Genomic DNA, 57671 nt, shown 5'->3' with positions numbered 1-57671 from the left:
TTTTTTGAACTCCTTTAGACAAGCTATTGAAGCAATTGTCTAGTTTTGGAATCATTCCGGAGTGGATGGCTTTTTCTTCTTTTAATTTCGAATATAAGTCGGTATTCATATTTGCAATTACAGAGGAATCATCTTCTGAATCGAATAAAACGCCTGGTTTTTCGAAACAATAATTCAAAGTAACCTCAAAGACTTCTGATAAGGCAATAGCTAATTCACTGGCAATAGTGTCGGCATTTGTATTTAATAACTGTCCGTTTTTATCATGGGTAATGGCACAAAAAACAGGAACGATTCCGCTAGAAAGTAAAGTTTCTAATAGGGGAGTGTTCACTGATTCTACATCGCCTACAAAGCCGTAATCGATTGTGGGATGATTTCTTTTCTCTGACTGGATTAAATTCCCATCTGCTCCAGAAAACCCCATCGCATTAGTATTATGAGCCTGTAATTGCGCCACAATATTTTTATTGATTTGCCCCGCATAAATCATTACTACCACATCAAGCATAGGCGCATCAGTAATACGACGTCCGTCAATCATTTGCGGTACTAAACCAATGCTTTGAGCCATTTTTGTTGCTGACTTTCCGCCACCATGAACAAGTACTTTATAGCCTTCAATGTTGGAGAAATCATTTATAAACTGTTGTAGCTCTTTGGGATCATCAATAATGTTTCCACCAATTTTTATTACGGTAACGGATTTTTTATTGCCCATTTTTTAATATTTTTTGCAAAACTAATTGTGCTGCATAGGTTCTATTGTTAGCTTGTTCGATTACAATTGAATTCTCGCTGTCAATCACTTCATCAGTAACAATCACATTACGTCTAACTGGTAAGCAGTGCATGAACTTGGCATTGTTAGTCAGTTTCATTTTATCTATTGTTACCGTCCAGTTTGGGTCACTATTAGTGATTTTTCCGTACTCTTTGTAGTTGCTCCAGTTTTTGGTATAGATAAAATCGGCATTTTCAAATGCTTTATTTTGATCGTATTCAATCTTGGAATCTTTAGTGATTTCAGGATTTAGTTCGTAGCCTTCAGGGTGTGTAATTACAAAGTCAGCATCTTGTAACTGCATCATTTCCACAAAGGAATTGGCTACAGCCTGAGGTAAAGCTTTAGGGTGCGGTGCCCAAGATAAAACGACCTTTGGTCTGTGTTCAGTCTTGAACTCTTCCATGGTAATCGCATCAGCAAGGGATTGCAAAGGATGTCCTGTTGCACCTTCCATATTAACGATAGGTACGGTGGCATATTTTAAAAATCCAGCCATTACGGTTTCGGCATTGTCTTTTTCTTTGTCTACCAATCCAGCAAAAGCTCTAATCGCTATGATATCACAATATTGAGATACTACTTCCGCAGCCTCCTTAATATGTTCTGAAGCACCCTGATTCATAACCGCTCCATCTTCAAATTCCAGTGTCCAGCCTTCACTGGTAAAGTTCATCACCATGACGTTCATTCCCAAATTTAAAGCCGCCTTTTGAGTACTCAAGCGGGTTCTTAAACTTGGATTAAAAAACAACATCCCTAAGGTTTTGTTCTTTCCTAGTTTTTTATTTTTAAGCGGTTTGCTCTTAATTTTAATTGCCGATTTCACCCATTTAGAGAGAGAGTCGATATCTTTTATTGAAGTGTAGTTCATCGTTATGTTATTTTAGTAAAAGGTATTTTGTCTTTTAAAGCATTCAAAATAAAATTATCATTTAAACCATTGACAACCCAGGTCTCGATATTAGCCGCTTTAGCAATTGCTGCCGCTTCAATTTTAGATTGCATTCCACCTGTTCCTTGAGATGATTTAGTGTCACCTACCTCTTTTTCAAGAGACTTTAGGTCTGTAACTAAAGTAATGGTTTCAGGTGTTATGTCATGGATAGACGATTTTGTGTATATTCCATTTGTATTGGTAGCGATGATTAATATATCAACTTTTAATAAAACAGCTGCTAATGCCGCTAATTTATCATTGTCACCAAATTGAATTTCATCGGTTGCAACGGTATCGTTTTCATTAATAATCGGAATGTAATTGTTCTCTACTAATACATTGATTGTATTGACAATATTTACTTTTGACTGTTCTTTTTCAAAGTCAGAATAGGAGAGTAGACACTGCGAAGAAAGCAATCCTAAGTCGCTGAAATTTTCATGGAAAATCCGCATTAAATGGGGTTGGCCAATCGATGCTAGCGCTTGCTTAACAACTATTTCTCTTCCTTTACTTTCTAGTTTTACGAACTGTTTTGCTGCGGCTATAGCGCCAGAACTAACAATAATAAACTCGTAATCCTCGTTTAAAGCGGAAATTTGCATTCCAATATCCTCAATCTTTCCTCTCGAAATATGATTGGTTTCTCTTGTCAATGTATTTGTACCTATTTTTAGTAATATTCTTTTTTTAGCCATTTTTTGTGATTTAACCGCAAAGGGCACAAAGTTTTTTTGTTTTTAATCTTTATAAACGCAAAGTTCACAAAGCTGTACTTTACTTATTCTTGAGACTTCAAATATTTTTTACTTAGTATATATCTTCTCAAACTGAAAGCTAAATACTGAACACTGATTATTGTGAACTACCTAATCTGTCCGTCTCCGTAAATATACCATTTATTAGTAACTAGGTGTTGCAGTCCTATTGGACCTCTTTGATGTAATTTGTCTGTACTAATAGCTAATTCACCACCAAGACCCAATTGACCTCCATCAGTAAAACGTGTGGATGCATTATGATATACTGCAGCCGTATCCACGTTTTCCATGAATTCTTGTGCGATAGTATCATTTTTAGTAATAATGGATGCCGAATGGCCCCCACAATATTTGTTTATTTTTTCAATTGCCTCTTGATCAGAATTAGTGGTTCCAATGACGATTTTGTAATCTAAGAACTCTTCATACCAAATCAAATCAGTCTCAATTGCTTTTACTCCAGTTGCTTTTGCAACAACATCGTCTCCTAGAACTGTAACATTAAATAGTTGCAGCTCGGTAATAATTTGCTTTGTGAAAACTTCCCAATTTGGCAAATTTCTATCGATTAATACTTTATCCAAAGCATTACAAACTGAAATATTTGAAGTTTTTCCGTTCATGATAATGGCTAAAGCTTTATCTAAATCGGCATCTTTGTTTACATACACAAAATTATTCCCTCTACCACTTACTATTACTGGGCAAGTAGCGTGTTTCTTAACAAAGTTAATCAGGTTTTCACCACCACGAGGAACAATTAAATCGACTTTTTGTGTTGGTTTTTCTAGAAAAGCTTGGGTTTCATTTCGGTTATAATTTAAATATTCGACCCAAGAATTAGCTACATCATTGTCTGTTAAGGCTTGATGCCAAAGGCTTACAATCATTAAATTAGAAAGTAATGACTCTTTTCCGCCTTTTAGCAAAATTTTATTTCCTGATTTAAATGCAATTCCTCCCGCTTCAACAGTAACGTCTGGCCTTGACTCATAAATGATTAAAATAGTTCCAAAAGCAGCCGTTTTATTGCTGACTTTCATGCCGTTGTCATGAGTAAAATTAAATAGAACTTGCCCCAAAGGATCTTCTTGACTTGTCAATTGTTGTAACGATAGAATCATTCCGTCAATTTTAGCATCATCAACGAGCAAGCGTTTTTCCATAGCCAAATCATCACCGGAATAGTTGGCAAGATCTTTCTGGTTTGTGGTTTTTATAGCTGTTCTTTCTTTTTCGAGAAGCACAGCCATTCGACTTAAAACGGCATTTCTTTTTTCGATTGGAAGTATTTTGTTCATTGTTCTAAAATTATGAGCTTTGTCAAAGTTTAAAACTTTATCAAAGATTGATTTATATCTAAGACTTCAATTCTACCAACGATTCTTGCAATGCGACAATAAATGCATCTATCGCATCAGTTGTGATTGTTAGTGGAGGGAGAATTCTCAATAAATTTTTATTGTTGGCACCTCCAGTAAAGATATGCTTTTCGATAATCATCTTTTTTCTCAACGTGCTAACATCAAAATCAAATTCGACACCTAACATCAATCCTCTTCCTTTTACTTTGATGATTTCGGGAATCACTTTTATAGCTTGCATGAAATATGCTTCTACTTTTTTTGCGTTTTCCATCAAACTCTGACTTTCCATTACCTCTAAAACGGCAATACTTGCGGCACAAGCCAAATGACTTCCACCAAAAGTAGTTCCTAGTAAACCATAGCTCGCTTCAAAATGAGGAGCAATTAGAATTCCACCGATTGGAAATCCGTTACCCATTCCTTTTGCCATGCATATAATATCAGGTTTGATGTCATGAAATTGATGTGCAAAGAACTTCCCGCTTCTTCCAAAACCAGATTGTACTTCATCTAAAATTAAAACAACATCATTCGCCTTGCACACTTTTTCTAAGGCTTGAAAAAACTCGGTGGTTCCTTGGTCTAATCCACCTACACCTTGAATAGGTTCAATGATTACACAAGCGACATCGCCTTTTATCAATTCGGCTTCCACCAAATCTATTTCGTTCAATGGCAAGAAAGTAACTATTTGTTGTGCGTTAATCGGTGCGACAATCTTTTTATTATCGGTTGTTGCTACGGCTGCAGAAGTACGCCCATGAAAAGCATTGTGAAAAGAGACTACTCTGGATTTATTGGTATGAAAAGAAGCCATTTTTAAAGCATTTTCATTGGCCTCAGCCCCAGAACTGCATAAAAACAAGCTGTAATCTGTATAACCTGAAAGTTTTCCTAGTTTATCTGCCAGCTCCACTTGTAACGGATTTTGAATTGCATTCGAGTAAAAACTCAAATTATCCAGTTGGGCTTTTACTTTGGCTACATAATATGGTTGTGTGTGACCTATAGAAATCACTCCGTGACCAGAGTATAAATCTAAATATTCGATTCCTTTATCATCTGTAATGATACAATCTAATGCTTTTACTGGAGTGATAGGATATAATGGGTAAACGTCAAATAAGTTCATTGTGTGTATGTTTAAAAGTTTAAGGTTTAAAGTTTCAAGTTCGTATTAACCTGAAACTTTAAAGTTGAAACAAATTTTTAAAACCCTGAAGGTTTCAAATGCAGTCCAGTTGTTTCATCAAGTCCAAACATTAAATTCATGTTTTGGACGGCTTGACCGGAGGCGCCTTTTACTAAATTATCAATTATTGAAGTAATTAGCACCCGGTTTCCTTTTTTCATTAAACTAATGATGCACTTATTTGTTTGCACTACTTGTTTCATGTTGATGTTCGTAGTGGTAACGGTTACGAAAGGCTGGTCTTTATAAAAAGCTTCATATTTAGCAACTAAATTCTCTAAACTTTCTTCTACAGTAGTATATAGAGTAGCGAAAATTCCTCTAGCAAAATCTCCTCTATTCGGTACAAAAATCAATTCGTTTGCATAATCAGCTTGCAGTTGATTCACACTTTGATTGATTTCACCTAAATGTTGATGATCGAAAGCTTTGTAATGCGACATATTGTTTGATCTCCAGCTAAAATGTGTAGTTTCTGATGGGCTAACTCCTGCACCAGTACTTCCTGTTGTAGCGTTGATATGTACATCGCTATTTAATAATCCGTCTGCTGCAAGCGGTAATAAAGCCAATTGGATTGCTGTAGCAAAACAACCTGGATTTGCGATATAGTTTGCGTTTTTAATATTGGTTTTATTCAGTTCAGGCAAACCGTACACAAATGATTTTTCTTTGAATTCTTTGTCCTTTGTCAATCTGAAATCATTTCCTAAATCGATGATTTTAGTATGGCTGGCAAATTGATTTTGTTCTAAAAATTGAATCGATTTTCCATGACCTAAACACAAGAAAACAACGTTTACATTTGGATTTACAGTGTCAGTAAAATTCATTTCTATATCACCCATCAAATCATGGTGTGCCACTGATAGAGGCTTACCAGCGTTTGTAGTACTGTAGACAAAATCAAGTTTTGTGGTTGGATGAAACATTAGTATTCTAATTAATTCTCCTGCCGTATATCCAGAACCTCCTATTATTCCAACATTAATCATGTTTTTTATTTTTTAAAATCTATTAGAATTAAACCTTTGAGATTAATTCGTTTTTTTAACCACATAGAAACATTGCTTTTTATTCTTTTGTTGAGACGTTTCAGTTTTTTTAAAGTAAAACACAGCTATGTGAACCAAGAATGAGTTTCAATAATTCTTTTTTTTCTATGATTCTATGTTGATAAATTTATAATTACTCGTAAGTTTCATTATTTACAGACGAAAATATGTTTTGGGCATTTCCTAGTATCTTGATAAATCCTTTGGCATCATCAGATGTCCAAGCATTGTTCATTTCGCCATATTGACCAAAACCTGTATTCATCAAATCATTATCTGATTCAATTCCGTCAAGCGTAAAGTGATAGGGTTTTAGTGATACTGTTACAGTTCCATTAACTGTTTTTTGAGTGTCTTCAAGAAAAGCCTCAATATTCCTCATTACAGGATCAAGAAATTGACCTTCATGAAACAACATTCCGTACCAGTTTCCTAGTTGCTCTTTCCAGTATTGTTGCCATTTACCAAGGGTGTGTTTCTCAAGTAAATGATGTGCTTTTATGATAATTAATGGAGCAGCTGCTTCAAAACCAACTCTTCCTTTAATTCCGATAATCGTATCACCAACATGTGTATCTCTACCAATTGCAAAGGCATTTGCTAATTTCTCAAGAATAACAATATTGTCAACTGGTGATTTTTTAATACCATTGATAGCAATCAATTCGCCTTTTTCGAAAGTTAAAGCTACTTTTTCTTCACCTTCTTTTTGTAATTGCGATGGATAAGCTTCGCTAGGAAGTGGTTGACTTGAAGTTAAAGTTTCTTTTCCACCTACACTAGTTCCCCAAAGTCCTTTGTTGATTGAATATTGTGCTTTCTCCCAAGAATAGTGTACTCCGTTTTTTGCTAAATAATCGACTTCTTCTTGTCTTGATAATTTCAAGTCTCTAATAGGAGTGATGATTTCAATTTCGGGAGCGATGGTTTGGAAAATTAAATCAAAACGAATTTGGTCATTTCCAGCACCGGTACTTCCGTGAGCAATTGCAGTTGCACCCACAGATTTGGCATATTTTATAGCTTCAATTGCTTGAAAAACACGTTCAGCACTTACAGATAATGGGTAGGTATTATTTTTTAAGACATTACCAAAAATTAAATACTTGATCGCTTTATCATAATATCTGTCTACAATGGTTAGGTTAGCGTGTTTTGCACTTCCTAATTCGTAGGCTCTATCTTCAATTGCTTTCAATTCGGCATCATCAAAACCTCCAGTATTGATTAATACGGTGTGAACTTCATATCCTTTTTCGTTTTTTAAATACTTAAGGCAATATGAGGTGTCTAAACCTCCACTATATGCTAATACAACTTTTTTCATTTTTTGATCTATTATGGGCTATTGGCTTTAAGCCTTTAGCAGATTATATATTTTAATTTAATTTAGTCTTCTAAGAAAAGGGCTTGTTTGATTTTTTTCAAACGATTCCAAATTCTAACATTAAAAGGATGTTTTGGAGGAATCTTAGCTTTTTCCTTTGGATCATAAAGCATTCCTGTACACAAGCACATTTTGTTGTCTTTGCTTTTTAAAATTTCATAATTGGTACAAGTTTGACATCCTTTCCAAAAACTGGGATCTGTCGTTAGTTCAGAAAACGGAACGGGTTTATATCCCAATTCAGAATTGATTTTCATTACAGCTAATCCCGTTGTGATTCCGAATACTTTTGCATTTGGATATTTTTTCAAAGAGTAATCAAACACCTTGGATTTAATTTTTTTGGCTAGGCCTATATTTCTGTAATCAGGATGTACAATTAATCCTGAATGCGCCACATAGTTGCTGTCTTGCCAACTTTCGATATAACAAAAACCTGCAAAAACGCCGTTGTCTAAAGCGATAACAGCATCTTGATTTTGCATTTTTTTCAGAATATATTCAGGCGTTCTTTTAGCAATTCCAGTTCCTCTCAACAAGGCAGACGACTCTATAGTATCGCAAATAATTTGTGCGTACTTAAAATGCTCTTCCTGGGCAATAATAATAGAGATATTCATTACAAGAGTTGAATTTTTGAGTTAAAAAATGATTTGTAAGATAGTTTTAAAATGCATTTTTTGTTTCCCAATATAAAATAACAAAAATACGAATTTATCATCCAATGAACTGAATAACAAGGAAGTACTATGGAAGGTATATTAATTTTGGAAAATAGTATTCCAATGGAAAACAAATGTGATTTCAAAATGGCAAAAAAATAAATGAATAGAAATATTTACAACACAACTGTGGATACTATACTAATAGCGTCCGTACTTCGGGAGAAGTAGCAGTTGTGATTATCCGTGAGTTTGGATTAATATTTAAATTTGTATTATTCATTGGTGCAAAAGTACACTATTTTATTTCACACAACACTAAACTTTATGCTTTCTAACAAAATTTTAATTCTTTGTTGTTTTTTCAAAAAAAAAAAACTCCTTGAGAATAATCTTTCTCAAAGGAGCTGTAAAGTTTGCTTATTTTCTAAAAGGATTTCTACTGATTGTATTTTTTATCTTAGATTTTAAATCCTCAGCAGTGTCATAAATAATTTGCTCATTTGATGGGAAAAGGATTCTACCATTATCGAAATACCCATAGTAATTATCATCTGCGGCGAGTCTGTCTCCTTTGTATTTTGAGTAGATATTTTCGAAGACGGATTGAGCCGTCAGCGGAAATGATTTTAAAAGACGATTATTTTGATAATCTACATAATCTACAACGGCATTAATTTGACAGGATTTAAATTGTCTAGATTCATAAATAAGTACGGTTAAATTTTTAAAAACATCTACCATAATTACTTTTCCGTCCTTGTCTAAAACCTCTTTCCCATTGTCATCTAATAGTTTAGTTGTACCGTCTTTTACTTTACGTACTTTCACGAATTCTTTCTGGTTTATTTGTTCTGGCGATAAGTAAATTTGATTGAAAAGAATACGCATTCCGTAATCATAATTAATGCCTTTTTGTTTGTAGGTATGATATACGGTCCATTTGTCATTTAAGCCATAGGTATCAAAGTCTAGTAGTGAATTTTGCAATCGGGCTGGGATAATCAGGTTGCTTTGGTTTACCGTTTCCACCATCACATAATCAGAACCCTTGTAAAGCGCATTATCCATAAGAGTCAATACGTCTTTGTAATTAGGGTTTATTTGATTCAAATACTGTAAGTCGTCATAAGCTTTCCTGAAATTCATTTTATTGGCTGTAAGCAATAATTTTTTAGAATTAGCATATAGATAGGAGGACAGCGCATTTTTACTATCAATAATTTGATCGTTATAATTGTCAAAAGGAAATATAGCATTTCTTCGTTCTCTAATTAGTGGTAAAGGAAGTAGTGGTTTTATTTTTTCCTGACGCTGATTAAGTAACAAGTAAATATTGTACATTTTTTCTAATTGGACAGGATTTGCGTCTTTGGCTAATAGATTAATAGCGTTCAAGTCGCGCTCTTTAGCTTTAGCAAAAGCTTCTTCTAGTAAATAGATGTAATCCTGTTTTCCTTTTTTGTCTTTATTGGTACGTAAGTTGGAAATCGCTTTGTCGATTGCCACGTCATAATTGCCGGAACTTAATAAGTTTTGGGTACTTTTTACACCACAGGAAGCAAGAATAATTACAAGCGAAAGTAGGAGTATAGTTTTTTTCATAGATTTTAGTTTAAGTAAATGTATTTGTTTTCAATTTAAAACTCCAAAAATAATACCATAAAAAAACCATCAAAGTAGATTTGATGGTTTTGATTTTTATAGGAAATAATGAATTAATGTGCTGATGAAGTCCCAGTGTCTAAATTTACACCTTGGCTTTTTAGTATTTTAGGACAGTAATAACCATAAAATGCCAAATAGGCAAAACCAAGAAGAGGTACCACATAAGAAAAACGTGTAAAAGTAATACCAAGTATTCCGTTTGGATTAGTTAAATCTAAATCGCATATTGCTCCTTGAACTAGCGGGATTACACCACCACCAAGAATCATCATAATTAAGAATGAAGACGCTTTTCCAGTGTTTTTTCCTAACCCTGCGATAGCTAAATCGAAGATAGATGGCCACATGATTGATAAGAATAAACCTCCTGAAATAAAGAAGTATTTAGCGATTTCAGTATCTGTACAAACTAAACCTGCAAACATCATTGTTAAACCAGCGATTGCAAAAAGCATTAATGTTTTACCTGCATTTTTACCACCAACAAAACTAACGCCTATAAACAATAAGATCCAAAGAGGGTAGATGTAGAATTCAGAAACATTATGACCAGCAAATATATTAGCTCCGATAATTACTCCAAATGCTAAAGCGGGGACGATAAACTTAAGCGCAGTATTTACTAAGTTAGTTGTGTTAAAAACATTCACACCACCATTCCAGCGACCAATCATTAAACTTCCCCAGTAAAGTGCAATAAATGGAGAAATTGCGTCTTCTAAAATACCGCCAAATTCTTTCGTATGTAGTAAAGCTGGGAGATTACTGATAATTGTTACCTCTGTTCCAACATATATAAAGATACCTATCATTCCTAAGTATAATTGTGGATAGTCTAAAATGCTGAACTTAGCGTGTTTGTTTTCAATTTTAGCTTCAATTACATCTGTTTTTGCTGGATCCTCTATTCTAGAAAAATACATGAATATTGCAACTAAAACGAAAGTAAGACCTAAAATTATAAAAGGTAATTTAATATCTTCTAATGAAAGACTTGTCTTTTTGTTATCTCCCATTCCAAAAAGTGCAATACCTAGAAGAATAGCACCAAGTGTTGTTCCAAATGAGTTTAAACCTCCAGCCAAAGTTAAACGGTGTGCTCCAGTTGCTGGACTTCCCATTTTAATAGCAAGTGGATTTGCAACAATTTGTTGAATAGAAAACCCAAGACCCACAGTAAACAATGCGGTCAAAAAGAATGGAAAACTTTCCATTGTTGCAGCAGGAACAAATAAAAACGAACCTATCGCAGAAATAAGTAATCCTGTAGAGAGTGTTTTTTTATAGCCAAATTTTTGTAAAACATCAGACTTTAAAGAAACAAGAAAGAAAATTAGTGAGCCTACAAAATATGCGGCATAAAATGCCCAAGCCACTAGTTGTGATTGCAGTTGAGATAATGTAAAAACTTTTTTGAAAACGGGTATTAATATATCATTGGCAGAGCCAACAAAGCCCCAAAAGAAGAAGACTATTATTAATGATATAAACTGTCCCCACTTAGTTTGTAAATTTTCTGAATTCATGATAATTGATGGTTAATTTTTTTAGTTCGGTCGTAAATGTAGATTTTAAGTAAAGTAAAAAAAAATTATTTATAAGAAAATTGATTAAAATTATACAATCGGCAGTATTTCTATAATGAACAACATATTTTTGTCGTTTGGTACGTTTTTTATCATAGATTTTCTAATCCAAAATTCTAATTTTTACATCTTTGCTATAATTTCTTCCTATGGGAAGTGTATAAGAATGTACTTGTATTCTATTTCCTTCTATAGATTTTACTTTGTTTACAGCTATAATATAGGATTTATGGATGCGAGTAAATTGATCCTCAGGCAACTCTTCGGATAAAGCGGTTAAAGATTTATGGGTAATGTAAGTTTTATCAGTAGTAACTACTTTTATATATTCTTTCATCCCTTCGATAAATAAGATTTCATCAATGATTATTTTCACCATTTTCTTGTCAACTTTGATAAAAATATGAGAATCAACCTTTAGCGTATCAGCTTTTAAATTGTTTTTTAAATTAAAATCAGCTTCGATTTTGTGAATACACTTAATAAAACGAGGAAGCGGTATGGGTTTAACTAAATAATCTAAAACATCAAGCTCGTAACTCTCGGCAGCAAATTCTCTAAAAGCGGTCGTAATCACAATTTTAGTTTTGTTTTCAATCAATCTGATTAGTTCAAAACCAGTCATTAAAGGCATGTGTATGTCTAAAAAGACGACATCGATAGCGTTGCTGTTTAGAAAATCTAACGCCTCTATTGGATTATGAAAAGTCCCGATGATTTCAAAATCAGAAAAATTAGTAAAATAATTCTGCAGTATTTTTGTTGCTAAGGGCTCATCATCAATCAAAATACATTTAATCTTCATTTTGGATGGGTATTTGCAGTCGAATGATATAATAATTGAATTTTATTGTTTTTTCTAAAGTGAAATTATTTTGAAAAATCAATTTCAACCTTTTTTTGGTGTTGGATAAACCAATCCCTTTTTTTGTTTTAGTATTTTGTGAAAGTACAAAATTATTTAGTATTTCAAATTGCAGCTTGGTTTTATCGATTACTTTGCAATTAATCTTAATTCTGAGGTTGTTATTGCAAGGTCCGCCGTGCTTAAACGCGTTTTCAATCAATGTTATGACGAGCAAAGGTGGAATTTTTATGTCCTCAATGTTTGATTCGATATTTACCGCTACTTCCACATGCTCAAAACGAAGTTTTTCGATTTCGATATAATTCTGGATATAATCAATCTCTTTCGTTAAGTCCACCATTTGGGTTCCCTTAATATCATACAAAACATATTCCATCAATCGTGAAAGTTTTAAGATTACATCAGGGACTTTTTTAGAGGATTCTAAAGATAAAGCATAGAGATTATTGAGCGTGTTGAAAAAAAAGTGTGGTTGTATTTGAGTCTTCAGATATTTGAGTTTCATCTTAGACTGATTTTGCTTCATAATCGTATTTCGATCTCTTTCTTTTAGCCAATTCATAGTAGAGAAGACAGAAGAAGCAATAGATAGTACATAAATTTCGCCAATGGTTACTGCAACAATATGGTTAATATCAAAGGGACGATATACTTTGTTGGCTTCAGGCCAAATATTTTCTGAAATCATATAATAGGTCAATCCAGTTTTGGCCATATAAATAACAGCTAAACTGGCTAGTAGCGCTAAGGTATATTTATAGTATTCGAATTTTACAATGTAACGAGGAATGAGCACAATTAGATTAAAGTACACAAAAGGTATGTGCAAGGAAAACTCAATTAGGTTGGATTTAAAAGAGTATGGATAATTATCAAAGTAAGAACCCCAACGCAAAAAGTTGATTAAAAAAAAGATAACCCAAAACCAAATATGATTTCGGAACTCCGTATTAAATTTTATTTTTCTAATGGGCTTCAATTGAAAATAAATTAGAGGTTAAATCATTGCTTTTCAAAACTATTAACAGGATTAATTTGCAACTTTAAGGAATTTGCAACCAAAAATCGAATTTTAATCCAATAAAATCCAAAATAAAATGAATTTAACATATTAACTGCTTAACAACTACAGTTCGTTAAAGAAATGATGTCGTTTGTTGAATATTAGTAATTTTTTCTATCAGAATGCTTTAGTAAAATACACTTTGTTTACTAAAGGATGTGGTTAATGCCGATTTTCATGTTGTTAGTATAATTTATTTTTTTAAGAATGTTTTAACAGATAGATTTACACTATAACTAACAAAAATCAATAAAAATGAAACAAATTATTTCAATCTTTATGATTCTTTTCACTGTACAAGTTTCACTTGCGCAAATGAAAACTGTCAAAGGTTCGGTTACAGATGGAAATGGCGCTCCTATACCAGGAGTTAATATTATCGTTCAAGGTGAAAGCACGTCTGCAAGTACTGACTTTGATGGTAATTTCTCTGTTCAAGTTGCAAAAGGTAAAACCTTAACTTTTTCTTATTTAGGTTTAGAGACAAAAAATGTTGTGGTGGGTGAATCTAGCACAATCAATGTCAGAATGAATGAGGCAGCTACAAATTCTTTAAATGAAGTTGTGGTTACTTCATTAGGAATCACTAAAGCGAAAAAAACATTAACTTATTCAGCTCAGGAATTAAAAGGGGAGGAATTAGTACGAGTGAAAGATGCTAACATTATCAATACAGTTGCGGGTAAAATAGCTGGTGTAGCGATTACTAAAAGTTCCTCAGGTTCAGGAGGTTCAACTAAGGTGATAATTAGAGGTAATTCTTCGTTTACAAATAACCAACCATTATATGTAATTGATGGTATTCCATTGTCAAATGGAGGTTCTGTTCAACCTAATGGAACTTTTGGAGATTTAGCTGGAGGTAATAGAGATGGAGGAGATGTTGTTTCCTTAATTAATCCTGATGATTATGAGGGTATGACTGTGCTTAAAGGAGCGGCTGCTTCTGTATTATATGGTAGTCAAGGTGCAAATGGTGTCATATTACTAAGTTCTAAAAAAGTAAAAGCAGGTGTAGAAACATTCAATGTAAACTCAGTTACTACATTTGATTCTGTAGCTTATTTACCTGAATTTCAATCTGATTATACTTCAAATGCAGGAGATGCCAAAAGCTGGGGAGCAAAACAAAAAGTAGAAGGAGATATCAAAGATTTTTTTAATACTGGAACTACTCAAATTACTTCTATGTCTTTTTCGAAGGCTACTGAAGGGGCTTCTACTAGTTTAACCTATGCAAATACAGATGCGTCTGGAGTAATACCAGGAAATCATTTGAAGAAAAATAATTTTGGAATACGTCAAACGTCAAAGTTTTTTGATGATCGATTGAATGTAGCGGTAACTGGTAATTATGTTTCTCAAAAGATTAACAACAGGCCTGTAAACGGTTTATACTTTAATCCAGTGAGTGGTGTTTATTCTCATCCTAGAGCATTTAGCCTAAATGATTTGAAGAACTATGAAGTTTTTGATGTTACTAAAAACTGGAATGCTCAAAATTATCCTGGATTTGCGGCAGTTAATGAAAATAATGAAAATCCATATTGGCAAATTAACAGACAAAAATCTTTTGATACTAATAATTTCTTTAATGGAGCTATTGCTTTAGATTACAAAGTTACCGATTGGTTTCGTTTAACTTCAAGATATAGTTATAACAGAAGTGAAAGTAATTTTGAAAAAGAAATGTACGCTACATCAGCTACTTCTTTAGTACATCCTAAAGGAAGATACATTAATTCTAACTCTATCGCAAGTCAAAATTATGCAGATATAATAGGTTTAATAAATACTAATTTCTCAGAAGATTTTTCTTTTAGTGGAACTGTTGGAGCAAGTATTAATAATGGCAAGAGTACAGGACTTACTTTAGATTCTGGAATTGGTGGCGGATTGAAAAATGCTAATATTTTTACTTTAGGAAATTTTGCAAATAATAATGGGAATTATCAAACTGCGTATCAAAGAGAAGTACAATCTGTATTTGCAGCAACTACATTGGGTTACAAAGATTATTTATTCCTAGATGCTGCCGCAAGAAATGATTGGTCATCGACTTTAGTAAACACAGATAATCCAAGTTTCTTTTATCCTTCTTTAGGTGTAACAGCGATTATAAGCGAAATGACTACAATGCCAGATTTTATCAATTTTGGAAAAGTACGTGCTACTTATGCACAAGTTGGTAATGACATTGCCGCTTTTATTACAAGCCCTACCTATTCAATAATTGCAGGTCAACCAGTTAATCCTCCTGTAGGTCCAAGACCAGGAACTACTTTGAAACCAGAATTGAAATCAGAGTATGAATTAGGTACAGAATGGAGAATGTTTAATAATAGATTAGGTTTTGAAGTTTCATACTATGATTCGAAAACTAAAAATCAATATATGCAAGTTCCTGCTGAATCTACAAATGAAAATGGATACCTAAACTATGCAATAAACGCTGGGAGTATTTCTAACAAAGGATTTGAGGTGGTTTTATTTGCTGATCTTATTAAAGGCGATAAATTTAACTGGGAATCTAGAATCAACTATTCTCAAAATAGGAGTAAAGTGAATGATATTCCTGCCCAAAATCTAGAAGGAAGAATCGTGCTGACTGATCCAGGATCGAATAATTATAGATATTCATTAATAGAAGGAAGACCTTTTGGTATAATTGAAGGTAAAAACATTCAAAAAGATGATCAAGGAAGATTGTTAGTTGGTGATAATGGGAAGTTGTCTGTTAATGCTGATTGGGAAGAAGTTGGAAATGCTAATCCAGATTTCATGTTAGGTTTTTCTAACACATTCAAATTTGGAGCTTTTACAGCAAACATTCTGATTGACGGTCGTTTTGGTGGTGAAGTTTTAAGTTTAACGGAAGCTATCAATGATTTTAACGGAGTTTCTAAAGCTAGTGGTGATGCCAGAAATGCGGGTGGTGTAAAAATTAATGGTGCTAAAGCAGATGGAACGGCTGTAACTACAATGGATGCTTTTGATTACTACGATAAAACCGCAGGAAGAAACGGTGCAACTGGTGAATATGTTTATGATGCAACTAATATTAATGTAAGAGAGGTTTCTATTGGATATACTTTCAGTAAAACTAAATTACCATTTATGCAAACAGCAAGTATCTCTTTAATCGCAAGAAACTTATTCTTTATTTATAAAGATGCTCCATTCGATCCTAATATTGCATTGAGCACAGGTGAAGGCTTGCAAGGTGTGGATGTTTTCGGTTTACCGTCAACAAGAAGTATTGGTATTAATTTAAATTTAACTTTTTAATCTTACAATCATGACAATAAATAAAATAAAAAGAACAGCATTATGCCTTTCTTTACTTACGGCTTTTAGTTGTACAGATAATTTTGAGGAGATAAATACAAATCCAGAAGGAGCAACCACAGAGCAATTAGATCAAGACTATAATAGTATCAAATCTCTATTTAAACCAGCTTTTAATCATTTGTATATTTGCGAAACTACATGGCAATACCAAATTCAGCAAAGTTTACAAGCTGATGGGTGGTCAGGTTATATGACTACTCCAGTTCCTTTTGGACCACAAAACAATCATGATTATGTTTTGAATGGAGGATGGAACAGTTATGCCTGGGACGATGCTTACGTTAATATTATCTCGTATTTATACAAGGCAGAACAACGTTCAAAAGATAAATTTAATCAATTTTACGCTTGGTCACTAATATTGAAAGTTGCTACTATGCAAAGAATTACGGATATGTACGGACCAGCTGTTTACTCTAAATTTGGTAAAGGTGTTGCTACTTACGATTCGCAAAAAGACATCTATAATCAAATGTTTAAGGATCTAGATTTTGCTGTTGCCGAGCTAACAAAAAGAAATGCTGCGGGCGAAAAAACAGCATTTGATGAAACTGATTTGTCATTGTATGAGGGGAAATATGCAAACTGGACTAAGTATGCTAATTCCTTGCGACTAAGAATGGCCATGCGTATTTCTAAAGTTGACCCTGCCTTAGCAAAAACGGAAGCAGAAAAAGCGATCAGTCATTCATTAGGAGTTTTTACAAATAATGGTGATGCGTTAAAAATTAAATCTCCTACTGATCTTAACGTAATTGATGTTATGAGTCATAGTTGGGTAGGTTTATTTATGGGCGCTGATATGGAATCTATATTAGGAGGTTATCAAGACCCAAGAATAGCTAAATATTGGAATACTTCAAAAATCACTCCTGGAGAGTATAAAGGTGTAAGAACCGGAATTGTATATCCTTCTGGAAGTACTTATTCTAAATTCTCTCAAACAGGTCCTAGAACTAAAACTGGGGAAATTACTTGGATGTCTACTGCAGAAGTTTATTTCCTTAGAGCCGAAGGTGCTTTAAGAGGATGGAATATGGGGGGAACTGCACAAAGTTTATATGAAGCAGGTATAAAAGCGTCATTTGAACAAAATGGTGCGGAAGGGGCTGACGCTTATATTACAGATAATACCAAGCTACCTAAAGATTACGTAGACCCACTTAATCCTGCAAATAACGCACAAGCAATTAGTAAGATTACTGTTGCTTGGGGAATTGATAAGGAAAAGAATTTAGAGAAAATTATTACTCAAAAATGGATCGCTACTTATCCTGATGGTCAAGAAGCGTGGTCTGAATTTAGAAGAACAGGATATCCAAAATTATTCAGAATATCTAATAACCAAAGTAATGGCCTTATTAGCACGGAGCTTGGAGTGAGAAGACTAGCTTTCTCCAATTCAGAAGTTAGTAATAATAAAGAAGGAGTAGCTTCAGGAGTTGCAGCGCTAGGAGGGCTTGATAATGGAGCAACTAGACTTTGGTGGGATACCACTGGGCCTAATTTTTAAATAACAAATTAAGTTAATAAGTTAAAATGGTATAGGTATGTAAATTACTTATACCATTTTTAAAAACCACTTCTTTATAAAGTCGTATTAAACAATATAAAATGAAAATTTCTTTAGAAATTAAACCGGATATAAGTTATAAGAGTGCTGGAAAATTTGAAGACACCAGATTTGAAAAAATTCACAATGAGATTTTCAAAAGTTCAAGTGAAGCGTCTTTAATTATAGCCCAAGAAATAGCTCAATTAATAAGAGATAAGCAAGAACAAAACCAAGCTTGTGTTCTAGGTCTGGCAACTGGTTCTTCGCCTATAAAAGTGTACGAGGAATTAGTACGCATGCACAAAGAAGAAGGACTTAGTTTTAAGAATGTGATTACATTCAACTTGGATGAGTACTATCCAATGACCAAAGAAAACAGCAAGAGTTACCACTACTTCATGCATCAGCATCTTTTTAATCATATTGATATTAAACCTGAAAACATCAATATTCCTGATGGGACTGTGGTTATAGAAGAGTTGAATCAGTACTGTATTGATTATGAAATGAATATTAGAAATTCAGGTGGCTTGGACTTTCAATTATTAGGAATAGGACGTACAGGTCATGTTGGCTTCAACGAGCCAGGTTCTCATATTAATTCAGGAACTAGGATCATTACCTTAGATTATATTACTAAAGTTGATGCATCATCAGATTTTAATGGAGTTGATAATGTTCCTAAAAGAGCGATCACCATGGGAGTTTCTAGTATTATGCGATCTAAAAGAATTGTATTGATGGCTTGGGGACAAAACAAAGCAGATATTATAAAAAGAACGATTCAGGGAGATATTAGTTCTGAGGTTCCTGCTACATTCTTGCAAAATCATACTAATACTACTTTTGTTGTGGATCAATCTGCGGCTTCAGAATTGACTCGATTCAAAACACCCTGGTTAGTAGGGGAATGTTTTTGGACACAGGAATTGAAGAGTAAAGCAATTGTTTGGCTTTGCCAAAAAACAAATCGAGCCATTCTCAAATTAACAGACAGAGATTACAACAATAATGGGATGTCAGATCTTCTAGCGCAAGAAGGTTCTGCCTATGATTTGAATATTAATATGTTTAATGTTTTACAACACACTATAACAGGATGGCCAGGAGGAAAGCCTAATACCGACGATTCTCATAGACCTGAAAGGGCGTTTCCTGCAAAAAAACGTGTAGTTCTTTTTAGTCCTCATCCAGATGATGATGTGATTTCAATGGGCGGAACTTTTTCGAAATTAATAAAGCAAGGACATGATGTACATGTCGTTTATCAAACATCAGGGAACATAGCAGTTACTGATGACGAAGCTTTAAAATTTGCCGAGGTGGCCAATGATTTTGTTGGAAATGATGCTAGCAAAATTAATTTCCGTGCTGTTGTAGATTTTTTAAATACTAAATCAGAGAATCAATCAGATTCTTTAGAAGTTAGAAAATTAAAAGCTTTAATACGTCGTCGTGAATCCTATGCCGCAACAAGATATATAGGTTTAAAAGATGAGAACACCCATTTTCTTGACATGCCATTTTATGAAACCGGTCAGATAAAGAAAAAACCCATAAGCGCAGTAGATATAAGTATTGTAGCGGATATCATCGAAAAAATAAAACCCCATCAAGTTTTTGCGGCTGGTGATTTAGCTGATCCCCATGGAACTCATGAAGTTTGTTTGAATGCCGTTTTTGCAGCTATGAAACAATTAAAACATAAATCTTACATGGATGATTGCTGGTTATGGTTGTACCGGGGCGCTTGGCATGAATGGGATTTACATGAAATTGATATGGCAGTACCATTGAGTCCAGATGAAGTTTTATTGAAAAAACACGCGATTTTATATCATCAATCCCAAAAAGACAGAGTGATGTTTCAAGGAAATGATTCTAGAGAATTTTGGGTTCGAGCTGAGGATCGAAATAGAAACACAGCAAAACTGTATGACGATTTAGGCTTGTCAGAGTACGAAGCGATAGAGGCTTTTAAGCGTTTTGATTATTAAAAACAACATTTTAAATTTAGTTACTACTATATGAAATACTCCTTAATCTTACTATTTGTAGCTTTTATATCAAATGCCCAAATAAAAAAAGAGCAATTAGATTTGATGCCTTGGCCTCAAAATATAAATTTGACTGATGGTACTTTTGCATTAAGCAAAAATTTTAAAGTAAATATTACTGGAGATCCAAATTCGAGAATTTATGTAGGAACTACAAATTTTCTACGACGATTAGATGGAAGAACCGGGCTGTTTCTCGCGCAAGGCTTTATAACTCAACTGAACGAATTTCCAGAGGCCGAGTTGCAAATTAATTGCTCTAAAAAAGGAAAGATTGATCTCTATGAAGATGAAAGTTACCATTTAGACATTCAACCCAATAAAATTACGATTAATGCCACAACCGATATTGGTGCCCTGCATGCATTAGAAACTTTATTGCAGTTATTGCAAAATAACAGCAGTTCTTATTTTTTTCCAACAACTTCGATAACAGATTTGCCGAGGTTTACTTGGAGAGGTTTAATGATCGATGTAGCAAGGCATTTCCAGCCAGTCGACGTAATCAAACGAAATCTAGATGCCATGGCGGCTGTCAAAATGAATGTTTTTCATTGGCATTTAACTGACGATCAAGGTTGGAGAATTCAAATAAAGAAACATCCTAGATTAACTGCATTGGCTTCGGATGGTTCTTTCTATACTCAAGAAGAAATTAAAAGTATTGTAAAATATGCTGATGAAAGAGGGATTCTTGTTGTTCCAGAAATTGACGTTCCTGGGCATGCTTCTGCTATATTAACTGCCTATCCAGAATTGGGGAGCAAAATAATTCCTTTGACAAACGGAAATTCAGAGAAGAATATGCAAGCAATGGCTTTGTCAACTTACGGAATCGAAAGAAATGCAGGTATTTTTAATCCAACTTTAGATCCCACGAATCCAAAAACCTATCAATTACTAAGTGAAATTTTTGATGAGGTTTGTCCATTATTTCCGGGTGCCTATTTCCATATTGGCGGCGATGAAAATGAAGGAAAGGATTGGGATTCAAACCCACGAATTCAGGAATTTAAAAAGAAAAATAAGCTAGTTACTAATCATGATCTTCAAACCTATTTTACGATGAAATTAGTTCCGATGTTGAAAAAATACGGAAAACAATTGATGGGATGGGAAGAGATTATGACAAAAGACATGTCTAAAACGGCTATTATACATTCTTGGAAAGGACCAAATGAAGGCGTTCCCGTTGGGCAATCAGTTGCAAATGCTGCAAAAAATGGTTATAAAACCGTTTTGTCAAATGGATATTATATTGATTTGATGCAAAGTGTAAATGACCATTATTTGAATGATCCAATTCCCAAAGGAAGCAATCTAACAGCTGATGAAAAATCCAGAATATTAGGAGGAGAAGCAACCATGTGGACCGAACTCGTAACTCCTCTAACGCTTGATTCCAGAATTTGGCCAAGGACTGCAGCCATTGCTGAGCGATTATGGTCTAACCAAGAGGTAGTGGATGTAAATAGTATGCATAAAAGGATGAAAACAGTATCGTTTCGACTCGAAGAACTTGGAATTACACACATTCGAAACAAACATGTAATTTTAAGAAATATTAGTAATAATCAGGAAACAAAAGCTTTAGAAGATTTTTCGAATGTATGCGAACCACTGAAAATCTATAAGCGTAATGCTGGCGGAACTGAATATCAGATGTACTCTCCTTTGACATTATTTGCTGATGCCTGTACAGCCGATGCTTCGGATGCATTAGATTTTGATAGCGCGGTAAATAAATACTTAGAAAATAAAAATACGGAGAATCAAAAATTGGTTACTGATTTCTTTAGAAAATGGATTGAGATGGATGCAAATTTAATTGCATTAAGTGCTAATGCACCACTTGTACAGCCGCTGTTGCCTTTATCTAAAAGTCTAAGCGATTTGTCACAGCAGCTTTTATTGGTGATTGAGAAGAAACAAGTTACTAATACTGCTTCTATTAAAGATCTTTTAGAAAAATGCAATTCTAAAGAAAATGCCGATGTAGAATTGGCGGTTTATAATAGTTTAAAAAAGTTAATGTAAAAAAAAATCGAAAAAGAGGAACTGAATTAGCCTTTTTTAGAACAATCTTTTCTTTATTTGGTTAAATGGTTTTGTATAAAGAAATGATGTGGAACCTGGTAATTTATTGCCAGGTTTTTTTTAGTTTATTGAAACAATAACAAATTCGATTTAAAAACACAGAAGAATATTGCGTTAAATAAATGATTATTTTTTCGTACTTTTGCGGAAATTTTTATAAAAAGATATACATGCTAACAATTAATAATTTATCAGTTCAGTTTGGCAAACGAATTTTGTTTGACGAAGTAAATACCACCTTTACACACGGTAATATTTATGGAGTTATCGGTGCTAATGGAGCTGGGAAATCTACATTTCTTAAAATAATTTCAGGCGAAATGGATCCTACATCAGGTCATGTCCATTTAGAGCCAGGGAAACGTATGTCGGTTTTAAGTCAAAACCACAATATGTTTGATGAACATACTGTATTGGAAACCGTAATTATGGGGAACAAGACTTTATATGCTATCAAAAAAGAAATGGACGAGCTCTATTTAGATTATAATGATAAAAATGCAGATAGAATAGGTGAATTGCAAGTGCAATTTGAAGAAATGAGTGGTTGGAATGCTGATTCTGATGCCGCTGCAATGTTATCAAATCTTGGAATTGGAGAAGAGCACCATTTTACATTAATGGGAGATCTAGAGGGAAAAATTAAAGTTCGTGTCCTTTTGGCACAAGCTTTATTTGGAAATCCAGATTTACTGATAATGGATGAGCCTACCAATGATTTGGATTTTGAGACTATTGCTTGGTTAGAAAATTTCTTGGCAAACTATGAAAACACAGTAATTGTAGTATCGCATGACCGTCACTTTTTGGACTCTGTTTGTACTCATATTTCTGATATTGATTATAGTAAAATAAACCATTACTCAGGAAATTATACTTTCTGGTATGAGTCAAGCCAGTTAGCGGCAAAGCAACGTGCACAACAAAACAAAAAAGCAGAGGAAAAGAAACAAGAATTAGAAGAATTTATTCGTCGTTTTTCTGCGAATGTAGCCAAGTCTAAACAAGCTACTTCCCGTAAGAAAATGATTAGTAAGTTAAATATATCTGAGATAAAACCTTCAAGTCGTCGTTATCCAGCAATTATTTTTGACCAAGAGCGTGAAGCCGGAGATCAAATTTTGAATATCCAGAATCTAAGCGCATCTATTGATGGTGAAGTTTTGTTTAAGGGTGTTGATTTAAATATGGCCAAGGGAGATAAAATTGTTTTATTTTCTAAAGATTCGCGTGCCACAACTGCTTTTTACGAAATTTTGAACGGGAACCAAAAAGCGGATTCAGGTTCTTATGATTGGGGAGTAACGACGAATCAAGCTTATTTGCCGGTAGAAAATCATTCTTTTTTCGAAAATGATTTGTCACTTGTAGACTGGTTGCGTCAATGGGTAAAAACAGAAGAGGAACGTGACGAAGTAAATATTCGTAGCTTCCTAGGGAAAATGATTTTCTCAGGAGAAGAAGCATTAAAAACATGTAGAGTGTTATCAGGAGGAGAAAAAGTACGTTGTATGATGTCTCGAATGATGATGGAAAGAGCTAACATATTGATGATTGATGAGCCTACAAATCACTTGGATCTAGAGTCAATTCAAGCGTTTAACAATTCATTGAAAAACTTTAAAGGGTCTGTAATTTTTACAACTCATGATCATGAATTTGCTCAAACTGTGGGGAATAGAGTAGTTGAATTGACACCAAATGGAGCAATTGACAGCTATATGACTTTCGATGAATATTTAGATGATGAAAAAGTTCAAGAATTAAGAACTAAGATGTACGCTAAGTAATAGCGATATAAAACTATATTTGAAACTCCTGCGACATAGTGTTGCAGGAGTTTTTTTTATACCTTGATTAGGCTATTTCTTGCCAAATAATTTACTCACAACAAAGAGGATAATCGCGATGACAGCGATGACTATAAAAATACCCACACCCATTCCAGCTTTAAAAATCCCTTCAATTACAGAACATCCTGTAAGCGATACTACTACTGTTAAAAGCAGTAAAACTCTAATTATTTTATTTTGCATAATTTCTAGTATTTAGTTTTAAGTTTAATTTTTTTTGGTTTGATAAAATTAACTAGATATGTTAAATTTAAGTTTACATAATTACGTATTTATGTTATACAATTATTGTAATTGTAATTTTGTTAAAATGAATTTTTAATCTCGAATTTTAATTATTAAATCCTAAATTGGAATTCGTATATTTGCAAAACCAAACACAACACATTACTATGACTCAAAAAGTATTGCTCAATTCCAAAGAAGTCAATATCATTCTGCATCGTTTGGCTTGTCAGCTAATTGAAAAACACCTCGACTTTAAAGATACAATTCTAATAGGGATTCAGCCTAGAGGAACTTTTCTTGCGGAGCGACTTAAAAAAATTTTGGAAAAGGAATATAATACGCCTGAAATAAAATTAGGCCTCTTGGATATTACGTTCTTTAGAGATGATTTTCGAAGAACCGAAAAACCATTAGAAGCAAATGAAACTAAAATTAATTTTATTGTCGAAAACAAGAAAGTAATCTTTATTGATGATGTATTGTTTACAGGCCGTAGCATTCGATCTGCCTTAACTGCGATTCAATCCTTTGGCAGACCTTCAGAAATTGAGTTACTTGTTTTAATTGACAGGCGTTTTAGTCGTAATTTACCTATTCAGCCTGATTTTAGAGGGAGACAAGTTGACGCCATAAATAATGAAAAGGTAAAGGTGGAGTGGAGTGAAAATAATGGTGAGGACGCAGTGTATTTAGTGACTAATTAGAAGACTTGATTTAAGTTGGGAAGAATCTAATTTTATAAAAATAAAAATAATCGTAAAAAAATGAAAGAATTAAGCGTAGATCATTTATTAGGGATAAAATATATTAACAAGAGTGATATTGACCTTATTTTTGAAACAGCCGATCATTTTAAAGAAGTCATTAATCGTCCCATAAAGAAAGTGCCTTCGCTACGAGATATTACAATTGCCAATATATTTTTCGAAAATAGTACCAGAACAAAACTTTCTTTTGAACTGGCACAAAAAAGATTATCTGCAGATGTGATTAGTTTTTCGGCAGCACAATCTTCTGTGAAAAAGGGAGAAACACTAATCGATACCGTAAATAATATTCTTTCAATGAAAGTTGATATGGTGGTCATGCGTCATGCTAATCCTGGAGCAGCTTACTTTTTGTCTAAAAATGTTAAAGCAAGTATTATAAATGCAGGTGATGGAGCCCATGAACATCCTACGCAAGGACTTTTAGACAGTTATTCGATACGAGAAAAACTAGGTGAAGTAGGAGGTAAGAAAGTGGTAATTGTAGGTGATGTATTGCATTCCAGAGTTGCGTTATCTAATATCTATGCTTTGCAAATGCAAGGTGCCGAAGTTAAAGTTTGCGGGCCAAAAACGCTAATCCCAAAATACATAGAATCACTTGGAGTAACCGTAGAGCCAAATTTGCGTAAAGCGTTAGAATGGTGTGATGTTGCTAATATGTTGCGCGTGCAAAATGAACGTATGGATGTGAATTATTTTCCTTCAACTAGAGAATATGCACAACAATATGGAGTCGATAAAGCCTTACTAGATTCTCTAAGTAAGGAAATTGTAATCATGCATCCAGGACCTATAAATAGAGGTGTGGAGATTACATCTGAAGTGGCGGATTCTAATCAATCTGTTATTTTAAACCAGGTAGAAAATGGGGTAGCAATTAGGATGGCAGTCATCTATCTTTTGGCTTCAAAAATTCAGTAATAAAAATAAAGGTAGTATCTTAGCTATATAAAAATTTTGAAATCCCATTACAATGAAAGTAGATCAAAAAGGCCACACAATTACAATTAAAGATACTCAAGGGGATTTCACTTCTTTTTTGATGAAAGTTACGCATCAATATAAAACCTTTGAAAATCATAATATTACAATAGATCTTTTACATCATAAAGACTTGACTGTCGATGAAGTAAAATTGTTCTTACCTCTTTCTAAAGAGCATAAAAAAGCAAAAAAATCATTTATAGTTGTCGTTTCAGATTTAGATTTTAATGCTGTTCCGGATAAACTAACTGTGGTTCCTTCTTTACTGGAAGCTAATGATATTATCGAAATGGAAGAAATTGAAAGAGATTTAGGTTTTTAAAAATCATTTATTCTATTGTCTTTAATCGAAAAGTATCATTTTGAAACTAACAATACTGGGCTGTTATGCAGCTACTCCGCGTACATTTACAAATCCGACATCTCAAATTTTAGAAATTAAGAACAGATTATTTCTAATTGATTGCGGAGAAGGTACACAAGTACAATTGCGTAAAAACAAAATCAGATTTTCTAAAATTAATCATATTTTTATTTCGCATTTGCATGGCGATCACTTTTTTGGCCTGATAGGTCTAGTGTCCACTTTTACATTGCTGAATCGAACTACAGATTTACATATTCACGGACCAAAAGGAATCAAAGAAATTATAAAGTTGCAGCTGCGATTGACCAATTCCTGGACGAATTATAATTTACATTTTCATGAATTAGAATCGAATGAAAGCGAGATTGTTTTTGAAGATGATAAAGTGGTTGTAAAAACAATACCGCTGAAACATCGTATTTATACCAACGGTTTTTTATTCGAAGAAAAGATCGATAAAAGAAAATTGAATACGGACGCTGTTCAGAATTATGAAATTGACAAATGTTATTATCAAAATATTAAAAACGGTAAAGATATCACCTTAGACGATGGAAGGGTAATTGAAAATGCACAATTAACATTCGATCCAAAGCCACCAATGCGCTACGCATTTTGTTCTGACACTAAATATAATGAGAATATAATTCCAATAATAGAAGGAGTAGATGTCTTGTATCATGAGTCAACTTTTTTAGAGTCAGAAGAAACTCTGGCAGGGAAAACGATGCATTCCACGGCAAAGGAAGCTGCGACAATTGCTTTGAAAGCAAATGTAAAACAATTGGTTTTAGGGCATTATTCTACGCGTTATGAAAATATTAGCCTTTTTAAAGAGGAAGCAGAAACTATTTTCCAAGAAGTGCTGTTAGCAGATGATGGACGAAGTTTTGACTTTTAGACTCAGTCGGCACGATAGAACAAATAAAAGGAATAGCCTTATTTTTAGAAACTGATAGTTTAATAATAGGATCATCTTAAAAACACATAGAAATGCAAGATTTAAGCAATTATAGAAAATCGTATGAAAAGAGTGAGTTATTAGAATCTAACATTCCAGAAGATCCTATCAACCTTTTCAACAGGTGGTTTCACGAAACAGAAGATTTTGGAGGAAATGAAGAAGTAAATGCGATGACTGTATCGACAGTTGGTCTCGACGGATTTCCAAAAGCTAGAGTTGTATTATTAAAAAAATTCACAGAAGAGGGCTTTATATTTTATACCAATTATAATTCAGAGAAAGGCAAGGCGATTGAAGCAAACCCCAATATATGTCTTTCTTTTTTTTGGCATAGTATGGAGCGCCAAGTTATTATAAAAGGAATTGCTCAAAAGACGTCAGAAGTAATCTCAGATAATTATTTTGACTCAAGACCTGAAGGAAGCAAGTTGGGAGCCCTAGTTTCTAATCAAAGTGAAGTAATTCCATCTCGCACTTATCTTGAGGAAAATCTAAAGCAATTAGAAGAAGATTTTGATAGCATCGTGATTCCAAGACCTCAACACTGGGGTGGTTATTTAGTTGTTCCAGTTGAAGTTGAGTTTTGGCAAGGAAGGGCTAATCGATTACATGACAGAATTAGATATAAAAGCGTAGAAGATTTTTCTTGGAAAATTGAAAGACTATCTCCTTGATATGTAGGAAAAACGTAAAGAGTAGTGTTAAATTAATGTATTTCGTCGATTTTAATTGACTGTTTGTCGGTAAAAAAAGTAGTTTTGAATTTAGAAAACAACTAATATTCAAAATAATAATAAATGAAGTAGCGGATGCTAACAAGTTTATTATCTATCTACTACAATTTTTTTATGAGATCAAAATCACTTTTAGTATTAGGCTTTATTTCGGCTATGATTACTATGAATTCTTGTTCAACAGATTCTTACGAAACACCAGAATCTATAGCATTGGACAAACAATCTCCTACTACTTCACAAACATCTACGGCAGCTGTAGACTTGTATAATTATTCTTATTCTACTTCTGAAAATCAACTTGTGGATATAATTAATGCGCACAGAGTTAGTATTGGTTTATTTGCATTAGTTAAAGCGAATTATATTTCCTTAAAGGCGGAAGAGCATAGTAATTATATGATTAGTACAAGTATACTAAGTCACAATAACTTTACAGTACGTGCCGAAGATATAATGAAAACTCTAGGCGCTCAATCAGTAGGCGAAAATGTTGCATATAATTCTAGTACAGCACAAGCTGCTTTTGATGCTTGGATGGCAAGTCCAGGACATAAAGCGAATATTGAAGGCGCTTATACAAGTTTTGGTGTCTCAATTAGAGTCGATTCAGCAACGGGGAGAAAATACTACACCAATATTTTTGCAAAGATGTAAATCATAATTTTATTTTTAAAAATACCGTCTCTTTAAAAATAGGCGGCATTTTTTTTATCCTTATCCATGAAACATTTTTATTTAAGTATAGATATTTCAATAATATTTTTTTGAATCTTTAATAGCCACTTATTTAGAAGGTTAAAAAACCAATTATACGATTGAAATTTAGATGTTCAAAATTATATTCTTTAATAAGCTAATTTAGTATTGCTCTTAAAAAGTAAGAAAAATAATAGTTATTTTTAATAATGATGTAGTTCGTCGATTTTTTTTGTTTGTTTAACGGAATTCTATGTATGTTTGAGCAGAATTAGAACACAATTAAGATACAAAATTAAAGAAGTTTGCCCCACAATCTACTTTAAACTTAAACTACTGAATTATGAAAAAAATTTTACTTCCTACAGTACTATTATTAGCGGTAATATTCACTTTGAACTCCTGTTCTTCTGATTCTTCTGAAGTTACGCCGGTAGAAGCTCAAACTCAAGTAGTAGTAAATTATACCTATTCTCCAATTGAGTTAGAAACCTTAGCACTAATAAATGATTATAGAGTAAGTGTTGGTCTTAATGCCTTAGAGAAAATAAATTACATCTCTGCGAAATCAGAAGTGCATGATAATTATATGATCACTAATAATGTGGTTAATCACGATGGTTTTGTAGACCGTTCTGATAAAATTATAAAAAATCTTGGAGCAAAAACAGTGGGTGAAAATATAGCATACAATTACAATACGCCTGAAGCTGCAGTAGCTGCATGGTTAAAAAGCCCAGGTCACAAAGAAAATATAGTTGGAAATTATACTCATTTCGGAATTTCTATCAGAGAAAATTCGGTAACTGGTAAAAAATATTACACTAACATTTTTGCAAAAATATAAGTAGATTATTTTTTTAATGAGGCTGTTATTCCCAAATCGCAGCCTCTTTTTTTACTTCAATAATTTTTTTCAAATTAGAGGCTGCTGTCCCCAATCGCAGTCTCTTTTTTTTTGTTCGTTTCCCGAGTTATAGTATCACTTTAAGTAATTTTATCTAATGACTTATAATTGAAGTTTTTCTATAATAATTAGTCATATAGAATCGAAAAGTATTGCAATTTTAAAATAGAATAAATTGGCAAAGTGACTTCAACACAATATCTTTGGAGTAATCAAAATAAAGATAAAATGACAACCCATCTCGCACTGCTTCGTGGTATAAACGTTTCTGGTCACAACATGATTAAAATGGATGCGCTAAAAACAACTTTGGAAAACATTGGTTTCACAAAAGTGCAGACCTACATTCAATCAGGGAATGTTTTTGTGACTACTGAGGAAGAAAGTGCTCTCAAAGTGGGTTTTATCATCAAACAGGAACTTTTTAAAGTTTTTGGCGGCGATGTACCAGTGATCGTTATTAATGCGGCTGACTTACAAGCTTGCTTCACTAATAATCCCTTTTTGAAAGAAAAAGAAGTAGACATTAAGAAATTATATGTTGCTTTTGTTTCGAAAGAACTTCGGTCTGAAAACATCAATGATTTGAAAATTAGCCAATTTAAACCCGACGAAGCTTATTTAGATGGCAATCGAATTTTTATTAAATACGCCGTTGGAGCTGGAAAAACGAGACTTGATCAAAAATATATTGAGAAAAAACTAAATCTTACAGCAACCATTAGAAACTGGAATACCGTGACACATTTGTTAAAGATGTATGAAGAAATGGTTTAATTTGATTGAGATTGAAACCTTTTGAATTAGTAGATTATCGAATTGTTTTTCTTAAAATTCTACATTAATAGTATCCAAAACTCCGAATCATTTGATTTCGGAGTTTTTTTATGTTGGCTATAAGCCAATAAAAAATGCATTGTCAATTGATTTCTTATGATAGTATTCAGAGGAGTATTGGATTTTTTGTTTTAATTTTATAGATGTATCGCGTTAAAATTATTTCTGTAACTAGCTTATATATAAATTATTGAATGCGATTTGTTAAATAATTAGTAGTTAACTACAAGTATATGGAATGACACTAGAGGGAGGTTTAAAATTCTATTTCCTCGAAAAAAGATTTGAAAATATATAAAAAATAGTAAGATGGAAGCAGATGCGAGAACGATTATTTCAGTTGAAACTATAATTAACGCACCCGTAGAAACGGTATGGAAAAACTGGATCACGCCCGAGAATATTGTTGTGTGGAATGTAGCTTCAAAGGATTGGCATACGCCCTACGCAGAGAATGATTTCCGAATGGATGGTAAATTTCGCTATAGGATGGAAGCCAAAGACGGTAGTGCGGGTTTTGATTTTGTTGGAAAGTACGAGGAATTAAAAATATACGAGCAAATTACATACACTACAGACGACGGAAGAAAAGTAAAAATTATTTTCACATCTGCAGACAATCAAACCAAAGTAATGGAATTATTTGAAGCAGAAACTGAAAACTCTATCGAATTACAAAGAGAAGGTTGGCAAGCTATTTTGGATAATTTTAAAAATTATGTCGAAATCCGATTGGAACAAATAAGTGCATCAAAATGGAAAATTTAAAAATAACACCCTGTTTATGGTTTGATAACCAGGCTGAAGAAGCGGCTCGATTTTATGTATCTATTTTCAAGAATTCAAAAATAGGTAGCATTAGTCGCTATACTAAAGAAGGATATGAGATACATGGCGGCGAAGCAGGATCAGTTCTAGCAGTAACATTTCAAATAAATGGACAAGCTTTCACAGCTATGAATGGAGGTCCAATTTTTAAATTTACAGAAGCAGTTTCCTTTCAGATCTTTTGCGAAACGCAAGAAGAAATAGATGATTATTGGCAAAGACTAACTGAAGATGGAGAAGAAGGGCAATGCGGATGGCTAAAAGACAAGTATGGACTTTCGTGGCAAGTTGTGCCAAAAATTCTTCCAGAATTAATGCTCGATACTAACAAGGCAGAAAGGGTTATGAAATCCTTATTGAAAATGACAAAATTAGAAATTCATAAATTACTTGAAGTACAGTAGCGATTTAGTAGCCTATGCAAAAAGTTATCTCCAAATTCTCTAGGTCTTCGGAGTTTTTATTACGATCACTATTTATCTATTAAATCACAATACCAAAATCCGAATTCAAATGCGTCTGTGGAATCAGTATCGCAAGCGCTATTTGAAGCAGCTGTTTTTGGTTTCTCGTATTTTCGATATACGATTTCGCCAACTTCAAAGTCGATTGGTTTTTCGAATATAGGTCCATCAAAAGTAAAAGTGTGAAATTCACCGTTTTCGCCACAAACATCTACATTTTCTGGTAAATCGTTTATAAAATATTGATCGATAACGCGTCCTACAAAACTTTTATCGAGATAACGCTCGTTAACACAAACAACGATGGTTTTAAACCCTAGTCCAATGAATTCCTGTATCAAATCATGAGTTGATACTTTCCAAAGCGGAAAAACACCTATCAATCCCATTTTGGCTAATTTGTCTTCTCTGTATTTACGGAGGTCATCCAAGAAAATATCACCAAAAACAGAGTGCGTTACGCCTTGCTTCTTCAGTTTTTCAAGTGTATTCTCCATGACACTTTCGTAAGCTTCCATAGTAGGCATTTCTGGAATTTGCATAATTTCTAGCGGTAATCCTATGCTTTTAGCCTGTTGTTGTAGTAATTCTATGCGCACGCCATGCATGGAAACACGCTGAAATTCCGCACTGACGCTTGTTAGCAAGCAGTGTATTTCAAATTCTAGGTCTTGTAAAATTTTATATAGGGCGAGAGCAGAGTCTTTTCCGCTACTCCAGTTAAATAAGGCGATCTTTTTCAATTTGTTTTTGGTCTAAATTTCTGTCTACAAACTTACAAAATTACTTCTATTTGTTTCTGAATCCTTTGTAACTTTGGGTTTTACTTCTTAAATTTTATTGAATGAAATATCTGTTTCTTTTACTATCGACGTTGGCTTTCGCTCAACAAACAAAATACGTTGATTTCAAATCGGTTTCTGGTCAAATTACTTTAGATCCTAAAGAAAAATCGGTTGCTGGTAATGTTAATTATTGGTTGGAGGTAATAAACCCTATTGATACTATAAAAATAGATGCGCAAAACATGAGTTTTACAAAGGTAAAACTGAATGACAAAGACGTGGGCTTTATAAATTCTGAGAAGCAATTGCAAATCATTTTTCCGTTTAAAAAAGGCAAAAATAAGATTAGTTTTGAATATAAAGCATCACCAAAACAGGCTCTGTATTTTGTAGGTTCTGAAGCAGCAGATGATTTACAAATATGGACGCAGGGACAAGGGAAATATACAAGTCATTGGTTTCCTAGTTTTGATGATGTGAATGAAAAAGTGATTTTTAATATGGAACTGGTTTTTAATCAGGAATATCAAGCGATTTCAAATGGAGTACTGACTCATAAAACAACGAACGGCAATAGTTCATCATGGCAATATACGATGGAAAAGCCCATGAGTTCTTATTTGCTGATGCTTGCAATTGGTAAATTTGATAAATATACAGAGAAAACAAAATGTGGAACCGAATTAGAATTGTATTTAGAACAAAAGCATGCAGATAGATACGAAACAACGTACCGATATTCTGCTAGAATGTTCGATTTTCTGGAGAAAGAAATAGGAGTGAAGTATCCTTGGAAAGTTTATAAGCAAATTCCGGTTCGTGATTTTCTATATGCCGGAATGGAAAATACCTCGGCTACTCTTTTTTCTAGTAGGTATGTGATCGATTCTACAGGTTTTGAAGATCGCAATTATATCAGTGTAAACGCACATGAACTGGCGCATCAATGGTTTGGAGATTTAATCACCGCCGAAAGTGGAAAACATCATTGGTTGCAAGAAGGATTTGCTACCTATTATGCCTTACTGGCCGAACGGGAAATCTATGGCAACGATTATTTTTATTCTAAGTTATATGAATCAGCACAGCAAATTAAATATGCTTCTAGAACCGACTCGATTCCGGTGATGAATGAGAAAGCAAGTTCCTTAAGTTTTTATCAAAAAGGGGCTTGGACATTATTCGTTTTACATGAGGCAATAGGCGACAAAGCATTTAAAAAAGTCGTGCGTCGCTACTTAGAAAAATACGCTTTTCAAAACGTAACCACAGCTGATTTCTTTCAGGAAGTTGATAGAGTATCTAATTTCGATACCAATAAGTTAAGTAAAGTGTGGCTTGAATCTACTTTGGTTAATGTTAATGAAATCAATGAGTTATTGAGTAAGAATAAAACTAGTAGATTGTTGCTAGAATTAGATAATCTAAAGAAAAAGCCGTTATCTGAGAAAGCAAAGTTTATGGCAGAAGTTCTGGAGTCAGATGTTTATTATACAGTAAAAGAAGCGATTGTCAACCAACTTAAAAACGAAAAATTTGAAGCTAAAAAAAAGTTGTTGGAATTGGCTTTAGCTACTAATAATATTCAGGTTCGTCAGGCTGTAGCCAATACAAATTCAAAAATTCCAGAAGATTTTAGAATACAATCTGAGACTTTGTTGAATGATAAATCGTATCAGACACAAGAAATCGCATTGTTTTATTTATGGAATAATTTTCCCGAACATAGATCAAACTACTTGGAGAAATCTAAAGACTGGGTTGGTTTTAGTGATAATAACCTAAAGACATTATGGTTATCACTCGCCGTATCTACGCCAGATTATGATGCTGACAATGCATCTTTGATAGCGGAATTAATCAATTATTCTTCACCTAAATTTGAAGCAATTACACGTCAAAAAGCTTTAGAAAAGCTGATAGCTTTCCAACTAATTAATGCTGCTGTTTTAAAGAATTTAGTAAACGCGACTACACATCATATGTGGCAATTCTCTAAATTTGGAAGGGATAGTATTCGAACGATGTTAAAAAACAAGGAAATGAAAACTTCTTTGGAGGCAATTTTACCAGATTTAAACGAAAAAGAGCAATTTCAGTTGAGTAGATTATTAAATTAATACTTATATTTAAGTGTACGAAATTTAGGTCTTTAAGATTCGCTGTTTAATTTGTAAAAGATATGAGAGCATTGGTGATTTCTGGTGGCGGCAGTAAAGGTGCTTTTGCAGGAGGCGTAGCGCAATATTTATTACAAAACAAGAATCAGAAGTATGACTTATTCATTGGGACCTCAACAGGGAGTGTACTTATTCCCCATTTAGCCCTCGGCAAGATCGAAAAGATTTATAACGTCTTTACAGAAGTCTGCATGGCTGAAATCTTTAATGTAAATCCCTTTCGAGTTAGAAATAAAAACGGAATTGAGATTGTAAAAATCAATCATTTGAATATGATTAAGCAATTTTTGAGAAGAAAAAGAACCTTTGGCGAAAGCACAAGACTACTGAAATACATTAAAAAATGCTTCACTATAGCTGAATTCGAAGAGTTAAAAGCGGCACAGTTTGACGTAGTAATTAGTGTAACCAATCTGTCCCAAAATAGGGCCGAATACAAATCAATCCATGATTGTACCTATGCTGAATTTTGCGATTGGATTTGGATTTCTAGTAATTACATTCCGTTTATGAGCTTAGTTACTAGAAATGGTTGCGATTATGGTGATGGTGGGTTTTCAAGTTTAGTACCTATTCAGCAAGCTATTATTCGTGGCGCAACAGAGATTGACGTCATAGTTTTAGAAACTGAAAAGAGAACTGCTAAAATTACTATTGGTAAAAATCCATTTTCGCTGTTGATTGATTTATTCCGAATCGAATTAGACCAAATTGAAAAGCACGATATCTTACTAGGAAAACTTTCGGCGGGAGACAACAACGTTAAATTAAATATCTATTACACGCCCATTGAGTTAACTCATAATGCTTTAATATTTAATAAGACACAAATGAAAGAGTGGTGGAAAAAAGGATTTGATTATGCAAAAAATAAAAGGGAACCCTAAAACACTTTTTTCTACCACAGCTGTCCCACTTCATCTTTTATAAAGGCTAACGCGGCACTACTAGGGGATGGCTTTTCTAATAAATCACTTAGAACTAATTCTCGTAAACCATCAGCATTTGTTACTTTTTCGTTTGCGGCAGCTAATCGAATCATCTGAATTGTTGCATTTTTGGCTGTAACAATAATGGACCAACAACGCTCCGAAATATAAATTTGTTGGGCTAGATTATGCTCAAATTCTTGCTCTATCTGTGCAATTACAAAATTTCTATAGTCATTTTTATCTTCAGAAAGAGGGCTGATTCTTACCATCAACTGCGAAGGGTTAATTCGCTCCATAAACAAAGTCATGCGCTCGTAAGCCTGCAGGCGAACGGGCAATGTCGATGCTTGATTGTCTTTTTGCAACAACCATCTTCGGGTATTTTGTTGGTCTTTAAAATGAGAATTAAATAAAAAATAGGCAACACCACCTGTTATTAAAGAAGGAAGAGTATAGGCCATTATTTCAACGATAAGAGGAGAATTCATTTGTTTTAAATTTGGTAAAGCAAAAATATACTTTTTGGAGATAAATTCACATGAATTGTAATGGAATGTATCTATGGAGTAGTACTTTTGCAAAAAATATTACTTTTTCAACAAGGTTTAGTTTCTCATCATTTTATTTCGTGCCATTAATGGAGGTTTATATCATTGTTTTTCTTTGTATTGCTGCTTTTGCAGCAGGTTTTATTGATGCCATAGTAGGTGGTGGTGGACTTATTCAAACGCCCGTTGGACTAATATTATTACCTAATTTACCGGTTTCTACCGTAATTGGAACCCTGAAGATTCCTGCTTTTAGCGGGACTTCATTTGCGGCTTATCAATACTTGAAAAAGGTAGATATGAACTGGAGATTGCTGTTTATTATGATGGGACTGGCGTTGCCTTCAGCATTTTTAGGCTCTGCTTTATTGACTTATATGAGCAATGATTTTATGAAGCCTTTACTGCTTTTCATTCTTTCACTTTTGGCAATTTACACCTATGCTAAGAAAAATTTCGGACAGCACGTGGAGAGAAATATTTCCGAAAGAACTCAGATTTTAAATGCAATCAGCATCAGTTTTGTAGTTGGTTTTTATGATGGATTTATTGGTCCGGGAACAGGAAGTTTTTTTGTAGTAGCTTTTATCGCTTTGATGGGGTTTGATTTTCTACAGGCTTCCGCCAATGCTAAAATGGTTAATCTAGCGACAAATTTTGGTTCGATCTGTTTGTTTATGATGAAAGGAAAAATTATCTGGGCAATTGCTTTGCCCATGGCTGCAAGCAATGCGCTTGGAGGATGGCTTGGCGCTAAGCTAGCGATAAATAAAGGAAATGGGTTTATTCGCATTTTCTTCTTGATTATCGTTGTGGGTACCTTGATCCGTTTTGCTTATGATGTCTTTTGGATCTAAGAATACACTCAAATATTGCAGTCTCAACTATTCGAATAAGAAAAAAATGATGCGGTTTTAAGGTAAATTTCAGCCGTTGTACTGTTTTTAAAGCGAGAATAATTTAGAATAGAAAAACCTTCCAGTTGCAGGGTCATTTATCAAATTGATATGATTGAGAATAATTATAATATAAAATGAAAATCAAAAAAGAAGTTCGATTACTACCCGAAAAAAACAAATCAATTGCGACTATTTTAGCTTTTGCATTAGTCCCTTTATCGGGTTTAGCAACAGATATTTACTTGCCTTCGATGCCTCAAATGGGTATTTCGTTAAACACCAGTGAAAGCAATATTCAACTTACGCTGATGCTTTTCTTAGTAAGTTATGGCTTAACTCAAATTGTAGCAGGTAGTCTATTAGATGTTTATGGAAGATACCGCTTGTCGCTACTTGCTTTACTTCTCTTTATTGTAGCTAGTGTAGTGATAGCGACCACTGATAGTATTTGGGTGATTTATTGCATGCGTGTTTTACATGGTATTTCTGTAGCTTTTATTGCCGTCGCTAAGCGTACTTTGTTTGTCGATATCTATGAAGGCGCAAAACAAAAAAGCTATCTGAGTATTATGACTATTGTTTGGTCTGTAGCGCCTATTGTCGCTCCCTTTATCGGCGGATATCTGCAATATGGATTCGGATGGCGTTCTAATTTTTACGTTTTGGCTTTTTTTGGATCTATAATGCTAATTTTAGAGCTGATATTTTCTGGGGAAACTTTGAAAACTAGAAAGAAAATGCAAATAATTGCAATTAAAAGCAGCTATTCCGAAATGCTGCAACGGAAAGATTTTAGATATGGCTTGATGATGTTAGGAATTTCGTATGGAGCAGTAATGTTTTATGGTTTGAGTGGTCCTTTTATTCTGGAACATGAGTTGGGTTATTCAGCAATTGTAACAGGATATGTTTCATTGTTTCTAGGAGCAGGCTGGATGACAGGTGGGTTTCTATCGAAGGCATTAATTAGCAAACCGTTAGTGACTAAACTAAGAGTGGCTAATTACATTCAGTTTGCTCTGGTTTTAACCATGATGTTAAGCGCTCCATTGCTAAGTAACTTATTCACGATAGCTATTTTTGCTTTTTTAATTCATATTGCGGCAGGCTTCACTTTTAGTGTTTATTTTCCGTACTGCCTGAGTAGTTTTCCTCAATATGCAGCTACAGCGGGAGGATTAACAGGTGGAATAACCTATGTCCTTACTTCTCTATTTAGTTATGGGGTCGCGTATCTCGTTCAGGCAAATACACAATTTGGACTTGCGGAAGGATATTTATTTTTAGTTGTTGGTGGATTTTTTACTTTAATATTGATAGGAAATAATTTTAAAAAGGCGCAAAATCAACAAGAAAGCCAACTGAATTTGCAGCAATGTGACAAGTAAAATCTAACATTTATTGATAAAGCAGATTTAGCTTACTAAACGAAAATAAAAAATACTTTTTATTTCGTGCAACTGTTATTAGTTATTGTAACTAGTGCAATACCTAACTTTTTAGGCCTGTAATTTTTACCTTTAAAACATTAATTGAATAAGTACCTCGGATTATGATTTAAAACTCCTTTTTAATTCTTAAATTCTTATTTTTGCATAAATAGATAATTTCCATGCAAAAATACATTTCCCAACTTAACGAAGCACAACGCGAACCGGTCTTGCAAAAAGACGGTCCTATGATTATTATTGCCGGTGCTGGTTCAGGTAAAACACGTGTTTTAACGATTCGTATCGCCTATTTAATGCATCAAGGAATCGACGCTTTCAATATTTTGTCGCTGACTTTTACTAATAAAGCAGCACGTGAGATGAAAAAACGTATCTCTGATATTGTGGGATCTAGTGAAGCCAAGAACCTTTGGATGGGAACGTTTCACTCTGTATTTGCGAGAATTCTGCGCTCTGAAGCTCATTTGTTAGGATATCCTTCTAATTTCACTATTTACGATTCACAGGATTCGCTACGCGCTATTTCGGGAATTATCAAAGAAATGCAATTAGATCGCGATGTTTATAAACCCAAACAGGTTTTAAGCAGGATTTCGAACTTTAAGAATAGCTTAATTACTGTAAAAGCATACTTCAATGATCGGGATCTTCAAGAAGCGGATGCGATGTCCAAAAAACCGCGTATGGGGGAATTGTATCAAAGTTATGTAGATAAATGTTTTAAATCTGGGGCAATGGATTTTGATGACTTATTGCTAAAAACAAATGAACTATTGACTCGTTTTCCAGAGGTGCTGGCGAAATATCAAAACCGTTTCCGTTATATCCTTGTTGATGAGTACCAAGATACAAATCACTCTCAATATTTAATTGTTCGCGCTTTATCAGATAAATTCCAAAATATATGTGTGGTTGGTGACGATGCCCAAAGTATTTATGCTTTCCGTGGTGCTAACATCAATAATATTTTGAATTTCCAGAAGGATTATGAAGGAGTAAAAACATTTCGTCTGGAACAAAATTATCGTTCGACAAAAAATATTGTAGAAGCGGCAAATACCGTTATAGATAAAAATAAAACTAAACTGGATAAAATTGTTTGGACCGCTAATGATTTTGGTCCAAAGATAAAAGTGCATCGCAGTATGACTGATGCTGAAGAAGGTCGTTTTGTAGCTGGAACGATTTTCGAACAAAAGATGCAAAAACAAATGAATAATGGCGCTTTTGCTATCTTATACCGCACCAATGCGCAATCCCGTGCGATGGAGGATGCGCTAAGAAAAAGAGATATTCCGTATCGAATTTATGGAGGTTTGTCTTTTTACCAAAGAAAAGAAATTAAAGATGTGCTTTGTTATTTGCGATTGGTAATCAATCCAAAAGATGAAGAAGCGTTGATGCGTGTGATCAATTATCCAGCGCGAGGTATAGGAAATACTACGATCGAAAAATTATTGGTCGCAGCCAATCATTACAAAAGGTCAATTTTTGAAGTGATGCAAAACATTGATAAAATTGATTTGAAATTAAATTCTGGAACCAAACAGAAACTATTGGATTTCGTAACCATGATTCAAAGTTTTCAGGTGATTAATGAAAATCAAGATGCTTTCTACTTAACGGATCATGTTTCTAAAAAAACAGGATTGGTTCAGGAATTGAAGAAAGATGCCACACCCGAAGGAATGGCCAAAATCCAAAATATAGAAGAATTATTAAACGGAATCAAGGATTTTACCGAAGGCCAAAAAGAAATTGATGGTGCTCGTGGCGCTTTATCTGAATTCATGGAAGACGTAGCTCTAGCCACCGATTTAGACAAAGATACTAGCGATGAAGATCGTGTTGCCTTAATGACAATACATTTAGCAAAAGGATTAGAGTTTCCTCACGTTTTTGTGGTAGGAATGGAAGAAGATTTGTTTCCAAGTGCCATGAGTATGAGTACCAGAAGCGAACTTGAGGAAGAACGCCGTTTGTTTTATGTAGCCCTGACAAGAGCTGAACATCAGGCGTATTTGACCTATTCGCAATCCCGTTACCGCTGGGGTAAATTGACTGACAGTGAGCCTTCTCGTTTTATCGAAGAAATTGATGGACAATATTTAGAGTATCTCACTCCTGCAGAAAATAATTACCGATACAAACCCATGATTGATAGTGATATCTTTGGGGATGTGGATAAGTCCAAATTGCGTTTGGCCAAACCAGCCAATGGAACACCTCCACCACAAATTAAGGGGAATGCTGTTAATCCTGAAATAAATATTCGTAAATTGAAAGCTATTTCCAATAACGGAGGTTCTGGAACTGCTAATTTATTCGACAATAAACTGGTTGCTGGAAATATGGTTATGCACGAACGCTTTGGCAAAGGGCAAGTAATCAATATTGAAGGAGTAGGAGCTGATAAAAAGGCAGAAATTAAATTTGATGTGGGCGGTATAAAAAAATTATTATTGCGTTTTGCAAAATTGGATATAATAGGATAATAAATTTTGTTTCCTGTGTAAGGTTTTAAGTTTGCAATGACAAGAATTTTTAATTTTAAACAAGGAACTTTAAACAAAACAAAATGGCACAATTTATAAAAATATACGAAGATAAACCCAACGAAGCGGCTATAGCCAAAGTAGTAAAGGTTTTAAGAGATGGTGGTTTAGTTATCTATCCAACAGATACGGTGTATGGTTTGGGGTGTGACATTACAAACACAAAGGCTTTAGAGCGCATCGCTAAGATTAAGGGGATAAAACTAGAAAAAGCAAATTTTTCATTCATTTGCCATGATCTAAGCAATATTTCTGACTATGTAAGACAAATAGACACGGCAACTTTTAAGTTATTAAAAAGAGCTTTGCCAGGACCTTATACTTTTATTTTACCAGGTAATAATAATTTACCTAAGGAATTTAAGAAGAAGACTACTGTAGGAATACGTGTTCCAGATAATTCGATCGCTCTGGAAATTGTACGTCAATTAGGGAATCCTATTGTTTCCACTTCTATTAGAGACGATGATGACGTGATTGAATATACTACTGATCCTGAGCTTATTTTTGAAAAATGGCAAAATCTAGTTGACATGGTTATTGATGGTGGGTACGGTGATAACGTAGGTTCTACTATAATTGACCTATCAGGAGATGAACCAGAAATAATAAGAGAAGGAAAAGGAAGTTTAGATATTTTGTAGTACCCTGCTTTTGTTTTTAGAAATGTAAGCATAAAAAAAAACGTTCCGAATTTCGGAACGTTTTTCTATTTATGTAGTTTGTAAATTCAAACTACACTATGAATTTTCAAAACTATTGTTTTGGGTTTTTCATTTCTTTTTCGATCATTTCGTAGAATTGATCAATTTTAGGCAATACAACAATACGAGTTCTTCTGTTACGAGATCTGTTTTCAGCTGAATCATTTGCTACTAAAGGTACGTAAGAACTTCTACCTGCAGCGATTAATTGAGATGGGTTAACACCTAATTCATTCGTTAATACACGAATAATTGATGTAGAACGTTTCACACTTAAATCCCAGTTGTCAAGTAAGATGTTGTTTCCAATGTAAGGAACGCTATCAGTATGACCTTCAACCATACATTCGAAATCTGGTTTGTCATTTACAACTTTAGCAACTTTAGCTAAAACTCCTTTTGCTTTATCAGTTACGTTGTAACTACCGCTTTTGAATAACAATTTGTCAGCAATAGAGATGAATACAACTCCTTTTTCAACATTAATTTCAATATCTGGATCATTGAATCCAACTGTTCTTTTTAGACTTGTAACCAAAGCAAGCGTAACACTGTCTTTCTTAGTTAACGCATCTTGCATTCTAGTGATTTTTAAATCTTTTTCTTTGATTGACTCTAATGCTTTTTCAATATTTTCGGCACCTTTTGTAGTTAATACAGTCATGTCTTTAGAAGTACTGATCAACGTTTGGTTGTGGTCTTTTAAACCAGCAACTGTTGCTGTAAGGCCTGCTTTCTCTTCTAGACAAGAATTCAATTTTACGGTACAACTATTCAATAAGTCTTGAGTTTCTTTGTTTTTCGCTTCTAGTTCGCTGTATTTCTTTTTAGAAACACAAGAGGTTAAAAGGGCTAGTACTGATAAGGCAATTACAATTTTTTTCATAAATTTAATGTTTAGTGAATTACAAAAATAGTTTTAATAAAGTTAATAAAATAGATAATTTAATGTTAAAATTAGTCAACAAAGACCTTGCCACTATTAACATAGTATTGATAAACGATGCTTTTAAGGTTATAGTACTTTTTGCTCTGGAAAGCCCCTCTTTTTTTGTAAGTATTTGAAAATAAAGTATAAAAAGAATAATGAGCTTTCATAATAGCTGTAAAATGCGAAAATTTACCTTGCGAAACAAATTGCAAGCCCGCTATTCCGTCTAGTAGCATACGGACAAATAAAATACCAAACAAACTTTCCTTTGGTAGATTCTTGGTTAACATTAGTAATGAATTTCTGAAGTTCAAGTAGGTTTTCATTGGATGTCCTTGTTTTAAAGTAGCACCACCTACATGATACACTAAGGATTTATAGTTGTATTTTATGCTATATCCCTTATTGATAACACGCCAGCATAAATCGATTTCTTCCTGGTGGGCAAAAAAATCATCATCAAATCCATGCAGTTCTTTAAAAACATAACTTCGGATGAAGAAACAAGCTCCCGACGCCCAATAAATTTCTCTATCATCGTCATATTGTCCCATGTCTTTTTCGATGGTATCAAAGACACGACCACGGCAATAAGGATAGCCATATTTATCAATGAAACCACCAGCAGCACCAGCATATTCGAAATATTCTTTATTTTTAAAATCTAAAATTTTAGGTTGTACAATCGCAGTTTGAGGATCGTTTTTAAAAGTATCGATAACAGATGATAACCAGTTTGCAGTTACTTCTATATCTGAATTTACCAAAGCATATATTTCAGCATCAACGTGTTTCAGTGCTTCATTATATCCTTGAGCAAAACCAAAGTTCTCGCTATTTTTTATAATTTTTATAGTAGGATAGAACTGTTCTATATATGACACGGACTCATCTGTAGAAGCATTGTCTGCAACATAAATAGTGGCTTCTGGAGAAAATTCGATTACTGAAGGTAAAAATTGCTCTAATAATTGTACACCATTCCAATTAAGGATAACGACTGCTATATTCATTTTGATTATTTAGATCTTATATTCAGGGAGTTCAGATAGAAATTGGTATTTCTCGTTTTCGAAATCCATCTGGCAAAAGTAGTGATTCATTCCGTTGGTTACCATCAAATATTCGGCTTTCATGGTCATGTTGTAACGTGCTATTTGGTCAAAGGTAGCTTGGGCAATTTTTATTTCGGGAGCTTTGCATTCGATTAAGACATCTATTGAACCATCGTTCTTAAATACTACCACGTCATATCTCTTGCGTAAGCCGTTGACTTTAAGTACTTTTTCTACATTAATCAGGGATTTCGGGTATTTTTTTTCTTCCAATAAAAATCGAACAACATGCTGGCGAACCCATTCCTCGGGAGTGAGAATGATAAATTTTTTCCTGATTTCGTCAAAAATAGACACTTTATTTTCGCTATTTTTGAAGCGGAAAGTATAAGAAGAAAAATCCAATTGCTGCATCAGGCAAAAATAATTAAAATGTTTAAAGTTTACCGCTTAAAGTTAGGGTTATTTATAAAGTTCTAACTGAATACGACAACTAAACACTGAATACTCAAAAAAATGGACGAGGTTATAAAAATTCTGAATGATATTAAAAGTGGGAACATCAAACCAATTTATTTTTTGATGGGTGAGGAACCTTACTATATTGATATTATATCAGATTATATTGAAAAAAATGTCTTGTCTGAGGAAGAAAAGGGATTCAATCAAACTGTTTTGTACGGTAGAGATGTTTCCGTGGAGGATATTATTTCTACTGCAAAACGCTATCCAATGATGGCTGAACGCCAAGTCGTAATCGTAAAAGAAGCGCAAGAGTTGACTCGCACCATTGACAAGCTGGAAAGTTATGCCGAGAATCCAATGCCTTCTACCGTTTTAGTGATTTGTTATAAGTACAAAACATTAGATAAACGTAAAAAAGTAACGAAGGTACTGGGGAAAAATGGGTTAGTTTACGAAAGTAAAAAATTATATGAAAATCAAGTTGGGGATTGGATAAAACGCATATTGGCTAGTAAAAAATATACGATCGAACCCAAAGCTAATGCAATGCTTGTGGAGTTTCTGGGAACAAACCTAAGTAAAATAAATAATGAGCTTGAAAAGTTACAAATTATTTTACCCAAAGGAAGTGTAATCACGCCTAAAGATATTGAAGAAAACATAGGGTTTAGTAAAGATTTTAATGTGTTTGAACTCCGCAAAGCAATAGGGGAAAGGAACCAACTAAAAGCGTACACTATCGCTGAAAATTTTGCCAATAATCCAAAAGAAAATCCAATGGTCGTTACCACCAGTTTGGTATTTGGATTTTTTATCCAGTTACTCAAATACCACGGACTGAAAGATAGAAACCCAAAAAATGTCGCATTAGTTATTGGAGTAAATCCGTTTTTTCTAAAAGAATATGATGTAGCGCTTAAAAATTATCCCATGAAAAAGGTGAGCCAGATCGTGGCTTCCTTGCGGGATATCGATGTGAAAAGTAAAGGAGTCGGAGCGAGTTCTATGTCAAATTCCGACTTATTGCGAGAAATGCTCTATAATATATTTAATTAGTAGTTAAAATCACGATATTTGATTTTAATAAATAAGCTTAAAGTATGGGAATGAATAAGAATACAATCTTAGGATGGGCGACCTTAATAATGATAGTAATGGGATTACTTTTAATAGGACTTGGCGCTTTTAAATACAGCGACGTTTCTGGATGGGGATTTGCCGCTGTTGGCGTGGGATTCTTAGCAAATGCGTGGGTTTTTAGCTCACTTAAAGGCCGATTATAAAATCGCGTCGAAAAAAAAATGCTGTAAAAAAAATAGATTTTATATATTAGAAGAAGAAAAGCACTGTGGAAATAGTGTTTTTTTTTATATAATATTACATTTAAAAAAAAATAGAATTGTTTATGTGGAAAAAATTATCAATAAAATCGCAGTTAATATTAATTCTATTAATTCCATTTTCAGGTTTAATTTATATCACTATTTCAAATATAAATTTCTCGATTGAACATTATAAAAATATTGATGAAAGTTTAAAAAATGTTAAAAATATAGCTACATTATCAGAAGGTATTGAGTTGATTGGCAGCGAGCGCGGGTTGGCTAATTATTCTTTTTTTGATAAAAATAGAAAGAAGGATTATTTAGAAAGCAAACATAAAACAAATGAATGGTTTTTAAAGAATGATATTAAAGATACTTTAATCTTTACTGATCTTAACAAAGCTCATACAAGAATTTTAAATCTGCGAGAAAGTATTAATGATAAAATTGAAGATCCTGTCACTACTTTTGTTAAGTACACAGAAGTTAACGAAAGTCTCATTAATCTAATTGATAGAGAAATTATTTATAGTAAAAATGTTAAAATCTCCGCACTTGCAAATAATTATAGCAGTTATGTGATGTTGAAGAGAGCGGCATTATTAAAAAGAGGTGTCGTACTGCAAACTTTAATAGATAAAACGAATAATAGTGCTTTAATAGATTTGTACTTTCAGTCTAAAGGATATATTAGAATTACTGAATTCAAATTGTCAAATTCTAAAAATGATTTGCTAAATGCAAAGCTGATTGAATTTAGAAACTCTAAGACGTATGTGTCTTTTAATAACGCCGCAGAAGATATTCTAAGTAATAAATTGAATTATTCCCCTCAGGAATGGTGGAAAGTGTCCTCGAATATTGTAAAAGACATCGCTAAATTAGAAAAAGATAATTTAGATTACATTGTAAAATTTGCTAGTAATGAAAAAACATCAGCTTTAAGAAGTGTCATAATTTTAGTCTCTATTCTTTTACTATTTCTAGCAATAACTTTTATTTTATTATATAAATTAGTCAATCAATTATCTGGCTCGTTGTATTTAATGTCTACAACAATAAGGAAGATATCAGAAGGGAAAATTATACGCAACCCTACTTTTTCAGGAAATATTGAATTTCAAAATATTAGTGATTCCTTTAATCAGTTGTTAGTAGGAATGAAAGAGCAATTAGAGTTAGCATCAAAAATTAGTTCAGGAGAGTATGGAGCAAAAATTAGCCTAAGAAGTCAAAACGATACTCTCAATAAGTCAATGAACGTAATGTCTCTGGAGCTGAAGAGGATGGAAGAAGATTCTATTGAACTTAACAAAATGAAGGAGAGTATAAGCAAGATCAATAATTCTATATTAGAATCAACAGATTTAGAGGAGTTTGGAAAAAAAATATGTCATACTCTTGTCGAGCAAACCGAAGGTTGTCAAGCTAATTTTTATATAATTAATGCTACTAATGATAGCAATCAACTTTATAAAATAGGAGGCTATGCTGACCATAAAAACACTCCTGCTGTTATTAAGATAGGGGAAGGTTTAGTAGGAGAAGTTGCCTCGTCAAAACAACAAACTTGTTTGAATAATTTGCCTAATACTTATTCCTACTTATCCTCTTCTCTAGGAGAAACGCCCTATTTTAATGTATTGATTACGCCTGTTTCCTTTCGAGATAAAGTTATTGGTGTGATCGAAATAGGATCTTTGGAAAATTTTAGTGATGATCATAAAGTACTTTTAAAAACGATTTCAGATTCAATAGGAAGCGCAATTGAAGTTTATGTGCGCAACGAAGAATTGAAAATTTCTGTCGATGAAATTAATCGGAAAAATAACATACTTCAAGTACAAGAAGAAGAACTAAGACAAAGCAATGAAGAGTTAAATAAGCAATCTATGTTGCTGCAACAATCGGAGGAAGAACTCAAGAATCAAGCAGCCGAATTAGAGCAAACGAATTCCTATCTAGAAGAAAAAGGGCGTGAACTTGAACATAAAAACCATGAAGTTGTCATTAAAAATGAAGAGCTAGTTATTGCGCAAGAAGAATTAAATATTAAAGCCGAGGAAATAGCGCAAGCAAGTAAGTATAAGTCTGAGTTTTTAGCTAATATGTCTCATGAGTTAAGGACACCTTTAAACAGTATTTTGATACTTTCAGATCTTTTAAAAGAGAATAATTTAGGTAATTTAACAGATCCGCAAATTGATAATCTTTCGGTAATCAATTCTTCTGGTAAAGATTTACTAAATCTAATTACTGATATTTTAGATATTTCTAAAATAGAGGCCGGAAAAGTCGAAATTTATAGTGAAGAATCCATTGTGGAAAGAGTCTATTCAGACATGGATGGCTTGTTTAGAGCACAAATGGAAAAGAAAAATATTGAGTTAATAACAAGCATAGCTGAAGACTGTCCTAGAAAATTATTTACTGACATTGGAAAATTAGAACAAATACTCAAAAACTTTTTGTCGAATGCATTAAAATTCACTCCTGAAAACGGTAAGGTTTCATTACGTTTTTCATCTGGTTCGGGCAATACTGATTTTACTTCAGAAACATTGACTAAACTGAAATCAGAGGAAGTATTATCCATTTATATTGAGGATAATGGGATTGGAATATCGCAAGAAAATAAAAAGAAATTATTTCAAACATTCCAACAAGCAGATAGCTCTACAAGTCGAAAATACGGTGGGACAGGATTAGGTTTATTCATTTCTAAGGAATTAGCGATACTGCTAGGTGGGGAAGTTAAATTTGAAAGTGAGTTAAACAAAGGAAGTGTATTTAGTGTGCATATTCCAGCAAATTTCCAAGATTATCAAGCTGAAAAATTAGAATCTCATATCGCTAATAAGGTAGATTCAATAAGGATAGAAACTCCAATATCGTCGGAAGCTGTCGTAGATTTATCAGAAAATCTTAAGGATGATAGAGATTCGGTTTCGATTGATGACAAAACCATATTAATAATTGAAGATGACGCTTCATTTGCAGACGTATTGTTGCAAGTAGCCCATGATAATGGTTTTAAGGCAATAGTTGCTTATCAAGGAGAAACGGGTTATCAATATGCAAAAAAATACAAGCCAAAGGCTATTATTCTAGATATGAAATTACCAGGAATTGATGGCTGGACGGTATTAAAATGGTTAAAAGAGGACAAAGATTTACAACACATTCCGGTTCACGTCATGTCTGGGATGAATAGAGAAAAATTAGCCAAAGAAATGGGCGCTTTTGATTTCTTAATCAAACCTATCACTACTGCTAAATTAAAGAATGCTTTTGAATCTATTGATATACAGATAAATAAGGTATTTAAAAAAGTATTGATTTTGGAGGATGATGTAAGTCTTAATTATTCAATAAAAGAGCTAATTCATAACTGTGATCGAAATGTAATTTGTGTTCAGGCACATACCTTTAAAGAAGCAGAGCATATTTTGGCAAACGACGATATTGATTGTGCTATTATGGATATTGGTTTGCCTGATTCTAAGAACATTGCAAACATTGCAGCACTTAGAACAGTATCAAAAAATAAACAGATTAATATAATTGTTAACACAGGACAATCCTTGACCGATGAAGAACAACTAGAATTACAAAATAGTGCCGATAGAGTTGTTATAAAAACGAGTAATGTTACCGAAAGATTAAAAGATGAACTACTGTTGTTTCTTGATACTGTGGAGACTTCGAATAAAAAAGTGAATAAAACAGTCTCGAATTTATTGGGTGGAGAAGTTCTCAAGGACAAAACAATTTTGATTGTTGATGATGATATTCGAAATATATATGCGCTTTCGAGTGCTCTAACAACAAAGGGAGCTTCGATTTTAACCGCATTCAACGGAATTGAAGCACTTGAGGTTTTAAAAAATAACGCCACTATTGATATTGTCCTAATGGATGTTATGATGCCAGAGATGGATGGTTTTGAAGCAACCCGAAAAATTAGAGAAAATCCAAAATGGAAAAATCTTCCTATTATTGCACTTACTGCTAAGGCGATGAAAGGGGATCGGGAAGAAATATTAAATGCTGGAGCTTCTGATTATCAGTCTAAACCTATAGATATACAGCAGCTTATTTCGTTAATTAGTATATGGGTATATAAATAGATGATTGAATTTAATGATCTTGACGAAATAGTTTTTTTGATAAAAAAACAATATGGTTACGACTTTGAAGGCTACTCGCGAGCATCCTTTCTTAGACGTATCAATCGTTATATGCAGCTTTCTGGAATGGTTAATATAGTTAATTTGAAGAATGATTTGATAAACTATCCTGAAAACTTTAATACTTTCATAAACGAAATAGTCGTGAATGTCAGTGAGTTTTTTAGAGATCCAGATTTTTTTAGTTCGTTGCTAACTAATGTTTTTCCTTATTTAGAAAGTTATCCTAAGATTAATGTATGGAGTGCAGGCTGCTCTTTTGGTGAAGAAACATATTCATTAGCGATCTTATTAAAAGAACTTAATTTATTAAATAAATCGAGGATATATGCTACAGATATTAGTACAAATGCACTAGATAGATCTAAAAAAGGAATATATTCGATAAAAGATTTTAAAGAATATTCTAATAATTATTTTTCATCTGGGGGAAAAGAATCCTTGAATAAATATTTTGTATCTGATGGAGAAAAAACCATTATAAATTCAGAATTAAAAAAAGATATTTTATTCTCTAGACATAATCTAGTTACTGATGGTGTTTTCAAAGAATGTCAGCTTATTCTATGTAGGAATGTATTAATTTATTTTAATGAAGAATTACAAAATAAAGTTCTAGAGCTTTTTTATGATAGTTTACCAGTTCATGGTTTTCTAGCACTTGGAAATAAAGAGTCATTGCGTTTTAGTTCCATAAATGATAAATTTAAAATTATAGACAGTAAACAAAAAATTTATCAAAAAATAAAATGAGAATAATTATCATTGGTGGTTCAGCTGGTGCTTTCAATCTTATATTGTCTATACTCAAAGGATTAGATAAAGAGATTGATATTCCTATTGTATTGGTTTTACACAGACTAAAAAATGCAAAAACGATACTCGAAGATTATCTGCAGCTAGAATCCCATTATAAAGTTAAAGAGGCTGAAGATAAAGAACTTGTGAAAGCAGGACATATCTATACAGCTGCATCGAACTATCATCTCTTATTAAACGAAAATTTAAGCTTTTCATTAGATGTCTCAGAAGAAGTCAATTATAGTAGACCATCTATTGATGTTAGTTTTGAATCTTTTTCGTTTGCCTTAAATGAAAAATGTTGTGGAATTTTATTGTCAGGAGCGAATCAAGATGGAGCAATAGGTCTAAAAATGATTGCTGAAAATGGAGGAAAAACAATTGTACAAGATCCTAACGAAGCCGAATTTTCATCGATGCCACATTCGGCAATTAAAATATATAATAATCATATAGTGTGCACACTAAGCAATATAATAAAAAATATAAATAATTATGTCAAATAAAAAACATACTCTTTTATTAATTGATGACAAGCCTGAAAATTTGATGGCTTTAAAGAGTATTCTTGATCAACCAGACAGAGAAATCATCAGTTGTTTGTCAGGAAATGAAGCGTTACAAGTATTACTTACTAAAAAGGTTTCGTTAATACTGGTTGATGTTCAAATGCCTGATATGGATGGTTATGAGTTTGTTGAAATAATAAAGAGTCACCCAAATACGGTCTCTATCCCAACTATTTTTGTCACGGCAATAAGTAATGAACAAAAGTATTTGTCTAAAGCATATGATTTAGGAGCCATTGATTTTTTATCCAAGCCTTTAAACACTGAAATTACTCGAAAAAAAGTGGAGTCCTTTTTAAAAATTTGGGAATACGATCAAGAGCTAAAAAAATTAAATGAAGTATTAGCTCAAAAGAATGAGGAACTGGAACAATTTGCTCATATCATTGCCCATGATTTAAAGACGCCATTGGGAAACATGCAAATTTTAATAAATTTAATTGAGGAAGATTATAATCTTGAGCTTAACGGTGAGGTTGCAGAACTATTTAGTATGGTGAAAAAATCTTCAAAAAGCATGTCAAAATTAATTGAAGATTTACTTTATTACAGTAAAAATGTACGAAATAATGAGGGCAAGGAAGTAGTTAATATCGAAATTGCAATTGATGAAATTTTAAAACAGACAAATCAGTTAACAAATATTCAAATTCAAAAAGAAAATTTGAATCATAACATTCTCTTTCAACCGCTGGCTTTTCATCAAATCGTTTCTAATATTATATCAAATGCAATTAAATATAATGACAAGGAAATTTTAAATCTTAAAATCTCTTTTGATAAAGAAAATTCCTCCTTATCAATTAAAGATAATGGCCCAGGAATAAATGATAAATACCATGATAAAATTTTCGAGATGTTTCATACCTTGGGTAAGAGTTTTAATGGAGAAAGCAGCACAGGTATTGGATTAAATTTAGTTAAGAAGCTTGTAGATCGAAACGATGTTTCAATACAAGTTAGAAATAATAAGGATGTAGGGTGTGACTTTGTGATTTCAAATTTTGAACTTATAGATTAAAAGGCTTAGGATTTATTGAATTTTATTTCAAATTAGCACAAACATTATGATTGATTCATTCTACTTTAAAGAGTCTTTCTTGATAAAAATATAATACCTTTGCACTTCAAAAAATTATTAATTTTGTGTGCGATAATAGTGGTTTAAAAAGAATCGTATTCTAATTAAAAGGCTATTATTACTTAAAAACAATTAAAAAAATAAGATATGTCAGATGATAAAAAAGTAATTTTCTCAATGTCAAAATTGAGTAAAACGTACTCAAGTAGTGATAAACAAGTATTAAAGAATATATATTTAAGTTTCTTTTATGGGGCTAAAATTGGAATCTTAGGTCTTAATGGATCTGGAAAATCATCTTTATTAAAAATTATTGCTGGGGTTGATAAAAACTATCAGGGAGATGTTGTATTTGCGCCGGGATATTCAGTTGGATATTTAGAACAAGAGCCAATTCTTGACGATAGTAAAACGGTTATTGAAATTGTTCGTGAAGGTGTCGCTGAAACTATGGCTGTTTTAGAAGAATACAACAAAATTAACGATTTGTTTGGTCTTCCAGAAAACTATGAAGATGCGGACAAGATGGACAAACTAATGGACCGTCAGGCGGCATTACAAGACAAAATCGATGCATTAGGAGCTTGGGAAATTGACACCAAATTAGAAATTGCAATGGATGCTTTACGTACGCCAGATGCAGATACACCTATAAAAAACCTTTCTGGAGGAGAACGTCGTCGTGTGGCTTTATGTCGTTTGTTATTGCAACAACCGGATGTTTTGCTTCTTGATGAGCCTACGAATCACTTGGATGCAGAAAGTGTATTGTGGTTAGAGCAACATTTAGCACAATATGCAGGGACAGTAATCGCTGTAACGCACGATAGATACTTCTTAGATAATGTAGCAGGTTGGATTTTAGAGTTAGATAGAGGAGAAGGTATTCCATGGAAAGGAAACTATTCTTCTTGGTTAGACCAAAAATCAAGCAGAATGGCTCTTGAAGAAAAAGTAGCTTCTAAACGTAGAAAAAACTTAGAACGTGAGTTGGACTGGGTTCGTCAAGGTGCCAAAGGACGTCAAACGAAACAAAAAGCGCGTTTACAGAACTACGATAAAATGCTTAATGAAGATCAAAAAGCATTAGATGAGAAATTAGAAATTTATATTCCTAATGGACCACGTTTAGGTACTAATGTAATCGAAGCTAAAGGAGTTGCTAAAGCATACGGAGACAAATTATTATATGATAATTTGAACTTTACCTTGCCACAAGCTGGAATTGTTGGAATCATCGGACCAAACGGTGCTGGTAAATCGACAATTTTCAGAATGATTATGGGCGAAGAAAAACCAGATGCAGGTGAATTCGTGATTGGTGATACAGTAAAAATTGCTTATGTCGATCAAGCGCATTCTAATATAAATCCTGATAAATCGATTTGGGAAAACTTCTGTGATGGTCAAGAATTAATTATGATGGGCGGTCGCCAAGTGAATTCTCGTGCTTATTTAAGTCGTTTCAACTTTGGAGGAAGCGATCAAAACAAAAAAGTTTCAACATTATCTGGAGGTGAGCGTAACCGCTTACACCTTGCGATGACTTTGAAAGAAGAAGGTAACGTTTTATTACTGGATGAGCCTACCAATGACTTGGATATTAATACGCTTCGTGCTTTAGAGGAAGGTCTGGATAATTTTGCGGGCTGTGCTGTGGTGATTTCTCACGACAGATGGTTCTTAGATAGAATTTGTACACACATTCTTGCCTTTGAAGGAAATTCTGAAGTTTATTATTTTGAAGGTGGTTTCTCTGAATATGAAGAAAATAAGAAAAAACGTTTAGGTGGGGATCTAACTCCAAAACGTTTGAAATACAGAAAACTAATAAGAGGATAATATCACTTTGTTTTCGATATTTATAAAAGAGGATGCTTCGCGGCATCCTCTTTTTTTTATGTACAACTAGCTTAAATTTCTTTGTTTTTCAATAGCTGTTTGATTTCTCTTTTGGACATTTCTTTTATTATGATAGATTCGTTGCAATCAGCTGTGAAGCTATTTTTAGGGATTATTTTGATTGCTCCTGCTGCAGTATAAAAGTAAGGAGTTAAATAAACGTGCGGAGTTTTAGATGCTCTTAAAGATTTAGAGCTTTCAAACATTCGATTTTTATCGAAATAATAAATGCTAAAGTGTAAAATATACTTTTCATTATTGAAATTTGCCAATGTCCCCAACATGGTGTTAGGATATACAATATCTCCTAATTTTACCTTGAAACTGTCTTTTTTAAATCCGCTGTAACTGGCATAAGTTCCGTCTTCGTGTTCGATTTGAATACTATTGGTCTTACTTGTATATAGCATTTTAGTTATAGTGTCATTTTGAAATTCATTTTTAAGGTTAACAACTATTCCTTTTCGCATAGCAAAAACGGAATCAACTGTTTTACTATTTGTAGAATATGATTTCCAACTTTCAGGTTTTTCGGCCCCAAAATACTTTTCATTCAAATTGCTACTTTCATAAATAGTAATTTGCGTTCCTTTTTTAAACGGAAGTAAATATTGAAATAAACTATCTACTTTTGGTTCTGAATTTCCAAAAGCATAAGAAGTTTTATAACCGTAACCAATTCCCAGTTCGCTATTGGTAGGTTTAAGTGACAATAGTCTTCCTGAATTACCTTCTACAACCTGTTCATGAAGTAGCGAAGTGCTAGTATTACTCAAGCTATTAAACTCAATTTTCACGGTATAACTTCCCGGTTTATTTTTCGTATAAAAAAAATCTACACTTTTATTGTCATTACGAACCGAAGTTACTTCGACAGTGCGGTCTTGAGCTTGTAACGGAGTAGCGCAACTTACTACAATTAGAATTATAGAAGTAATTAATTGGTAATGATTTTTCATTTATATTTAAATTTAGCTTGTTTTTTTCTCGTAGGTTACGAATGCGATTAGATTAAAAATATCCTTGTATCCGTAAATCATCAAAACTAGAAATTATATTACGCACACATCACACACATTCTATTGATGTATGGTATGATAAGTAAATTTAGGAAAATATTGGAATTAAGTGTAAGAAAAAGATTCTTTTATTGACTTAAAATAATTAATTTGAAGGAGTCCTTGTTGAATTGAAAAAAAAAGGTTCAAGGATAAGTAATTAATTTATTTATTTATTTATAGATGTTTAAATACAGAAAATTAGGGAGTGGATCATTTCAGCATTTTTTATAACAACAAAGGGATGCTCATTTTGGCATCCTTACTATGTTGCATTTACAATTATATTCAGTGGTTTTTAGGATTTAATCTATGCGGATTAAGATCACGTTTTCAATCACTTTAATTATAGTTGGTTTATTTCATTTTCTTGTCGTTATTCATCAAAAGGAAAACAGTAGCTACTAAGGCTAGACATACAAAACCAAAACCAAAAACAATAATTATCGAACCGCTATCCCAAGTAATAAGTGCTATATTTTTCATATATATTTTAAATTAAAAATCAAAAATATAGATTTTGAAAGTGATCTAATATGATAAAAATCATTAAATCGAAATTTATACTAAAAATTTTACTTTTAGTTCTGTAGATGGGACCATACAACTCTCTTTTTTGCCGTACCATTTGTATCTGTTTCTGGCAATCCAATCGTATATTAGGTCACTAAATGAGTTGGGTAAAAACTTAAATAGTGCTAGTAAACTATAGAAAGAGCCAAGTTTAGAAGCAATTTCTAAAGCCGCTTCCGATTTGTAATAATAAGCTATTCCAGGTTCGTAAAGTATTATACTATCAGTATTTTGTTGGTCTACTCCAATGTGCTTACATATTTCCACTCCCAAATCAGATTGTAAAGCAACAAAACGAAATAGATCTTTTTTATCGTGTTTTATGATTAATTGTACCGCCGAATTACACAAATTACAAACGCCATCAAAAAGGATGATTTTTTTGTCTTTAGGTATCTTTAATAGTGATGGAGAAATCTCTTTTGGCATATTTAGTAGTATTAATTTAACTTTCATTGCGAGGAACGAAGCAATCGCAAAACGTATATAAATAATTAAAGCCTTTACTATGTTTGTCGATGTATTCTAGTGAGTTTGCTTCGTTCCTCACAAATACGCTACAAACTGCTCACTGAATACTGAACACTGATCACTTCTTCTTCATCGCTTCCACCAGTTCCAGTTCATCTAAGCTGACTTTCGAGGTAAACATGCCGTAATTTACAGTTGCTTTATTCTTTTCTATACTGTCAATACTTCCCACAGCTTTTCCATCGAGCATGCGGACACGATCACCTACTCTTAAAATAGCCTTTACTTTTTCGACTACGGGTTTTAGCTTTTTTTCCTTCTTTTCTTTCCTAATTTCCTCTACATGAACCGACACTTCGGCAACGACTTCTTTCTTCTTGGCTACGATAGCTTTGGCTTCTTTCGGAGTGGCTTTCTTTCGTTTTGAATTCTCAATTTCGATGATTTTCAAAAACTCACCAATAAGGTCTTTTTTACTTTTATTATTAAAATATTTCTCGGCAATGTCTTCAATTTTCTGGCCTATGTAAATTGTTTTTTGATTGCTGTCATACAATTCCTGATAGCTTTCTAGTTTTTGTTTGATTTTGACATTGATTGTTTCCATTTTCTTTCCTTCCTCACGCGCTTTGGTTTCTTCTTCTTTTAGCGTTTGTGAAGTCTTTTCCATCTTTGAGCGTTCCTTTTGTAAGGTCGCAATGGTTTTGTCAAAACGCACTTTTCCAACTTCAATTTTCTTCTTAGCACGATTGATTAGACTAAAAGGAATTCCATTTTTTAGAGCAACTTCAAAAGTAAAAGAACTACCAGCTTGGCCTAATGCCAATTTATACATCGGCTCTAAAGACTTTTCATCAAACATCATATTTGCATTGGTGGCAAAAGGCAACTCATTGGCCAGAATTTTTAGATTCGAATAATGCGTCGTTATGATTCCAAACGCTTCCCGATGGTAGAATTCTTCGAGGAAAATTTCAGCCAAAGCACCACCCAGTTCTGGGTCAGAACCTGTACCAAATTCATCAATCAAGAACATCGTTTTCTTATTACATTTCTTTAGAAAGTAGTTCATGTTTTTCAGTCGGTAACTGTATGTACTTAGGTGATTTTCAATAGATTGATTGTCTCCAATATCTGTAAGTATTCGATCGAATAAGAAGGTTTCTGA

General features: G+C 33.3%; 50 protein-coding genes (2 of these 50 cut by a window edge). 28 read left to right on the top strand and 22 right to left on the bottom strand.

Annotation, left to right across the window (positions count from 1 at the left end; all coding sequences use genetic code 11):
* The 12 genes from argB to FQU23_RS05985 form a co-directional block, all read right to left on the bottom strand.
* A protein-coding gene (gene argB, locus FQU23_RS06040) for an acetylglutamate kinase (RefSeq protein ID WP_147673070.1) crosses the window boundary here: on the bottom strand, nt 1-721 show its 5' portion. Its footprint begins 65 nt before the window's first position; the window shows 721 of its 786 coding nt (coding positions 1-721); the start codon lies at nt 719-721; the stop codon falls past the left edge of the window.
* Nucleotides 711-1658, bottom strand: coding sequence for an N-acetylornithine carbamoyltransferase (locus tag FQU23_RS06035; RefSeq protein ID WP_147673069.1), 948 nt, complete (start codon nt 1656-1658; stop codon nt 711-713). The genes argB and FQU23_RS06035 overlap by 11 nt, the downstream gene beginning before the upstream one ends.
* Before the next feature lie 2 nt (nt 1659-1660).
* On the bottom strand, nt 1661-2422 hold the full coding sequence (proB, locus tag FQU23_RS06030) for a glutamate 5-kinase (RefSeq protein ID WP_147673068.1): 762 nt from the start codon (nt 2420-2422) through the stop codon (nt 1661-1663).
* Between the two features lie 167 nt (nt 2423-2589).
* Nucleotides 2590-3786 carry a glutamate-5-semialdehyde dehydrogenase gene (locus tag FQU23_RS06025; protein ID WP_147673067.1) on the bottom strand — a complete coding sequence of 399 codons (1197 nt, stop codon included), beginning with the start codon at nt 3784-3786 and terminating at the stop codon, nt 2590-2592.
* Nucleotides 3787-3844: 58 nt separating this feature from the next.
* Nucleotides 3845-4984 carry an aspartate aminotransferase family protein gene (locus tag FQU23_RS06020; protein WP_147673066.1) on the bottom strand — a complete coding sequence of 380 codons (1140 nt, stop codon included), beginning with the start codon at nt 4982-4984 and terminating at the stop codon, nt 3845-3847.
* 77 nt (nt 4985-5061) lie between these two features.
* Nucleotides 5062-6039, bottom strand: coding sequence for an N-acetyl-gamma-glutamyl-phosphate reductase (gene argC, locus FQU23_RS06015; protein WP_147673065.1), 978 nt, complete (start codon nt 6037-6039; stop codon nt 5062-5064).
* A gap of 193 nt (nt 6040-6232) precedes the next feature.
* Nucleotides 6233-7426 (bottom strand): argininosuccinate synthase, encoded by a 1194-nt coding sequence (locus FQU23_RS06010; protein ID WP_147673064.1) that lies wholly within the window; start codon nt 7424-7426, stop codon nt 6233-6235.
* Between the two features lie 62 nt (nt 7427-7488).
* Entirely contained in the window at nt 7489-8106 is a 618-nt protein-coding gene (locus tag FQU23_RS06005; RefSeq protein ID WP_147673063.1) for a GNAT family N-acetyltransferase, read from the bottom strand.
* Nucleotides 8107-8568: 462 nt separating this feature from the next.
* Nucleotides 8569-9753 carry a hypothetical protein gene (locus tag FQU23_RS06000; protein ID WP_147673062.1) on the bottom strand — a complete coding sequence of 395 codons (1185 nt, stop codon included), beginning with the start codon at nt 9751-9753 and terminating at the stop codon, nt 8569-8571.
* Nucleotides 9754-9866: 113 nt separating this feature from the next.
* Entirely contained in the window at nt 9867-11342 is a 1476-nt protein-coding gene (locus FQU23_RS05995; RefSeq protein ID WP_147673061.1) for an MFS transporter, read from the bottom strand.
* A 163-nt stretch (nt 11343-11505) separates the two neighbouring features.
* Nucleotides 11506-12207 carry a LytR/AlgR family response regulator transcription factor gene (locus FQU23_RS05990; RefSeq protein WP_132109556.1) on the bottom strand — a complete coding sequence of 234 codons (702 nt, stop codon included), beginning with the start codon at nt 12205-12207 and terminating at the stop codon, nt 11506-11508.
* Entirely contained in the window at nt 12197-13099 is a 903-nt protein-coding gene (locus tag FQU23_RS05985; protein ID WP_243699199.1) for a sensor histidine kinase, read from the bottom strand. Before FQU23_RS05985 ends, FQU23_RS05990 begins: the two co-directional genes overlap by 11 nt.
* 489 nt (nt 13100-13588) lie before the next feature.
* On the opposite strand from FQU23_RS05985, the gene FQU23_RS05980 reads away from it, so the two are divergent.
* The 5 genes from FQU23_RS05980 to FQU23_RS05960 all read left to right on the top strand — a co-directional run bounded on the left by FQU23_RS05980 (nt 13589) and on the right by FQU23_RS05960 (nt 24183).
* Nucleotides 13589-16621 carry a SusC/RagA family TonB-linked outer membrane protein gene (locus FQU23_RS05980; protein ID WP_147673060.1) on the top strand — a complete coding sequence of 1011 codons (3033 nt, stop codon included), beginning with the start codon at nt 13589-13591 and terminating at the stop codon, nt 16619-16621.
* Between the two features lie 10 nt (nt 16622-16631).
* The gene (locus FQU23_RS05975; RefSeq protein WP_147673059.1) at nt 16632-18197 is read left to right on the top strand and encodes a RagB/SusD family nutrient uptake outer membrane protein; all 1566 of its coding nucleotides are present in this window, start codon (nt 16632-16634) and stop codon (nt 18195-18197) included.
* Nucleotides 18198-18298: 101 nt separating this feature from the next.
* Nucleotides 18299-20236: a glucosamine-6-phosphate deaminase gene (nagB, locus tag FQU23_RS05970; RefSeq protein ID WP_147673058.1), complete on the top strand. Its 1938-nt coding sequence runs from the start codon at nt 18299-18301 to the stop codon at nt 20234-20236.
* 30 nt (nt 20237-20266) lie between these two features.
* Nucleotides 20267-22333 carry a beta-N-acetylhexosaminidase gene (locus FQU23_RS05965; protein WP_147673057.1) on the top strand — a complete coding sequence of 689 codons (2067 nt, stop codon included), beginning with the start codon at nt 20267-20269 and terminating at the stop codon, nt 22331-22333.
* 230 nt (nt 22334-22563) lie between these two features.
* Nucleotides 22564-24183: an ABC-F family ATP-binding cassette domain-containing protein gene (locus FQU23_RS05960; protein ID WP_132109562.1), complete on the top strand. Its 1620-nt coding sequence runs from the start codon at nt 22564-22566 to the stop codon at nt 24181-24183.
* 72 nt (nt 24184-24255) lie between these two features.
* Here the strand turns inward: FQU23_RS05960 and FQU23_RS05955 are convergent, their stop codons facing one another.
* The gene (locus FQU23_RS05955; RefSeq protein ID WP_165425734.1) at nt 24256-24429 is read right to left on the bottom strand and encodes a hypothetical protein; all 174 of its coding nucleotides are present in this window, start codon (nt 24427-24429) and stop codon (nt 24256-24258) included.
* A gap of 209 nt (nt 24430-24638) precedes the next feature.
* Between FQU23_RS05955 and pyrR the strand changes: the two genes are divergently transcribed.
* From pyrR to FQU23_RS05905, 10 genes are all read left to right on the top strand, one after another.
* Complete coding sequence (gene pyrR, locus FQU23_RS05950; RefSeq protein WP_147673056.1) at nt 24639-25178, top strand: bifunctional pyr operon transcriptional regulator/uracil phosphoribosyltransferase PyrR; 540 nt, start codon at nt 24639-24641, stop codon at nt 25176-25178.
* A gap of 60 nt (nt 25179-25238) precedes the next feature.
* A complete protein-coding gene (locus FQU23_RS05945; protein ID WP_147673055.1) occupies nt 25239-26165 on the top strand; it encodes an aspartate carbamoyltransferase catalytic subunit in 927 nt (308 codons plus the stop codon).
* Nucleotides 26166-26217: 52 nt separating this feature from the next.
* Nucleotides 26218-26550: a ribonuclease Z gene (locus tag FQU23_RS05940; protein WP_147673054.1), complete on the top strand. Its 333-nt coding sequence runs from the start codon at nt 26218-26220 to the stop codon at nt 26548-26550.
* A 40-nt stretch (nt 26551-26590) separates the two neighbouring features.
* Nucleotides 26591-27496 carry a ribonuclease Z gene (locus FQU23_RS05935; RefSeq protein WP_147673053.1) on the top strand — a complete coding sequence of 302 codons (906 nt, stop codon included), beginning with the start codon at nt 26591-26593 and terminating at the stop codon, nt 27494-27496.
* Nucleotides 27497-27588: 92 nt separating this feature from the next.
* Complete coding sequence (gene pdxH, locus FQU23_RS05930; protein ID WP_147673052.1) at nt 27589-28233, top strand: pyridoxamine 5'-phosphate oxidase; 645 nt, start codon at nt 27589-27591, stop codon at nt 28231-28233.
* 174 nt (nt 28234-28407) lie between these two features.
* Nucleotides 28408-28950 carry a CAP domain-containing protein gene (locus FQU23_RS05925; protein ID WP_165425733.1) on the top strand — a complete coding sequence of 181 codons (543 nt, stop codon included), beginning with the start codon at nt 28408-28410 and terminating at the stop codon, nt 28948-28950.
* A gap of 385 nt (nt 28951-29335) precedes the next feature.
* A complete protein-coding gene (locus FQU23_RS05920; RefSeq protein ID WP_132109569.1) occupies nt 29336-29839 on the top strand; it encodes a CAP domain-containing protein in 504 nt (167 codons plus the stop codon).
* 288 nt (nt 29840-30127) lie between these two features.
* Entirely contained in the window at nt 30128-30676 is a 549-nt protein-coding gene (locus FQU23_RS05915; protein ID WP_147673051.1) for a DUF1697 domain-containing protein, read from the top strand.
* Between the two features lie 369 nt (nt 30677-31045).
* Complete coding sequence (locus FQU23_RS05910; protein WP_147673050.1) at nt 31046-31504, top strand: SRPBCC domain-containing protein; 459 nt, start codon at nt 31046-31048, stop codon at nt 31502-31504.
* Nucleotides 31492-31968: a VOC family protein gene (locus tag FQU23_RS05905; RefSeq protein ID WP_147673049.1), complete on the top strand. Its 477-nt coding sequence runs from the start codon at nt 31492-31494 to the stop codon at nt 31966-31968. Before FQU23_RS05910 ends, FQU23_RS05905 begins: the two co-directional genes overlap by 13 nt.
* 68 nt (nt 31969-32036) lie before the next feature.
* On the opposite strand, the gene FQU23_RS05900 is transcribed toward FQU23_RS05905, so the two are convergent.
* Entirely contained in the window at nt 32037-32771 is a 735-nt protein-coding gene (locus FQU23_RS05900) for a diphthine--ammonia ligase (RefSeq protein ID WP_147673048.1), read from the bottom strand.
* A 101-nt stretch (nt 32772-32872) separates the two neighbouring features.
* Here FQU23_RS05900 and FQU23_RS05895 point away from each other — a divergent pair, with 101 nt between their 5' ends.
* Complete coding sequence (locus FQU23_RS05895) at nt 32873-34933, top strand: M1 family metallopeptidase (RefSeq protein ID WP_147673047.1); 2061 nt, start codon at nt 32873-32875, stop codon at nt 34931-34933.
* Between the two features lie 62 nt (nt 34934-34995).
* Nucleotides 34996-35880, top strand: coding sequence for a patatin family protein (locus FQU23_RS05890; RefSeq protein ID WP_147673046.1), 885 nt, complete (start codon nt 34996-34998; stop codon nt 35878-35880).
* A gap of 11 nt (nt 35881-35891) precedes the next feature.
* Here the strand turns inward: FQU23_RS05890 and FQU23_RS05885 are convergent, their stop codons facing one another.
* On the bottom strand, nt 35892-36413 hold the full coding sequence (locus FQU23_RS05885) for a hypothetical protein (protein WP_147673045.1): 522 nt from the start codon (nt 36411-36413) through the stop codon (nt 35892-35894).
* Nucleotides 36414-36562: 149 nt separating this feature from the next.
* Between FQU23_RS05885 and FQU23_RS05880 the strand changes: the two genes are divergently transcribed.
* The 4 genes from FQU23_RS05880 (at nt 36563) to FQU23_RS05865 (ending at nt 42022) form a co-directional block, all read left to right on the top strand.
* Nucleotides 36563-37330, top strand: a complete 768-nt coding sequence (locus tag FQU23_RS05880; protein ID WP_147673277.1) for a sulfite exporter TauE/SafE family protein — start codon at nt 36563-36565, stop codon at nt 37328-37330.
* A gap of 176 nt (nt 37331-37506) precedes the next feature.
* Nucleotides 37507-38760 carry an MFS transporter gene (locus FQU23_RS05875; protein WP_147673044.1) on the top strand — a complete coding sequence of 418 codons (1254 nt, stop codon included), beginning with the start codon at nt 37507-37509 and terminating at the stop codon, nt 38758-38760.
* Nucleotides 38761-38984: 224 nt separating this feature from the next.
* Nucleotides 38985-41318, top strand: coding sequence for an ATP-dependent helicase (locus FQU23_RS05870; protein ID WP_147673043.1), 2334 nt, complete (start codon nt 38985-38987; stop codon nt 41316-41318).
* A gap of 83 nt (nt 41319-41401) precedes the next feature.
* Complete coding sequence (locus FQU23_RS05865) at nt 41402-42022, top strand: L-threonylcarbamoyladenylate synthase (protein WP_147673042.1); 621 nt, start codon at nt 41402-41404, stop codon at nt 42020-42022.
* 112 nt (nt 42023-42134) lie between these two features.
* Here FQU23_RS05865 and FQU23_RS05860 read toward each other — a convergent pair whose 3' ends face one another.
* The 3 genes from FQU23_RS05860 to FQU23_RS05850 form a co-directional block, all read right to left on the bottom strand.
* Nucleotides 42135-42968: a flagellar motor protein MotB gene (locus FQU23_RS05860; RefSeq protein ID WP_147673041.1), complete on the bottom strand. Its 834-nt coding sequence runs from the start codon at nt 42966-42968 to the stop codon at nt 42135-42137.
* Nucleotides 42969-43039: 71 nt separating this feature from the next.
* Nucleotides 43040-44026: a glycosyltransferase family 2 protein gene (locus FQU23_RS05855; RefSeq protein ID WP_147673040.1), complete on the bottom strand. Its 987-nt coding sequence runs from the start codon at nt 44024-44026 to the stop codon at nt 43040-43042.
* 9 nt (nt 44027-44035) lie between these two features.
* Nucleotides 44036-44482 (bottom strand): type I restriction enzyme HsdR N-terminal domain-containing protein, encoded by a 447-nt coding sequence (locus FQU23_RS05850; RefSeq protein ID WP_147673039.1) that lies wholly within the window; start codon nt 44480-44482, stop codon nt 44036-44038.
* A gap of 102 nt (nt 44483-44584) precedes the next feature.
* On the opposite strand from FQU23_RS05850, the gene holA reads away from it, so the two are divergent.
* The 7 genes from holA (at nt 44585) to ettA (ending at nt 54341) form a co-directional block, all read left to right on the top strand.
* Complete coding sequence (gene holA, locus FQU23_RS05845) at nt 44585-45589, top strand: DNA polymerase III subunit delta (protein WP_132109583.1); 1005 nt, start codon at nt 44585-44587, stop codon at nt 45587-45589.
* A 44-nt stretch (nt 45590-45633) separates the two neighbouring features.
* A complete protein-coding gene (locus FQU23_RS05840) occupies nt 45634-45816 on the top strand; it encodes a CAL67264 family membrane protein (RefSeq protein ID WP_147673038.1) in 183 nt (60 codons plus the stop codon).
* Between the two features lie 122 nt (nt 45817-45938).
* The gene (locus FQU23_RS05835; protein WP_147673037.1) at nt 45939-49988 is read left to right on the top strand and encodes a response regulator; all 4050 of its coding nucleotides are present in this window, start codon (nt 45939-45941) and stop codon (nt 49986-49988) included.
* Entirely contained in the window at nt 49989-50801 is an 813-nt protein-coding gene (locus FQU23_RS05830; RefSeq protein ID WP_147673036.1) for a CheR family methyltransferase, read from the top strand. It abuts the gene before it with no gap.
* The gene (locus FQU23_RS05825; protein WP_147673035.1) at nt 50798-51355 is read left to right on the top strand and encodes a chemotaxis protein CheB; all 558 of its coding nucleotides are present in this window, start codon (nt 50798-50800) and stop codon (nt 51353-51355) included. Before FQU23_RS05830 ends, FQU23_RS05825 begins: the two co-directional genes overlap by 4 nt.
* The gene (locus FQU23_RS05820; protein ID WP_147673034.1) at nt 51345-52439 is read left to right on the top strand and encodes a hybrid sensor histidine kinase/response regulator; all 1095 of its coding nucleotides are present in this window, start codon (nt 51345-51347) and stop codon (nt 52437-52439) included. Before FQU23_RS05825 ends, FQU23_RS05820 begins: the two co-directional genes overlap by 11 nt.
* Nucleotides 52440-52646: 207 nt before the next feature.
* Nucleotides 52647-54341, top strand: coding sequence for an energy-dependent translational throttle protein EttA (ettA, locus tag FQU23_RS05815; protein WP_132109589.1), 1695 nt, complete (start codon nt 52647-52649; stop codon nt 54339-54341).
* Nucleotides 54342-54412: 71 nt separating this feature from the next.
* On the opposite strand, the gene FQU23_RS05810 is transcribed toward ettA, so the two are convergent.
* The 4 genes from FQU23_RS05810 to FQU23_RS05800 all read right to left on the bottom strand — a co-directional run.
* The gene (locus FQU23_RS05810; RefSeq protein WP_147673033.1) at nt 54413-55360 is read right to left on the bottom strand and encodes a peptidoglycan DD-metalloendopeptidase family protein; all 948 of its coding nucleotides are present in this window, start codon (nt 55358-55360) and stop codon (nt 54413-54415) included.
* A gap of 456 nt (nt 55361-55816) precedes the next feature.
* Nucleotides 55817-55945: a hypothetical protein gene (locus tag FQU23_RS16290; RefSeq protein ID WP_262887273.1), complete on the bottom strand. Its 129-nt coding sequence runs from the start codon at nt 55943-55945 to the stop codon at nt 55817-55819.
* A gap of 75 nt (nt 55946-56020) precedes the next feature.
* Entirely contained in the window at nt 56021-56461 is a 441-nt protein-coding gene (locus tag FQU23_RS05805; RefSeq protein ID WP_147673032.1) for a thiol-disulfide oxidoreductase DCC family protein, read from the bottom strand.
* 160 nt (nt 56462-56621) lie between these two features.
* A protein-coding gene (locus FQU23_RS05800) for an endonuclease MutS2 (protein WP_147673031.1) crosses the window boundary here: on the bottom strand, nt 56622-57671 show its 3' end. The gene runs 1119 nt beyond the window's last position; the window shows 1050 of its 2169 coding nt (coding positions 1120-2169); the start codon falls outside the window, past its right edge; it ends in the stop codon at nt 56622-56624.

This window comes from Flavobacterium sp. XN-5, assembly GCF_008033395.2.
GTDB classification, from domain to species: Bacteria; Bacteroidota; Bacteroidia; order Flavobacteriales; family Flavobacteriaceae; genus Flavobacterium; species Flavobacterium hiemivividum.
The sequence above is the reverse complement of the archived record's forward strand: the minus strand, read 5'-3'. Positions and strand labels throughout refer to the sequence as shown.

Coding starts and splice junctions, on each gene's coding strand:
- FQU23_RS05860 (WP_147673041.1), bottom strand. CDS start 42,968: ATGAAAAAAATTGTAATTGCCTTATCAGTACTAGCCCTTTTAACCTCT.
- FQU23_RS05805 (WP_147673032.1), bottom strand. CDS start 56,461: ATGCCAAAAGAGATTTCTCCATCACTATTAAAGATACCTAAAGACAAA.
- FQU23_RS06000 (WP_147673062.1), bottom strand. CDS start 9,753: ATGAAAAAAACTATACTCCTACTTTCGCTTGTAATTATTCTTGCTTCC.
- nagB (WP_147673058.1), top strand. CDS start 18,299: ATGAAAATTTCTTTAGAAATTAAACCGGATATAAGTTATAAGAGTGCT.
- FQU23_RS05855 (WP_147673040.1), bottom strand. CDS start 44,026: ATGAATATAGCAGTCGTTATCCTTAATTGGAATGGTGTACAATTATTA.
- FQU23_RS05960 (WP_132109562.1), top strand. CDS start 22,564: ATGCTAACAATTAATAATTTATCAGTTCAGTTTGGCAAACGAATTTTG.
- FQU23_RS05905 (WP_147673049.1), top strand. CDS start 31,492: ATGGAAAATTTAAAAATAACACCCTGTTTATGGTTTGATAACCAGGCT.
- FQU23_RS05945 (WP_147673055.1), top strand. CDS start 25,239: ATGAAAGAATTAAGCGTAGATCATTTATTAGGGATAAAATATATTAAC.
- FQU23_RS05870 (WP_147673043.1), top strand. CDS start 38,985: ATGCAAAAATACATTTCCCAACTTAACGAAGCACAACGCGAACCGGTC.
- FQU23_RS06010 (WP_147673064.1), bottom strand. CDS start 7,426: ATGAAAAAAGTTGTATTAGCATATAGTGGAGGTTTAGACACCTCATAT.
- FQU23_RS05865 (WP_147673042.1), top strand. CDS start 41,402: ATGGCACAATTTATAAAAATATACGAAGATAAACCCAACGAAGCGGCT.
- FQU23_RS05835 (WP_147673037.1), top strand. CDS start 45,939: ATGTGGAAAAAATTATCAATAAAATCGCAGTTAATATTAATTCTATTA.
- FQU23_RS05940 (WP_147673054.1), top strand. CDS start 26,218: ATGAAAGTAGATCAAAAAGGCCACACAATTACAATTAAAGATACTCAA.
- FQU23_RS05920 (WP_132109569.1), top strand. CDS start 29,336: ATGAAAAAAATTTTACTTCCTACAGTACTATTATTAGCGGTAATATTC.
- FQU23_RS05915 (WP_147673051.1), top strand. CDS start 30,128: ATGACAACCCATCTCGCACTGCTTCGTGGTATAAACGTTTCTGGTCAC.
- FQU23_RS05850 (WP_147673039.1), bottom strand. CDS start 44,482: ATGCAGCAATTGGATTTTTCTTCTTATACTTTCCGCTTCAAAAATAGC.
- FQU23_RS05885 (WP_147673045.1), bottom strand. CDS start 36,413: ATGAATTCTCCTCTTATCGTTGAAATAATGGCCTATACTCTTCCTTCT.
- proB (WP_147673068.1), bottom strand. CDS start 2,422: ATGGCTAAAAAAAGAATATTACTAAAAATAGGTACAAATACATTGACA.
- FQU23_RS05895 (WP_147673047.1), top strand. CDS start 32,873: ATGAAATATCTGTTTCTTTTACTATCGACGTTGGCTTTCGCTCAACAA.
- FQU23_RS16290 (WP_262887273.1), bottom strand. CDS start 55,945: ATGAAAAATATAGCACTTATTACTTGGGATAGCGGTTCGATAATTATT.
- FQU23_RS05975 (WP_147673059.1), top strand. CDS start 16,632: ATGACAATAAATAAAATAAAAAGAACAGCATTATGCCTTTCTTTACTT.
- FQU23_RS05980 (WP_147673060.1), top strand. CDS start 13,589: ATGAAACAAATTATTTCAATCTTTATGATTCTTTTCACTGTACAAGTT.
- FQU23_RS05965 (WP_147673057.1), top strand. CDS start 20,267: ATGAAATACTCCTTAATCTTACTATTTGTAGCTTTTATATCAAATGCC.
- FQU23_RS05875 (WP_147673044.1), top strand. CDS start 37,507: ATGAAAATCAAAAAAGAAGTTCGATTACTACCCGAAAAAAACAAATCA.
- FQU23_RS05910 (WP_147673050.1), top strand. CDS start 31,046: ATGGAAGCAGATGCGAGAACGATTATTTCAGTTGAAACTATAATTAAC.
- FQU23_RS05890 (WP_147673046.1), top strand. CDS start 34,996: ATGAGAGCATTGGTGATTTCTGGTGGCGGCAGTAAAGGTGCTTTTGCA.
- FQU23_RS05830 (WP_147673036.1), top strand. CDS start 49,989: ATGATTGAATTTAATGATCTTGACGAAATAGTTTTTTTGATAAAAAAA.
- FQU23_RS05825 (WP_147673035.1), top strand. CDS start 50,798: ATGAGAATAATTATCATTGGTGGTTCAGCTGGTGCTTTCAATCTTATA.
- holA (WP_132109583.1), top strand. CDS start 44,585: ATGGACGAGGTTATAAAAATTCTGAATGATATTAAAAGTGGGAACATC.
- argC (WP_147673065.1), bottom strand. CDS start 6,039: ATGATTAATGTTGGAATAATAGGAGGTTCTGGATATACGGCAGGAGAA.
- FQU23_RS05995 (WP_147673061.1), bottom strand. CDS start 11,342: ATGAATTCAGAAAATTTACAAACTAAGTGGGGACAGTTTATATCATTA.
- pdxH (WP_147673052.1), top strand. CDS start 27,589: ATGCAAGATTTAAGCAATTATAGAAAATCGTATGAAAAGAGTGAGTTA.
- FQU23_RS05810 (WP_147673033.1), bottom strand. CDS start 55,360: ATGAAAAATCATTACCAATTAATTACTTCTATAATTCTAATTGTAGTA.
- FQU23_RS06035 (WP_147673069.1), bottom strand. CDS start 1,658: ATGAACTACACTTCAATAAAAGATATCGACTCTCTCTCTAAATGGGTG.
- pyrR (WP_147673056.1), top strand. CDS start 24,639: ATGACTCAAAAAGTATTGCTCAATTCCAAAGAAGTCAATATCATTCTG.
- ettA (WP_132109589.1), top strand. CDS start 52,647: ATGTCAGATGATAAAAAAGTAATTTTCTCAATGTCAAAATTGAGTAAA.
- FQU23_RS05955 (WP_165425734.1), bottom strand. CDS start 24,429: ATGCAAAATAAAATAATTAGAGTTTTACTGCTTTTAACAGTAGTAGTA.
- FQU23_RS05990 (WP_132109556.1), bottom strand. CDS start 12,207: ATGAAGATTAAATGTATTTTGATTGATGATGAGCCCTTAGCAACAAAA.
- FQU23_RS06005 (WP_147673063.1), bottom strand. CDS start 8,106: ATGAATATCTCTATTATTATTGCCCAGGAAGAGCATTTTAAGTACGCA.
- FQU23_RS06020 (WP_147673066.1), bottom strand. CDS start 4,984: ATGAACTTATTTGACGTTTACCCATTATATCCTATCACTCCAGTAAAA.
- FQU23_RS06025 (WP_147673067.1), bottom strand. CDS start 3,786: ATGAACAAAATACTTCCAATCGAAAAAAGAAATGCCGTTTTAAGTCGA.
- FQU23_RS05925 (WP_165425733.1), top strand. CDS start 28,408: ATGAGATCAAAATCACTTTTAGTATTAGGCTTTATTTCGGCTATGATT.
- FQU23_RS05840 (WP_147673038.1), top strand. CDS start 45,634: ATGGGAATGAATAAGAATACAATCTTAGGATGGGCGACCTTAATAATG.
- FQU23_RS05820 (WP_147673034.1), top strand. CDS start 51,345: ATGTCAAATAAAAAACATACTCTTTTATTAATTGATGACAAGCCTGAA.
- FQU23_RS05880 (WP_147673277.1), top strand. CDS start 36,563: ATGGAGGTTTATATCATTGTTTTTCTTTGTATTGCTGCTTTTGCAGCA.